This window comes from Acinetobacter sp. ANC_7513, from assembly GCF_056779915.1.
In genome coordinates this window covers 57,672-115,342 of record NZ_JBWYIW010000011.1, presented here as the reverse complement: position 1 = coordinate 115,342, position 57,671 = coordinate 57,672, and the positions used below count along the sequence as shown (strand labels likewise).

At 39.0% G+C, this 57,671-nt stretch carries 57 protein-coding genes, 2 tRNA genes and 1 pseudogene (2 of these 60 cut by a window edge); 20 read left to right on the top strand and 40 right to left on the bottom strand.

Annotated features, from left to right (window positions below; all coding sequences use genetic code 11):
- Positions 1–231, top strand: partial view of an oxygenase MpaB family protein gene (locus AC1M9B_RS12100; protein WP_481609192.1) — the final stretch only. It extends 978 nt beyond the left edge of the window; the window shows 231 of its 1,209 coding nt (coding positions 979–1,209); its start codon lies off the left edge, out of view; its stop codon occupies positions 229–231.
- A gap of 42 nt (positions 232–273) precedes the next feature.
- On the opposite strand, the gene AC1M9B_RS12095 is transcribed toward AC1M9B_RS12100, so the two are convergent.
- The 4 genes and pseudogenes from AC1M9B_RS12095 to def form a co-directional block, all read right to left on the bottom strand.
- Complete coding sequence (locus AC1M9B_RS12095) at positions 274–1,203, bottom strand: metal-dependent hydrolase (RefSeq protein WP_481609191.1); 930 nt, start codon at positions 1,201–1,203, stop codon at positions 274–276.
- Between the two features lie 168 nt (positions 1,204–1,371).
- The gene (locus AC1M9B_RS12090) at positions 1,372–3,417 is read right to left on the bottom strand and encodes a TonB-dependent copper receptor (RefSeq protein ID WP_481609190.1); all 2,046 of its coding nucleotides are present in this window, start codon (positions 3,415–3,417) and stop codon (positions 1,372–1,374) included.
- Between the two features lie 70 nt (positions 3,418–3,487).
- A pseudogene (locus tag AC1M9B_RS12085) lies at positions 3,488–3,694 on the bottom strand (DUF2946 domain-containing protein); the annotation flags it as partial.
- Between the two features lie 335 nt (positions 3,695–4,029).
- On the bottom strand, positions 4,030–4,560 hold the full coding sequence (gene def / locus AC1M9B_RS12080; RefSeq protein WP_035268228.1) for a peptide deformylase: 531 nt from the start codon (positions 4,558–4,560) through the stop codon (positions 4,030–4,032).
- Between the two features lie 122 nt (positions 4,561–4,682).
- Between def and AC1M9B_RS12075 the strand changes: the two genes are divergently transcribed.
- From AC1M9B_RS12075 to tsaC, 3 genes are read left to right on the top strand one after another with little or no spacing between them, the layout of a single operon-like run.
- Positions 4,683–5,834, top strand: a complete 1,152-nt coding sequence (locus AC1M9B_RS12075) for a LysM peptidoglycan-binding domain-containing protein (RefSeq protein WP_481596416.1) — start codon at positions 4,683–4,685, stop codon at positions 5,832–5,834.
- Between the two features lie 14 nt (positions 5,835–5,848).
- On the top strand, positions 5,849–7,045 hold the full coding sequence (gene dprA, locus AC1M9B_RS12070; RefSeq protein WP_481609189.1) for a DNA-processing protein DprA: 1,197 nt from the start codon (positions 5,849–5,851) through the stop codon (positions 7,043–7,045).
- Positions 7,046–7,093: 48 nt separating this feature from the next.
- On the top strand, positions 7,094–7,663 hold the full coding sequence (gene tsaC, locus AC1M9B_RS12065; RefSeq protein ID WP_481592437.1) for an L-threonylcarbamoyladenylate synthase type 1 TsaC: 570 nt from the start codon (positions 7,094–7,096) through the stop codon (positions 7,661–7,663).
- A 394-nt stretch (positions 7,664–8,057) separates the two neighbouring features.
- On the opposite strand, the gene AC1M9B_RS12060 is transcribed toward tsaC, so the two are convergent.
- On the bottom strand, positions 8,058–8,957 hold the full coding sequence (locus AC1M9B_RS12060; RefSeq protein ID WP_481609188.1) for a DMT family transporter: 900 nt from the start codon (positions 8,955–8,957) through the stop codon (positions 8,058–8,060).
- A gap of 341 nt (positions 8,958–9,298) precedes the next feature.
- Here AC1M9B_RS12060 and AC1M9B_RS12055 point away from each other — a divergent pair, with 341 nt between their 5' ends.
- The 4 genes from AC1M9B_RS12055 (at position 9,299) to AC1M9B_RS12040 (ending at position 12,361) form a co-directional block, all read left to right on the top strand.
- Positions 9,299–9,820, top strand: coding sequence for a hypothetical protein (locus AC1M9B_RS12055; protein WP_092767874.1), 522 nt, complete (start codon positions 9,299–9,301; stop codon positions 9,818–9,820).
- A 116-nt stretch (positions 9,821–9,936) separates the two neighbouring features.
- Positions 9,937–10,479 carry a glutathione peroxidase gene (locus AC1M9B_RS12050; RefSeq protein WP_481609187.1) on the top strand — a complete coding sequence of 181 codons (543 nt, stop codon included), beginning with the start codon at positions 9,937–9,939 and terminating at the stop codon, positions 10,477–10,479.
- Between the two features lie 194 nt (positions 10,480–10,673).
- Entirely contained in the window at positions 10,674–11,258 is a 585-nt protein-coding gene (locus tag AC1M9B_RS12045) for a hypothetical protein (protein WP_481609186.1), read from the top strand.
- 89 nt (positions 11,259–11,347) lie between these two features.
- Positions 11,348–12,361 (top strand): pirin family protein, encoded by a 1,014-nt coding sequence (locus AC1M9B_RS12040; protein WP_481609185.1) that lies wholly within the window; start codon positions 11,348–11,350, stop codon positions 12,359–12,361.
- Between the two features lie 6 nt (positions 12,362–12,367).
- On the opposite strand, the gene AC1M9B_RS12035 is transcribed toward AC1M9B_RS12040, so the two are convergent.
- Positions 12,368–12,817 carry a hypothetical protein gene (locus AC1M9B_RS12035; protein ID WP_481609184.1) on the bottom strand — a complete coding sequence of 150 codons (450 nt, stop codon included), beginning with the start codon at positions 12,815–12,817 and terminating at the stop codon, positions 12,368–12,370.
- A gap of 93 nt (positions 12,818–12,910) precedes the next feature.
- Between AC1M9B_RS12035 and AC1M9B_RS12030 the strand changes: the two genes are divergently transcribed.
- Positions 12,911–13,360: an AAA family ATPase gene (locus tag AC1M9B_RS12030; RefSeq protein ID WP_481609183.1), complete on the top strand. Its 450-nt coding sequence runs from the start codon at positions 12,911–12,913 to the stop codon at positions 13,358–13,360.
- A gap of 32 nt (positions 13,361–13,392) precedes the next feature.
- Here the strand turns inward: AC1M9B_RS12030 and AC1M9B_RS12025 are convergent, their stop codons facing one another.
- From AC1M9B_RS12025 to AC1M9B_RS11975, 11 genes are all read right to left on the bottom strand, one after another.
- Positions 13,393–14,760 (bottom strand): NAD-dependent succinate-semialdehyde dehydrogenase, encoded by a 1,368-nt coding sequence (locus AC1M9B_RS12025; protein ID WP_481609182.1) that lies wholly within the window; start codon positions 14,758–14,760, stop codon positions 13,393–13,395.
- Between the two features lie 646 nt (positions 14,761–15,406).
- Entirely contained in the window at positions 15,407–15,826 is a 420-nt protein-coding gene (locus AC1M9B_RS12020) for a F0F1 ATP synthase subunit epsilon (protein ID WP_035268205.1), read from the bottom strand.
- 26 nt (positions 15,827–15,852) lie between these two features.
- Entirely contained in the window at positions 15,853–17,247 is a 1,395-nt protein-coding gene (gene atpD, locus AC1M9B_RS12015; RefSeq protein WP_035268203.1) for a F0F1 ATP synthase subunit beta, read from the bottom strand.
- Positions 17,248–17,273: 26 nt separating this feature from the next.
- Positions 17,274–18,143 (bottom strand): F0F1 ATP synthase subunit gamma, encoded by an 870-nt coding sequence (gene atpG, locus AC1M9B_RS12010; protein WP_035268202.1) that lies wholly within the window; start codon positions 18,141–18,143, stop codon positions 17,274–17,276.
- Between the two features lie 89 nt (positions 18,144–18,232).
- Positions 18,233–19,777, bottom strand: a complete 1,545-nt coding sequence (gene atpA, locus AC1M9B_RS12005; RefSeq protein WP_035268197.1) for a F0F1 ATP synthase subunit alpha — start codon at positions 19,775–19,777, stop codon at positions 18,233–18,235.
- A gap of 47 nt (positions 19,778–19,824) precedes the next feature.
- A complete protein-coding gene (locus AC1M9B_RS12000; protein WP_035268194.1) occupies positions 19,825–20,361 on the bottom strand; it encodes a F0F1 ATP synthase subunit delta in 537 nt (178 codons plus the stop codon).
- An 11-nt stretch (positions 20,362–20,372) separates the two neighbouring features.
- Positions 20,373–20,843, bottom strand: coding sequence for a F0F1 ATP synthase subunit B (locus AC1M9B_RS11995; RefSeq protein WP_035268191.1), 471 nt, complete (start codon positions 20,841–20,843; stop codon positions 20,373–20,375).
- Between the two features lie 38 nt (positions 20,844–20,881).
- Positions 20,882–21,136: a F0F1 ATP synthase subunit C gene (gene atpE, locus AC1M9B_RS11990; protein ID WP_035268188.1), complete on the bottom strand. Its 255-nt coding sequence runs from the start codon at positions 21,134–21,136 to the stop codon at positions 20,882–20,884.
- An 80-nt stretch (positions 21,137–21,216) separates the two neighbouring features.
- Entirely contained in the window at positions 21,217–22,092 is an 876-nt protein-coding gene (atpB, locus tag AC1M9B_RS11985; protein ID WP_035268181.1) for a F0F1 ATP synthase subunit A, read from the bottom strand.
- 111 nt (positions 22,093–22,203) lie between these two features.
- Entirely contained in the window at positions 22,204–22,596 is a 393-nt protein-coding gene (locus AC1M9B_RS11980; RefSeq protein WP_035268179.1) for an ATP synthase subunit I, read from the bottom strand.
- A 169-nt stretch (positions 22,597–22,765) separates the two neighbouring features.
- Positions 22,766–23,608, bottom strand: coding sequence for a metal ABC transporter solute-binding protein, Zn/Mn family (locus AC1M9B_RS11975; RefSeq protein WP_035268175.1), 843 nt, complete (start codon positions 23,606–23,608; stop codon positions 22,766–22,768).
- A gap of 138 nt (positions 23,609–23,746) precedes the next feature.
- On the opposite strand from AC1M9B_RS11975, the gene AC1M9B_RS11970 reads away from it, so the two are divergent.
- The 3 genes from AC1M9B_RS11970 to znuB are packed head-to-tail and all read left to right on the top strand — an operon-like array spanning position 23,747 to position 25,809.
- Positions 23,747–24,238 carry a transcriptional repressor gene (locus tag AC1M9B_RS11970; protein WP_035268172.1) on the top strand — a complete coding sequence of 164 codons (492 nt, stop codon included), beginning with the start codon at positions 23,747–23,749 and terminating at the stop codon, positions 24,236–24,238.
- The gene (gene znuC / locus AC1M9B_RS11965) at positions 24,217–25,005 is read left to right on the top strand and encodes a zinc ABC transporter ATP-binding protein ZnuC (protein ID WP_035268168.1); all 789 of its coding nucleotides are present in this window, start codon (positions 24,217–24,219) and stop codon (positions 25,003–25,005) included. Before AC1M9B_RS11970 ends, znuC begins: the two co-directional genes overlap by 22 nt.
- Positions 25,006–25,008: 3 nt before the next feature.
- Entirely contained in the window at positions 25,009–25,809 is an 801-nt protein-coding gene (gene znuB / locus AC1M9B_RS11960; protein WP_481592430.1) for a zinc ABC transporter permease subunit ZnuB, read from the top strand.
- Positions 25,810–26,341: 532 nt separating this feature from the next.
- On the opposite strand, the gene AC1M9B_RS11955 is transcribed toward znuB, so the two are convergent.
- On the bottom strand, positions 26,342–26,962 hold the full coding sequence (locus AC1M9B_RS11955; protein WP_481587711.1) for a LysE family transporter: 621 nt from the start codon (positions 26,960–26,962) through the stop codon (positions 26,342–26,344).
- Positions 26,963–27,122: 160 nt separating this feature from the next.
- On the opposite strand from AC1M9B_RS11955, the gene AC1M9B_RS11950 reads away from it, so the two are divergent.
- Positions 27,123–28,043 (top strand): Dyp-type peroxidase, encoded by a 921-nt coding sequence (locus AC1M9B_RS11950; RefSeq protein WP_481592428.1) that lies wholly within the window; start codon positions 27,123–27,125, stop codon positions 28,041–28,043.
- A gap of 75 nt (positions 28,044–28,118) precedes the next feature.
- Here AC1M9B_RS11950 and AC1M9B_RS11945 read toward each other — a convergent pair whose 3' ends face one another.
- The 4 genes from AC1M9B_RS11945 to AC1M9B_RS11930 form a co-directional block, all read right to left on the bottom strand.
- Complete coding sequence (locus AC1M9B_RS11945) at positions 28,119–29,009, bottom strand: hypothetical protein (protein WP_481592427.1); 891 nt, start codon at positions 29,007–29,009, stop codon at positions 28,119–28,121.
- Positions 29,006–31,018 (bottom strand): LysM peptidoglycan-binding domain-containing protein, encoded by a 2,013-nt coding sequence (locus AC1M9B_RS11940; RefSeq protein ID WP_481609181.1) that lies wholly within the window; start codon positions 31,016–31,018, stop codon positions 29,006–29,008. The genes AC1M9B_RS11945 and AC1M9B_RS11940 overlap by 4 nt, the downstream gene beginning before the upstream one ends.
- Before the next feature lies 1 nt (position 31,019).
- The gene (locus AC1M9B_RS11935; protein WP_481592186.1) at positions 31,020–34,292 is read right to left on the bottom strand and encodes a type VI secretion system Vgr family protein; all 3,273 of its coding nucleotides are present in this window, start codon (positions 34,290–34,292) and stop codon (positions 31,020–31,022) included.
- 156 nt (positions 34,293–34,448) lie between these two features.
- On the bottom strand, positions 34,449–36,149 hold the full coding sequence (locus AC1M9B_RS11930; protein ID WP_035268988.1) for an NAD-dependent malic enzyme: 1,701 nt from the start codon (positions 36,147–36,149) through the stop codon (positions 34,449–34,451).
- A gap of 297 nt (positions 36,150–36,446) precedes the next feature.
- Between AC1M9B_RS11930 and AC1M9B_RS11925 the strand changes: the two genes are divergently transcribed.
- The 3 genes from AC1M9B_RS11925 to AC1M9B_RS11915 all read left to right on the top strand — a co-directional run bounded on the left by AC1M9B_RS11925 (position 36,447) and on the right by AC1M9B_RS11915 (position 39,850).
- Positions 36,447–37,049 (top strand): hypothetical protein, encoded by a 603-nt coding sequence (locus AC1M9B_RS11925; RefSeq protein WP_481609180.1) that lies wholly within the window; start codon positions 36,447–36,449, stop codon positions 37,047–37,049.
- Between the two features lie 269 nt (positions 37,050–37,318).
- Positions 37,319–39,109 carry an arginine--tRNA ligase gene (gene argS / locus AC1M9B_RS11920; protein ID WP_481609179.1) on the top strand — a complete coding sequence of 597 codons (1,791 nt, stop codon included), beginning with the start codon at positions 37,319–37,321 and terminating at the stop codon, positions 39,107–39,109.
- Between the two features lie 132 nt (positions 39,110–39,241).
- Positions 39,242–39,850: an SPOR domain-containing protein gene (locus tag AC1M9B_RS11915; protein ID WP_035268975.1), complete on the top strand. Its 609-nt coding sequence runs from the start codon at positions 39,242–39,244 to the stop codon at positions 39,848–39,850.
- 47 nt (positions 39,851–39,897) lie between these two features.
- Here AC1M9B_RS11915 and AC1M9B_RS11910 read toward each other — a convergent pair whose 3' ends face one another.
- The 7 genes from AC1M9B_RS11910 to AC1M9B_RS11880 all read right to left on the bottom strand — a co-directional run bounded on the left by AC1M9B_RS11910 (position 39,898) and on the right by AC1M9B_RS11880 (position 45,562).
- Positions 39,898–40,509: an alpha/beta fold hydrolase gene (locus AC1M9B_RS11910; protein WP_218947423.1), complete on the bottom strand. Its 612-nt coding sequence runs from the start codon at positions 40,507–40,509 to the stop codon at positions 39,898–39,900.
- Between the two features lies 1 nt (position 40,510).
- Entirely contained in the window at positions 40,511–41,152 is a 642-nt protein-coding gene (locus AC1M9B_RS11905; protein WP_481609178.1) for a glutathione S-transferase family protein, read from the bottom strand.
- A gap of 136 nt (positions 41,153–41,288) precedes the next feature.
- Positions 41,289–41,687 carry an OsmC family protein gene (locus AC1M9B_RS11900; protein WP_481592181.1) on the bottom strand — a complete coding sequence of 133 codons (399 nt, stop codon included), beginning with the start codon at positions 41,685–41,687 and terminating at the stop codon, positions 41,289–41,291.
- A gap of 22 nt (positions 41,688–41,709) precedes the next feature.
- Entirely contained in the window at positions 41,710–42,660 is a 951-nt protein-coding gene (locus AC1M9B_RS11895) for a pirin family protein (RefSeq protein WP_481609177.1), read from the bottom strand.
- A gap of 110 nt (positions 42,661–42,770) precedes the next feature.
- The gene (locus AC1M9B_RS11890; RefSeq protein WP_481609176.1) at positions 42,771–43,133 is read right to left on the bottom strand and encodes a hypothetical protein; all 363 of its coding nucleotides are present in this window, start codon (positions 43,131–43,133) and stop codon (positions 42,771–42,773) included.
- Positions 43,134–43,343: 210 nt separating this feature from the next.
- Positions 43,344–44,912, bottom strand: coding sequence for a glutamine-hydrolyzing GMP synthase (gene guaA, locus AC1M9B_RS11885; protein WP_481589363.1), 1,569 nt, complete (start codon positions 44,910–44,912; stop codon positions 43,344–43,346).
- 233 nt (positions 44,913–45,145) lie between these two features.
- The gene (locus tag AC1M9B_RS11880) at positions 45,146–45,562 is read right to left on the bottom strand and encodes a DoxX family protein (RefSeq protein WP_481597744.1); all 417 of its coding nucleotides are present in this window, start codon (positions 45,560–45,562) and stop codon (positions 45,146–45,148) included.
- 198 nt (positions 45,563–45,760) lie between these two features.
- Here AC1M9B_RS11880 and AC1M9B_RS11875 point away from each other — a divergent pair, with 198 nt between their 5' ends.
- Positions 45,761–46,408, top strand: coding sequence for a DedA family protein (locus AC1M9B_RS11875; RefSeq protein ID WP_035268957.1), 648 nt, complete (start codon positions 45,761–45,763; stop codon positions 46,406–46,408).
- A 73-nt stretch (positions 46,409–46,481) separates the two neighbouring features.
- On the opposite strand, the gene AC1M9B_RS11870 is transcribed toward AC1M9B_RS11875, so the two are convergent.
- The 5 genes from AC1M9B_RS11870 to AC1M9B_RS11850 all read right to left on the bottom strand — a co-directional run bounded on the left by AC1M9B_RS11870 (position 46,482) and on the right by AC1M9B_RS11850 (position 49,340).
- Positions 46,482–47,072 (bottom strand): LysE family translocator, encoded by a 591-nt coding sequence (locus tag AC1M9B_RS11870; protein WP_481609175.1) that lies wholly within the window; start codon positions 47,070–47,072, stop codon positions 46,482–46,484.
- 199 nt (positions 47,073–47,271) lie between these two features.
- Entirely contained in the window at positions 47,272–47,661 is a 390-nt protein-coding gene (locus AC1M9B_RS11865; protein ID WP_373687210.1) for a hypothetical protein, read from the bottom strand.
- Positions 47,662–47,696: 35 nt separating this feature from the next.
- Positions 47,697–48,533: a ParA family protein gene (locus tag AC1M9B_RS11860; RefSeq protein WP_481609193.1), complete on the bottom strand. Its 837-nt coding sequence runs from the start codon at positions 48,531–48,533 to the stop codon at positions 47,697–47,699.
- Between the two features lie 79 nt (positions 48,534–48,612).
- Positions 48,613–49,005 carry a SirB2 family protein gene (locus tag AC1M9B_RS11855; RefSeq protein ID WP_481609174.1) on the bottom strand — a complete coding sequence of 131 codons (393 nt, stop codon included), beginning with the start codon at positions 49,003–49,005 and terminating at the stop codon, positions 48,613–48,615.
- Between the two features lie 26 nt (positions 49,006–49,031).
- Complete coding sequence (locus AC1M9B_RS11850; protein ID WP_035268950.1) at positions 49,032–49,340, bottom strand: BolA family protein; 309 nt, start codon at positions 49,338–49,340, stop codon at positions 49,032–49,034.
- 227 nt (positions 49,341–49,567) lie between these two features.
- Here AC1M9B_RS11850 and AC1M9B_RS11845 point away from each other — a divergent pair.
- The 3 genes from AC1M9B_RS11845 to AC1M9B_RS11835 all read left to right on the top strand — a co-directional run bounded on the left by AC1M9B_RS11845 (position 49,568) and on the right by AC1M9B_RS11835 (position 51,408).
- Positions 49,568–49,640: transfer RNA gene (locus tag AC1M9B_RS11845), tRNA-Gly, on the top strand.
- A gap of 47 nt (positions 49,641–49,687) precedes the next feature.
- A tRNA-Gly gene (locus tag AC1M9B_RS11840) sits at positions 49,688–49,763 on the top strand.
- Between the two features lie 274 nt (positions 49,764–50,037).
- Entirely contained in the window at positions 50,038–51,408 is a 1,371-nt protein-coding gene (locus AC1M9B_RS11835; RefSeq protein WP_481609173.1) for a phosphohexomutase domain-containing protein, read from the top strand.
- Between the two features lie 34 nt (positions 51,409–51,442).
- On the opposite strand, the gene AC1M9B_RS11830 is transcribed toward AC1M9B_RS11835, so the two are convergent.
- The 6 genes in view from AC1M9B_RS11830 to AC1M9B_RS11805 are tightly spaced (at most 34 nt apart) and all read right to left on the bottom strand, a layout consistent with a single transcriptional unit that may run on beyond the window.
- Positions 51,443–52,306, bottom strand: coding sequence for a beta-1,6-N-acetylglucosaminyltransferase (locus tag AC1M9B_RS11830; protein WP_481609172.1), 864 nt, complete (start codon positions 52,304–52,306; stop codon positions 51,443–51,445).
- A 3-nt stretch (positions 52,307–52,309) separates the two neighbouring features.
- A complete protein-coding gene (gene galE, locus AC1M9B_RS11825) occupies positions 52,310–53,329 on the bottom strand; it encodes a UDP-glucose 4-epimerase GalE (RefSeq protein ID WP_481609171.1) in 1,020 nt (339 codons plus the stop codon).
- Entirely contained in the window at positions 53,322–54,995 is a 1,674-nt protein-coding gene (gene pgi / locus AC1M9B_RS11820) for a glucose-6-phosphate isomerase (RefSeq protein ID WP_481609170.1), read from the bottom strand. Before pgi ends, galE begins: the two co-directional genes overlap by 8 nt.
- Positions 54,995–56,251 carry a nucleotide sugar dehydrogenase gene (locus tag AC1M9B_RS11815; RefSeq protein WP_481609169.1) on the bottom strand — a complete coding sequence of 419 codons (1,257 nt, stop codon included), beginning with the start codon at positions 56,249–56,251 and terminating at the stop codon, positions 54,995–54,997. The genes pgi and AC1M9B_RS11815 overlap by 1 nt, the downstream gene beginning before the upstream one ends.
- Positions 56,252–56,264: 13 nt before the next feature.
- Positions 56,265–57,143 carry a UTP--glucose-1-phosphate uridylyltransferase GalU gene (gene galU, locus AC1M9B_RS11810; RefSeq protein ID WP_481609168.1) on the bottom strand — a complete coding sequence of 293 codons (879 nt, stop codon included), beginning with the start codon at positions 57,141–57,143 and terminating at the stop codon, positions 56,265–56,267.
- 34 nt (positions 57,144–57,177) lie between these two features.
- Positions 57,178–57,671 carry the 3' portion of a polysaccharide biosynthesis protein gene (locus tag AC1M9B_RS11805; protein WP_481609167.1) on the bottom strand. The gene runs 1,381 nt beyond the window's last position, so 494 of the gene's 1,875 nt are visible here — the last part of the coding sequence; its start codon lies off the right edge, out of view; it ends in the stop codon at positions 57,178–57,180.

The window sequence follows — 57,671 nt, the reverse complement described above, 5'->3', positions numbered from 1 at the left end:
GTTACCCAAATCTTTATGGGCCGTAAAAAAATGAAAAATTTAGGGCTTAAGCCTCGAATACTGCCGTGGTATCCACTGTATCTACTGACTAAAAATACTGTGATTTATGCTGGCGCAAAAAAAATACCAAAGCTTGATCTTTATTTACAGCGTAAAGGGCGATCACAACAAGAACGAGCTCTCGATTTATATCAAAATGCAGGAAAACAGCTGGCAAGTATGCATCAATAAATAAAAAACCGAGCTAAGGCTCGGTTTTTTGCAAGTATATTTTTAAGCCATTTTTAATGTTGCCTCTTGCTCAGCTCGAAGTGCTGATGGAGAACGTGCTAGATAATCCAAAGCTTGTTGAGTATTACCTTCTTGCACTGGATGAAACTTTGGACTAAACCAACGGATAGTAGCTAAAGTTAAATGACTGAAGGTAGGAATATGATCAGTCTTACGGCTAATTTTTTCCATTTGCATAATGAGTCTTAAAGTACCCATATGTCTAAACTTACCTGCATCTTTATCTTGTTTCAAAATTGTTTTGCCGCCTTCAATCCAAACCGCTGCCATAATAGGGAAGATGAACGACATCAAAGCATTTTTCGAAATTTGAAAATTAAACTCTGATTCAAACATATGTTTAAACAAATCATACGCAACCGTACGATGTTCAACTTCTTCAGCAAGATGCCAACGGAATAGATCAGCCATGATTGGATCGGCTTTATCCAATGAAGTATTGTCCAAGCTCCACTGCCCTGCCACACCAGTATAGTGCTCAATGGCTGCAATCACACCCAGTCGGAAGATTAACCAACGTTTTTCACCAACCACTTTTTTCATCATTTTGATACCTACTGGATTTTCTCCTAAAAGGATTTCAAAAAGATAATGCATGCGTTGAATGAACGGCTTTACATCTAATCCATGTTGATCAAAATAAACTTGTGCGTGTTGATGAGTACGACCATGAATCGCCTCTTGTTGAATAAAACCTTTCACGTCTGCTTTTAATTGTTCGTCTTTGACGAACGGTAAAGCTTTATTAAATACACGGCAAAACCAAAACTCACCCGCAGGCAAGATCATATGTGCTGTATTCAACATATGGGTGGAAACAGGGTCATTTTCAATCCAATGCTTTGGAATATGATTGAAATCAAATTTTACTTTACGACCATGTAGTTGATGAACTTGACTCATTGTTGTCATTTTATTATCCATTACATCTTTTTTATTATTTTTAAAATAATGATAACCTCATCACAATATCATTTAAGGACATTCATATTTTATGTCAGACAATTTTAAAGAAAACACCCATTTAGACGGCGATCTAAATGGGTGTTAGGCTTATTACGTCAAATAAACTGAATATGACTAGAACTTCATACTCACACGCGCCCAATAATTACGTCCTATATTATTAAATTGCTCATTCTGTGCAAAACCAAATCCAGCACTACCTGCTTTATTTAAGTGTTCCGTATAAACCTTATCCAGAACATTATCAATTCCAATACTCAAATCAACACCTTGATGAATTTGATAAGTACCATTTAAAGACAGCGTCGAGAAACCTGAACTCGTTTTAAAATCCTTACCTACAATATTACCTTGATTAATACTGACACGATCCTGCCCATCTACCACACGCCACAATAAACCTAAGTTAAAACGCTCTTGCACATATCTTAAATTTAAACGTGCTTCCAGCGGAGATATTTGAGGTAAAGGTTGATGATCAGTTGTGTTTTTTCCCCAAGCATACATCGCACTAAGATCTGCCTGAACAGCATTGGTAAATTGATAACCTACACCAGCTTCTGCCCCTGCGATTGTCGCATCGACATTTCTAGAATCAGCAGCATTTTTACCATGACCAGTCATTTTTGCTGGGTCATAATTCAATAATATGAAATCATTAATCAAACCGGCATAAGCTGATGCCCATGAACTGAGTGCCCCGTGATTATGTTGGTATCCAACATCCAACTGTAAGGTTTTTTCTGTTTCTAAATCCTTGAAGGTAGCAACAGCATTGCCTTGATAATCTGTCTTAAACAACTCCCAATAATCTGGTACGCGCTCTACATAGCCTAGACCAACATAGGTTTTAGCATCATGCTCTGGATGCTGATTTTCAAACCGTATAAAACCACTTGGTAATGTTTCCTGACGTTCTTGAACCATTTTTAAGTTTTTAATCTTAACTTGATCAACCCGAACACCTGTGACCAACTTATTATGATCATTGAATGGATATGATAATTCAGTGAACCCGCCATAAGATTGAAACTTCATATCCTCTGTTAGTGGAGTATTCATCATTGGCATGCTTGAATGATACATTCCACCAGCATGTTGATTATTCTGAGTATCAACACCCGTAATGAATATTGCTTTATCCCACTCCATCGTTGTGGCTAAACGTGCATTTAAAGTACGACGTGTCACATTCATAGCGCGATCTGCGCCATCGACATCACGTAAACTAAAATTATCCATCACATGATCATTAAAGTTGTAATTGACTTGCGCCTCAACTTTTTTGACTACCTCTGAGAGATTCTTTTTCTCAAATCTTAATCCCAAGCTCTCGCGGGCAAATTTAGAACCATCCATATCTCGCCCAGCATATACAGCCTCACCATCAGCCTTACCGCCAGTTAACTCGATCCATGTATCTGCATTAGGTATCCAGCCCAATGCTAAATCTGCATTCCATCGTTTCCAATCTGATGGTACGGTCGCCCCATTACCATCTTGATAACTATTTGAGACTGATCGGTTGCTATTGATTCGAATATATTTTTGTTCATCTCCTACCGCTGCCTCAATATTTTGGTCTAAACGCCCAAAAGAGCCCATTAATACACTTGCCTGACCTCGATAATTTTTTTCATCATTCAATTGTTCTGGGCGTCGCTCGAAAATCACAGTGGCTGCTGAACCTGTATTGGCGTACTGGACAGTTTGGGGACCTTTAATCACCGAGATTCGATCATAGCTCTCAGGTGAGATATACGAAGTCGGTGAATCCATACGACTCGGGCATGCGCCTAAATTTTCAGTTCCATCTGTTAGAATTTTGATTCGTGATCCATACATTCCACGAAAGGTCACATCACCATTCGTACCTGCACCACTATTTACGCTGCTAAACCCTACAATACTTTGTAAGTAATCTGCGCCATCCGACGCAGGAATAGGCTGAATGGGTTGCTTCGGGTTTGCCCGGACAATCAAGCCATTAGCATCATTACCTTGTAGAGCTGTAGCAACAATTGGCGCTAAGTTCGTCATGTGTGTATCAGGTGTTGGATTTGAAGCTGTAGATTGGACTTCAGCAAATGAAGTTTGCGCAATAAAGGCAATGGAAATCGCAGCCGCTAGTGGCTGTAAATAGAATTTTGTCTGAGCCATGATATATTCACTCAAAATTTAAATATGACAATGCTAGAGTCATTCAAGACCCTAAAAATAAAGACAATATTTAAGAAAAGAGTGGCGGTGCCCGACCTTGAGGTAAAAGGAATAAACGCTGTAAGTCGAAATAAATATGTTTGAACGCTTTTTGGAAGACGATCAAACGTATATTTAAACGTACAAAAACTTCTTTAACATTCAGCTCAGGTGGCAAAATCAAATTACCAAATACAGTACAGTATTGGCATTGATGGTTTGGGTCATGATGATCGTGCCCACTATGCGAGGATTCAACATAGCGCTTAGACTCATGATGTTCATGTAACGCATGTGAAGTGGAAACATGATGAGCATGATGAACGAGCGTTGTAATACTAGAATGATTAGGCTGTTCGAATAAGGCACGGGTGATCGTTTCGCAGACCGGCGCAATTTGATATTGCGCTGGAAGCAAAGGCTGAAGAAAAACAGCGATCTGTAATAATACTGCTGCGAAACTCAGCAGCAACCCATTGCGGAACAAATTGTCATTCCAAATAAAATTTGAGCAATTATAACAAAGCCCAATCGAAATTGGGCTTTATCAACATATTTAAAATTCTTAGAGAATTAACGCTTTACAGCAACTTTTTCTTTTTGACGCTGACGAACGACTTTTTCTACCTTTTCACGCGCTCTTTGGCGTTTTAAAGGAGATAAATAATCAACAAATAATTTTCCGTTCAGATGATCCATTTCGTGCTGGATACATACTGCCAAAAGACCATCAGCTTCTAATTCAAAAGCTTGCCCTTCTAAGTTAATTGCGTCAATTTTGACGCGTGACGGACGCTCAACTTTATCGTATATTTGTGGAACTGATAGACAACCCTCTTCATAAGGTTGGGTATCTTCAGTTAATGGGGTGACTTTAGGATTAATAAAAACCATCGGCTGATTTTTATCTTCAGACAAGTCCATGACGATAAGCTGAATATGATGATCAACTTGGGTTGCAGCTAGACCAATACCTGGTGCTTCATACATGGTTTCAAACATGTCTGCAGCAAGTTGACGAATTTCATCCGTCACTTCCTCTACAGGTTTGGCAATAGTACGCAAACGGGGATCAGGAAAACTTAAAATTGGTAATAAGGCCATGCTGCTCCTCACCGGCTATGCCATTGATCTTAAAAATTAAATGAAGTTAATGCTTCATCAAATAATACGTGTAATATGCGTATTATAGCGCAAATAGATACATAATTTTAGGAATTATGATAATGAAAAAGGTTTTCAATGGCATGGCTTTTTCACATGCTCTGGGGTTAAAGAAACACTGCCTTTCACTTGCAATTTGCATTAGTGCGGGCTTGTTTACCGCGCAAATGACACAAGCCAGTCCAAATGTAAGCCCACCATCGATTAAGGCCGGTGCTCCTCACGTTTATGTGGTCAAAAAAGGCGACACTTTGTGGGATATTTCAGGTAAATTTTTGCGCTCACCTTGGCGTTGGAAAGAAATTTGGGCATCCAACAAACATGTCAAAAATCCACACTGGATCTACCCGGGTGATCGCTTACTACTCTGTACATTAGACGGGCGCCCATTGATTGGTAAAGATGAAGGTGATGGTTGTGAAGGCGTTATTCGTCGTCATCTTGGTGCTATCAATCTAAAACCTCAAGTACGAGTTGAAAGCTTAGGGAATACCATTCCAATTATTCCCTTGGATGATATTCAACCTTGGCTAGAAAGAAGTATCATCGTTGCGCCTGATGCTTTGCAGAGCACACCTTATATTCTCGGTTCGGCAGATCGTCGTATCGTTGCTGGGGAAGGTCAAACAGTTTATGCACGTGGTCAAGGGATTAACCCTGGACAAAGCTACGGTGTTTATCGTGAAGCTGAACCGTATGTTTTCTTAGATGAAAAAGGGAAAAAATATACAGGTGCACTTGAACTGATTGAGGTAGCTACTGCAGTCGCTGTTGCCAACGAAAATGAAATTTCAACCTTAGAGCTTAAACAAAGTTTTAATGCCGAAGTTCGTCGCGGTGATTACGTTTTACCTAAATTTCAAAATGAATTACCAAGCCTCTTCTATCCAACGGCAACAACGGATATTCAGCCAGGCGGTCAAGTGATTCGTGTTATGGGTTCTATTGGTACAGCAGCTCAACATAGTGTTGTCACAATTAACCGAGGAAACGTTCACGGTGCAAAAAATGGTCACGTGTTAAGTATTTTCCAACAAGGCGAAGTGGTTAAAGATCCGAAGACCAAAGAAAATATTCAACTGCCTAATCAGCGTGTGGGCAATTTAATGATTTTTAAAACTTTCGATCAATTAAGTTACGCTTACGTACTAGACAGCGCACTTCCAATTAAAGTAGGTGCTGTATTAGAACCATCGCCAATGGTTGAAAATTAAAATTAGGTGCGGATATGTTGAACGAGATTAACGACCATCAGTTGGCTTATATTAAACTCTGGTATCTCGTTCAACATTCACTCAGTGCTTATCAAAAACTTGTTCAGCATTTTGGTTCAGCTCAAGATGCTGTACAGCAAAATCATCTACATCAATGGCATCAGCTCAACTTACATAAAAACCATATCGAGCGTGCATCTCAATTTTTCTCTGATCAACAGCAACAAGAATTTGAGCGAATTCTGTATCAAATTCATCAACATTCTGATTTTATGCTCACTGAGCAAGATCCAGACTATCCTCAGCAATTGATGCCCTATCATGACCGCCCCCCAATTTTATTTGGGAAAGGTAAAGCACAGCACTTGTCTGAAGCACAAATTGCCATTGTTGGAAGCCGTAAACCAAGTCCACATGGCAAACAAGTCGCATATGATTTTGCGTATTATCTGAGTGATCAAGGTTTTTATATCACGAGTGGATTAGCACAAGGGATTGATGAAGCAGCCCATCAAGGTGCTTTGCAACATGGCAGAACAATCGCCGTTATCGGTACAGGATTAGATTTAATTTACCCATCACAAAATCGCCCATTACATGATCAAATCTTGAAGCAGAACGGGACCATCATTTCTGAGTTTTTACCCGGTACAAAACCGCTTCAGCATAATTTTCCACGCAGAAATAGAATCGTAAGTGGCTTAAGTTTAGGGATATTGGTGGCCGAAGCTCAATTGGGCAGTGGTTCATTAATTACGGCCCAAGCTGCTGCAAATCAAGGTAAAACGACCTTTGCAATTCCAGGTCATATTTATAGTGAATTTCATCAAGGTTGCCATCAGTTGATTCGTGAAGGTGCCATCTTAGTTGATCATCCTGAGCAGATTATTGAAGATTTAGCCCTGCCGACTCAATGGCAGCATCATCAAGCATCACTGTCACGAAAAAACAATCCTAATGAATTCCAAAATGACGAAATAGCTCATTCAGTAGACCGTCCAAAGTTAAGTAAGCATGAGGATGATGAGCATTCGATTCCTATACATTTGTTAGCTGTATTTCAACAATTAGATTGGGTTGGTCGCGATCTCGATCAAATTGCAGCAACCCTTGATTTAGACACCGCGACACTCACCAGCCACTTGATGGAGTTAGAACTTTTAGGACGCTGTATTCAACAATCTGGGTTATACCTACGTTGCCGTAATTAAAATTAAGGTTCACAATAGTCTTTTCAATCAAGAGAATGGTGAACGCTTATGTTAACAACCTCAGTTGCTGAGGCTGCTCAATGTCTAAAACAAGGTCACGTTTTGGCTTATCCTACAGAAGCAGTATGGGGCTTAGGTTGCGACCCTTTTAATGAAAATGCTTTTAAAGAAATTTTAAGATTAAAACAACGTCCTATCGAAAAAGGGGTGATCTTATTGGCTGGTCAAGTCAGTCAGGTTGAACATTTATTATCAAAGCTTCCTCAAGACCGCCGTGATGCGGTGATTGAAAGTTGGTCACAAACATCTTATCAAGATCGCGCCACCACATGGCTTCTCCCAGCTGATGAGCAAATACCACTTTGGATTCGAGGCAAACATCCTAAGGTTGCTATCCGAGTCACCAACCATCCTCTTTGCATCGCACTGTGTAACGCATTTGATGGGTTCATTGTTTCAACCAGTGCAAATCCTGCTGGTTTAGACCCCGCTCGCTCATTGCAAGAAGTCAATCAGTACTTTGGTGCTGAATTAAATTATTTAAATGGAGATTTAGGCCTGAGCCAAGAACCTAGCCGAATATTAGATGCAGAAACAGGTGATGTCATTCGTGCTTAAAAAGCATGATATGCTGAGACTTAAAACTTATTATTTAAGACAAAAAAAAGCTCAGTCATAAAGGTATTGACTGAGCATATAAAAGGATGTGCTAATCACATCCAGAGGGTTCAGAAATTCATCTGTACAGAAAAAGAGTGTATTATCGCTTTCTCTGCAGTACGCATATTATGCTACAAAAAAAAATATTACACAATTACTAAGACTTATAGTTTCAAATCATCATTTTTCTTATAAGATTAATTATTAGTTCAATTGATATAATTAAGTACCTATTTTTAATTATTAATTTTACTTTTTAAAAAGCCTAATGATAGTTAATTTAGATCAATAAGCTTTTATAGATTTTAAGTATAATAAAAAAATAAATCGATTGTCTGTTTTTTAAACACTCTTAGCCTTTATGAATGAAGTTTTTTTTCTGTGCTAAAGCAATACCTATCAAAATCACGATTCCGCCTAAACTGTGATAAATCGTCCATGCTTCTTTTAACCAGACATAAGCAATAATAGCGGTAAAGATTGGCATTAAGTTCATAAAGATGCTGGTACGATTTGGGCCTAAATGTTGAACAGCCAACATCCATACTAACGGCGCAATAATCGAAGGGAAAATTCCCGCATATAACACACTCAAGCCGTTATCCAGATCAATTGCATCGAGCCCCAATACGGCAACGAATGGTAAGTGGTACAACACTGCAAAACCAATCTGAATATAAAGACTAATCATTAAAGGGAGCTCGAGTTGCCACTTTTTGAGAAATACACCATAAAAAGCATAGAAGAATACCGCGACGATCATAATCATGTCGCCCCAATGCCCACCCAGATGCATCAGTGTATCTAGACGCCCCTGACCGATGACATAAATCAGCCCGATAAATGATAAAATACTACCCACCACTGCAAATCGAGTTGGAAACTCTTTTAAAATCATCAGTGAAACAAAAATGGTGAAAATTGGAATAAAGGCATTAATTATGCCCATATTGGTTGCAGTCGTGTAATGTGCTGCGGTGTAAGCTAACCCCTGATAAAGCACCATACCAAATGCACTCAGCACTGCTAATTTCACTATATTTTGTCGTACCAAAGTACGCTGTTTGATGACTTTAGGCAGGATAAAGGGTGTTAAAATCAAAAAGGCAATAATCCAACGATAAAAACTAATACTGACAGGTGAAATATACTCTGCAACATATCGTGTAATGGCTATATTCAACGACCAAATCAATACAGCAATGACTGGCAATGATAAAGCCCAGAGCAAATGCTTTTTTTCAAATGTCATATTTTCATCCTAATTTTTATTTAATCGTTAAGATCAAGTTTTCATCAATTTTTAGACTTTTTCATTCCATGAAACACACTCCCCCTTCATTGTTAATGACTGCAGAACAGCCATCTAAGTCTGAGATTTTTACTTAAAAAATTAAGTAGAGTGCTGTTCTATTTTAAAACACTTTTCACTTTTTTACAGGGATTCCTCTACAAAACAACACTAGAAGCTGTGTGTGAGCTATGAGATCGTAAATGCTTGAATTTTCCCATCAACGGGTTAACTGAATATTTTTTAATGTGCTTCATCGTGAATGTAAGTGCATTGAACCGAGCATATAAAAAGGATAAATTATGAAAAAACTTCTCATTGCATCACTATGCACTACAGCTGTTTTTCTAACCGCTTGTGATAAAAAGTCTAACGATCAATCCTCACCTACTGCCGCTGAAACGGTTCAAAGCAATACATTAAGTACCAATGTAAATGCAGATATTCAACATGATTTAGATTTACTGGATCAAATTTCAAATACAAAAGCTCAAGAGGCTTTGGCATTTCAAAACGAAGTGACACAAGCTGCGCAAAACAATAATAAAGCTGAATTAGACGCAGTGGTTGAGAAGATGGATAACTATGTGGATCAATTTAATGATGATCTGGACAAACTTGCGCTCAAAAGTACTGAAGGTGCATCTCTTCGAGATAAAATGAAAGAATCGAATGAGCTTGGATTGGACCTCGCAGAAGCAGGTGTTAAAGAAAAGCCTGATATGAATGAAATCACTGAACTACAAAAGAAAGCTGTTGAGTTACAACAAAGCTTGTTACAGGACATGCAGAATCTTAAAAACCAAGTCGGGACAAAATCTTAACTCATAAAGCAGGCCGTCAGGCCTGTTTTTTTTCACTGTAGACACCTTGGTGAGATCTATATGCCATGGTATTTTCAATCTACATATTTTAGGTACTTTATGATTAGGACATTGAAATGGCTTCAGTTTATAACATTCCAGTAAATAAAATTCAGGGGCAGCCTGTTGATTTATCACAATACGAAGGCAAAGTATTATTGATCGTGAATGTAGCGTCTAAATGTGGCCTTACACCTCAGTACGAAGGTCTGCAAAAACTCTATAGTGAAAAAAAACAACAAGGATTCGAAATTCTTGGTTTTCCTTCCAATGACTTTCTTGAACAAGAACCAGGAAGCAATGAAGAGATTGAACAATTTTGTTCAGTAAATTATCAAGTGGACTTCCCTCTTTTTGCGAAAGTTCCAGTGGTTGGGGAGAATAAACATCCGCTATATGAAACTTTAACAAACGCCATTCCAGAGCGTATTGGTGAGGGGCCTTGGTGGAAAGATCTGGTTGATTATGGTTTAACGCCTAATAATCCCCCTGAAGTATTATGGAATTTTGAGAAATTCTTAGTTTCAAAAACAGGGGAAGTCGTTGCTCGTTTTGCACCAGACATCACTGCAGATGATGCGCGTATTGTTGATGCAATTAATGCTGAACTGGCGAAATAATCTCATCAAGATCAAGTGACGATCTTGTCACTTGATTATTTCTTATTCAATTCAATAAATATCTTCATTAATCTGTCAAAATCATAAGTTACTCTTTCACATCAAAATTTTTGTTATTGCTTTGCAAATATTCAGATTTAACTCATATTTGTATCGTATCTTGGAATGAAGTGATTAACGATTTGGTTTTATTAATGAAAGTATTTCAAAGCATTATTACCCCTTTTGCATTATTTGGCTTCGGTCTCGTGATGTTAGGTTGTCAGCCGCAAACCCAACCCGATCAAGAAAATGAATCAACAGCAGCTAATGTTGAAGAATCTTCTCCTGCCCAAGTCACTGATCCAGCTGACTTAAAGTCAGGCAATATGTTTTACATTGTACGTGATGTGGCAGATGTACAGCTGAAAGCAGGTGGATATATTGAGCAAATTCAACAGCTACAATCTGATTTAGAACAAGCTGTAAATAATAAAGATCCACAAAAGTTAGATCAGTCAGTGCAAAGTTTGAAATCTCAATTACTAGGATTTAATGAGGCATTGACAGGACTTGACCTAAAAAGCCAAGAAATTTCCCAGATTCGTTCTAATATTTTAACGGCAAATCAAAATGTATTAGCTTCACCATTACTAAACGGCCAAGTGAATTTAAACAACATCGATTTTGCAGCTTTAGAAAAGCAAATGGGTAATATCCAAGGCGAAATGGTGAAATTAGCCAGTATGCTTTTGACTCAGTCCGGATCATCTACAAAAAATAATCAAGCCGAGGATTGATATACATTATTCTCACAAAATAGACATGGTGGAGTGAGGGATTTCTCTTTAATTTGGATCTTAAATAATTCAAATATCATGGAGTCGGCATGTCTACCTCACCCATCTATAATATAACTCCTATTACTTTTCGTTTAGATTTAAAAGATCCTTTCATCTTTACTGCTCATCATATTGATCACTACCCTGCTGGGAATGCTGAAATGGGACCAGTTCATCCTGCAATCAATCAAGAATTCAATATGTATTATGGTAGTGTTGTTCCCGGCTTTCCCGAACATCCACACACGGGTTTTGAAACCATTACTTTAGTGGAACAAGGTTATGTCGATCATTTTGATTCCTTGGGTAATGGTGGACGATATGCAGCGGGCGATGTGCAATGGCTAAGTACGGGAAATGGTGTTGAACATTGTGAAATGTTCCCGTTAATTCATCAGGATCGAGAGAACCCTTTTGAATTATTTCAAATTTGGTTTAACTCATCTCCAGAACAAAAAAAACAACCTGCTGATTATAAAATGTTTTGGCGTGAACAAATTCCACATGTGAAAGCGACTGATCACCAGTCTCGCAACATTGATGTACGAGTTATTTCTGGACAATATCAAAATCAAAATGCATTAAGTCGCCCACCACACTCTTGGGCAGCTGCAGCAGAAAATAAAGTGAATATATACTTAATTACTTTAGAAGCTGGCGCATACCTTGAAATTCCAGCTACCACCGCGACCTCCACTCGATTTGCTTACTTCTATCAGGGTTCAACTTTAAATATTGCTGATTCAACCATTCAATTCAAACATCTTGTAGAGCTTAAAGCTGACACCGAAATTCAAATTGAAGCAGGTGATCAAGAAGCGAGAATCTTATGGTTAGAAGGTGAACCGATTGGTGCACCAGTTGCAATGCGAGGGCCTTTTGTATTGAACAGCAAAGAAGAACTTGATGTTGCATTCAAACGATATCGTGAGACCCATTTTGGTGACTGGCCTTGGCCAAGCGATGCTCCAACGTTTTCACGTGAAACACCTCGTTTTGCCAGCTATGAAGGTGGTAAACGCAAGGAATATCCTGAACAAATGAGTTCAGATGGGGCTTAACAAGGTTTAAATATTACAGTATTCATCTTTGCCCAATGCTCGTTTAATATCCTGTTCAAAACGCGCATTGGGAAAAGGATAACGTTGAGGCAAATACAAGGTAAATCTTGTCAATGTAGGTGATAAGTTTTCTACAGTTGCCTTATGAACATATTCACCACGTTCTGTTCGAGCAAATAGGGTTGCCATTTCAATATGCTCTTCAAGCTTATTTTCAGTAAAGACTAAATCATCATCACGTGTGAAACCGATACATCGACGATATGCTTGTCTCAGATTTTGAAATACGCTGAGATAATCCAACTCGATTTCAGCACTTAAACCATTTTTATACGAGTTGGCAACCAAGGCCGCTTCAGTAGGTTCATTGGGCTGACTTAAATAATAATTTTGACATGCGGTGAGCTGACTGAAGGTGAATATGCTTAGCGCGATAATTAGACTTTGACCATACATTATTTTATTTGAATTTATTAGACTTATACCTGAATTGTAGCAAAGTCTAAGCCGTGATTTAATTCAGCTTTATACTTTTAATGTAATTGAACCATGCAACTGATCATCTTCACTGGAGTTCAAGCTTCGGGCAAATCAAGCTACTATCTTTTACATTTGGCACATTCACATTTAAGAATTAACTTAGACATGCTAAAAACTCGCCATCGGGAAAACATGATCTTTGAAGCATGTCTAGCCTCTAAAACCAAAACGGTGATCGACAATACCAATCCAACCAAAGCAGACCGTGCTCGTTATATTCAACGTGCTAAATCAGCAGGCTTTGAAGTGATTTCATATTACTTTGAAACAGATTTGAAAAGTACGCTAGAACGCAATCGTCAACGAAGCGGTAAAGCCAATATTCCTGAAGTCGGTGTTCGAGCAACATATAAGAAGTTAGAAGTACCTGATTTTGAGGAAGGGTTTGATGAAATACATCATATTAAAATAAAAGGTGCAGGTGAATATCACCATTTAATTTTAGACTCCAAACAATAAAGCGACCCGAGGATCGCTTTATTTCAAAGACTCTATTGTTTCACCACCACTAATTTTTTTTGTACAAATTCATGAAAACCTAAATCTGCCAGTTCATGACCATAACCAGAATTCTTTATGCCACCAAATGGTAATTCTGGAGCAGTATCCGTTAACCAATTGATCCACACCATTCCTGTTTCAATTCTCGAAGCTAATTTTTTTGCACGTTCTATGTCTTGAGAGTGAATGACACCTCCAAGACCATAATTAGAGTCATTGGCGATTTCAACGATCTCATCCTCATTTTCCGCAACATAAATCTGAGCAACTGGCCCAAAGAATTCTTCGTACCAAGCTTCATTATCTCGACTAATATTTTCTAAAATTGTCGGCTCATAGAAATAACCATCATGTTCAATTGCTTTGCCACCGATAACCAAAGTTGCACCCTGCTGAACTGCTTTATCCACTTGTTTAATCAAGTTTTTAAGCGCACTTTCCGATGAGAGTGGTCCCAATGTTGTACTACGGTCTAATGGGTCGCCAATTTTGAGTGCTTTAAATGCTTCAACCAAACCTATTCTAAACTGATCAGCGATGTCTTTATGCAAAATAAATCGTTTTGCTGCAGTACACACCTGCCCTGTATTATTTACACGCGCTTTACAACCAATCTCAATCGCTTTATTTAAGTCCGCATCATCCAACACAATAAAGACATCATTCCCACCCAATTCAAGCGTAGACTTTTTAATGTGTTTGCCTGCTTGCGCAGCGACCGCACTACCTGCTCCTTCTGAACCAGTTAATGCAACACCGCGCACACGTTTGTCTGCAATAATATCTGCGACTTGATCGGTATTGATAAATAGATTGGTCCAAACACCTTTAGGTGCTCCTGCCTCTAACACAAGATTTTCAAATGCTTCTGCACATTGCGGAACGATACCTGCATGTTTGGCCAATACAGGATTTCCAATACCACAGTTTGGTGCAAATACACGGACCAATTGATAAAATGGGAAATTCCATGGTTCGACAGCCATGATAATACCTAATGGATGATGTTCCACCCAAGCTTCACCTAACTCAGTTTTATAGGGGACTGATTTCAGAAATTGTTCGGTATTTTTTGCATAGTACTCAGCAATTTGAGCACAAGATTCTATTTCACTTTCACTTTGCTCAATGAGCTTACCCATATCTAAAGTAATGAGCTTGGCTAATTCACTCTTTTTTTCTCTAAATAATTCTGCCAAACGTTGTAAAACTTTTACGCGCTCATCTACATTTTTGACCCATTCCGATTTAAGAATAGATTCGGCTGAATCCAAAGCACGATCAATATCTTGTTGTTGGTGTGATGGATATTCTTTGTATACAGTATTGGTAAATGGGTTAATGGATTGATAACTCATAATTCTTCCCTTCATGCCAATAAATTTATTAATGCTTTGGATCAAAACAATCCTTCATTATCAAACATGAAAATAATTTATTACCCTCATGCTTACTTATCCAAGCTATCATTAAAATCTTTGAAAAAGGATGAATATTACACAATCTCTCAGTCTGTTACTTAACTATTGAATTTCAGATAACATTCATAAAAAAACCACCCTTACAGGTGGTTTTTCAATCTTGAACTGTCTTTTATTGAGCGAGGTTTTTGATTTGATTTAGCATTATGAAATTAATTTTTTTTCTCAGAAAACGAATTAGTGATTTTAAATCATGTGTTTTTCTAAAAAAGTTCGGATTTTCAATTAACTGATACATGAAATAAAATGCTAGAAAAAACTTAGAAATATCTGAAATGAAATGTAAATTTCCTTGTGTCAAATTAGATATTGCTAAACACATAAAAAAAACTAACTGTAACATTAGTACAATTATTGAAATTATTTTTATGACAGGATTATCCACAATAGAATCATTGATTGTTTTCATTGTAAAACCCTTAACTTATTATCAGTAAATTATGTTTAGCACAAGTTTTTCAAACTTACAATAACCCATAAAAAAACCACCCTTTCGGGTGGTTTTTCAATCTCGAACCCTCTCTTATTGAGCGCGGTTTTTGATTTTGCGGATGGTTTCCAACTGTGCAGCTGTTTCTGCAAGCGCAGCCAAAGCAGCAGCAGCGTCCAAATCGCTCTTTTGATTTGCTAACAAAGTTTCAGCATTTTTACGTGCTTCAACGATTGCAGCTTCATCTAAATTTTCTGCACGGACTGCAGTATCTGCAAGAACCGTAACAACGTGCGGTTGAACTTCAAGAACACCACCAGATACATAGATTAATTCTTCTGTACCATTCTCCAACTGAACGCGAATCGCGCCCGGTTGAAGTAAAGTTACTAGTGGAGCATGGCCAGGCATAATACCTAACTCACCACCAGCACCTTTAGCAATTAGCATAGTTACAGTGCCTGAGTACAAAGACTCTTTAACACTTACAACGTCACATTGCATAGTCGCCATGAGAACCTCCTAAATTAGGTAGCTAATTAAAGTTTCTCGGCTTTAGCAATAACTTCGTCAATACCACCAACCATATAGAACGCTTGTTCTGGGATGTGATCGTATTCACCAGCTAGAAGACCTTTAAAGCCACGAATAGTTTCTTTAAGCGGTACAAGTTTACCAGGAGCACCAGTAAACACTTCTGCTACGTGGAACGGTTGAGAGAAGAAACGTTGGATCTTACGTGCACGGTATACAGTAAGCTTGTCTTCTTCTGACAATTCGTCCATACCAAGAATTGCGATAATGTCTTTCAATTCTTTATAACGTTGAAGAACGTTTTGAACTGAACGAGCGATTTCGTAATGCTCAGTACCAACAACTAATGGATCTAATTGACGTGAAGTAGAGTCAAGTGGATCGATCGCAGGGTAAATACCTTGTGAAGCGATGTCACGGCTCAATACAACTGTCGCATCTAAGTGAGCGAACGTAGTCGCTGGAGATGGATCCGTTAAGTCATCGGCAGGTACGTATACAGCTTGGATAGATGTAATCGAACCAGACTTAGTAGAAGTAATACGTTCTTGAAGAACACCCATCTCTTCTGCGAGTGTCGGTTGGTAACCTACTGCAGATGGCATACGGCCTAGAAGTGCTGATACTTCAGTACCTGCTAGTGTATAACGGTAGATGTTGTCTACGAACAATAATACGTCACGGCCTTTACCGTTTTCGTCTTTTTGATCACGGAAGTACTCAGCCATAGTAAGACCAGTTAACGCTACGCGTAAACGGTTACCTGGTGGCTCGTTCATCTGACCGTAAACCATTGCTACTTTGTCAAGAACGTTAGAGTCTTTCATCTCGTGATAGAAGTCGTTACCTTCACGAGTACGCTCACCAACACCAGCGAATACAGATAAACCTGAGTGCGCTTTAGCGATGTTGTTGATCAACTCCATCATGTTTACAGTTTTACCAACACCGGCACCACCGAACAGACCAACTTTACCACCTTTAGCGAACGGGCAAAGTAAGTCAATGACTTTAATACCAGTTTCTAAAAGGTCAGTAGAAGCAGCTTGTTCTGCATAAGAAGGCGCTTGACGGTGAATCGGTAAACGCTCTTCAGTTGCAACAGGACCAGCTTCATCGATCGGGCGACCAAGAACGTCCATGATACGACCAAGCGTCGCTGGACCAACTGGTACAGAGATCGGAGCGTTAGTGTTAGTTACGTTCAAACCACGCTTAAGACCTTCTGTAGATCCCATCGCAATTGTACGTACAACGCCGTCACCAAGTTGTTGCTGAACTTCTAATGTAGTTTCAGTGCCATCAACCTGAAGAGCGTCATAGATCTTAGGAACACTGTTGCGTTCAAACTCGACGTCGATAACCGCGCCGATGATCTGAATGATACGACCGCTACTCATTGCTGTCTCCTCAATTCAAAATAATGTTAAACGGCAGCGGCACCACCAACGATCTCAGAAATTTCCTGAGTAATCGCGGCTTGACGCAGCTTGTTATAAATAAGTTGTAGGTTCTTGATCAATTCACCCGCGTTATCCGTTGCAGCTTTCATTGCAACCATACGAGCAGATTGCTCACACGCGATGTTTTCGATCACACCTTGGTATACCACAGACTCGATATAACGAACCAATAAACCATTTAAAAGCTCTTCAGCTTCTGGTTCATAAATATAATCCCAACCGTATTGGCGGTTAAGAGTCTTGTCATCTTCAGCAGCTGCTAAAGGAACAAGTTGTTCGATTTTTTGATTTTGAGTCATGGCATTCACAAAGCCGTTAGACACCAAATAAATGCGATCTAATTCGCCTTTATCGTATGCATCCAACATGACTTGTACAGAACCAGACAACTGTTCAAGACTTGGAGTGTCACCCACTTGAGTGGTTGCACCAAGTACTTTACCGCCGTAGTTTTTAAAAAACGAAACCGCTTTTTGACCAATCAAAGCAAATTGAACTTCAATTGACTGCTCTTGTTGCTGTTGAACGTGTTTTACCACTTTCTTGAACAAGTTAATGTTCAAACCACCAGCAAGACCGCGATCTGATGACACGATGATATAGCCAACGCGCTTAACTGGGCGTTCAACCATATAACGATGTTTATATTCAGGGTTCGCTTGTACTAAATGAGCAATTACACGGTGCATATTTTCGGCATACGGACGGCCCTGAGCCATGCGCTCTTGCGCACGACGCATCTTAGAAGCTGCTACCATCTGCATCGCGCGAGTAATTTTCTGCGTGCTTTTGATACTAGCTACTTTGGCGCGAATTTCTTTTAAATTTGCCATACGCTTAACCTAGTATTCGAAGGCCCTTTCGAGCCCTCGAAGGTTGATTCCGTGAACCAAACCGACACTAAATTTCAACAGTTTGAAAATTAGTAAGTTTGAGTCGCTTTAAAGCTTTCAATACCAGCTTTGAATGCTGCTTCGATGTCTTTGTTCCAATCACCAGTTTCATCGATCTGTTGCATTAACGCAGCATGTTCAGAACGGAAGTAAGAAATTAATGCAGCATCAAAGTCTACAATTTTCTTCACTTCTACGTCAGCCATGTAGCCTTCGTTAGATGCATATACAGACACAGCTTGGTCAGCAATTGAATATGGAGCATATTGTTTTTGCTTCATTAATTCAGTTACACGTTGACCATGCTCAAGTTGCTTACGAGTTGCTTCATCAAGGTCAGAAGCGAACTGAGCAAACGCAGCCAATTCACGATATTGTGCTAAAGCAGTACGGATACCACCAGACAATTTTTTGATGATCTTAGTTTGAGCAGAACCACCAACACGAGATACAGAGATACCCGCGTTCACAGCAGGACGAATACCTGCGTTGAATAATGATGTTTCTAAGAAGATCTGACCATCAGTAATCGAAATTACGTTCGTTGGTACGAATGCAGATACGTCACCCGCTTGAGTTTCAATAATCGGTAATGCAGTTAATGAACCAGTTTGGCCTTTAACTTCACCGTTAGTGAATTTCTCAACATAGTCAGCAGATACACGAGAAGCACGTTCAAGTAGACGACTATGAAGATAGAATACGTCACCTGGATACGCTTCACGACCTGGTGGACGGCGTAAAAGCAATGAAATTTGACGATACGCAACTGCTTGTTTAGATAAGTCATCATAAATGATTAACGCATCTTCACCGCGGTCACGGAAGTATTCGCCCATTGTACAGCCAGAGTACGGAGCAAGGAAAAGCATTGCTGCTGGATCCGCTGCCGCAGCTGCTACAACAGTCGTATACGCCATAGCGCCAGTTTCTTCTAACTTACGTACAACGTTTGCGATAGTTGATTGTTTTTGACCAACTGCAACGTAAATACATTTAATGCCAGAATTCTTCTGTGCGATGATCGCATCGATCGCCATTGCTGTTTTACCAGTTTGACGGTCACCGATGATTAATTCACGTTGGCCACGACCAACTGGAATCATTGTATCAACTGATTTATAACCAGTTTGTACAGGCTCATCTACCGATTGACGCCAAATTACGCCTGGTGCAACTTTTTCAACTGCATCAGATAATTTTGCATCAATTGGGCCTTTACCATCAATTGGGTTACCCAAAGCATCTACTACACGGCCTAAAAGTTCTGGACCAACCGGAACTTCTAATACACGACCTGTGCAACGAGCTTTTTGACCTTCTTGAAGGCTTAAGTAGTTACCTAAAACAACGACGCCCACTGAATCCTGTTCTAGGTTCAGTGCCATACCGTATAAGCCGCCGTCGAATTCGATCATTTCACCGTACATTGCATCAGCAAGGCCGTGAATACGCACAATACCGTCGGAAACCATAACAATGGTTCCTTCGTTCTTAGCGGTCGCGCTGGTGTCCAGATCGCCGATACGCTGTTTAATGAGCGCACTGATCTCGGATGGATTCAGTTGTTGCATTGCGCTATACCTCAATCTTTATTAAGTTCAGTCTTCTTTTTACGCAATTATGCAAGAAGACGAGTCCGCATTTTTTCAAGCTTATTAAGCGCAGAATCATCTATCACTTGGTCGCCTGCACGAATAACAACACCCGCGATTAACGCTGGGTTAACTTCTACTGAAACATTTACAGCTGCGTTGAAACGTTTCTCTAACGCAGATGCAAGTAATTGCTCTTGTTCAGCAGAAAGTGGTAATGCAGATTCAATCACGACATCTACCACATTGTTATTTTGTGATTTAAGAAGTTCGTACTCTGCTTCAATCTCAGGTAACAAAGTTAAACGATCATTTTCAGCCAAAAGTGTCAAAAAGTTAGACACTTCAGCAGTTTGATCTGCACCTAAAACCTTAGCAAATAAACTTACTTGCTCCACAGGAGTAAGCTCAGGGCGACTCAAGTAAGCGGAAAATGCTTCATCTTGCACCGCAGCACTAAGCACTTGTAACACATTTGACCAATTGTCAGTTGCACCTTGCTCAGAAGCGAAAGCAAATGCTGCTTTAGCGTACGGGCGTGCTAACGTCAAGAGTTCAGCCATAATCGCCTCGCTTAAAGTTTAGCAGCCAGCTGAGTAAGCATGGCATTGTGAGCTGCTTCATCAACTTGTTGGTTCAGAATTTTCTCTGCACCAGCAACAGCAAGAGCTGCAACTTGTTGACGTAATTCTTCACGAGCAGCATTGATCTCTGTGTCAACAGCTTCTTTCGCTTGTTGACGAATACGCTCACCTTCAGCAGATGCTTGAGTACGAGCTTCTTCAACCAATTGAGCCGCACGACGGTTCGCTTGTTCGATCAATTGAGCCGCTTGTGCTTTCGCTGCATCTAATTCAGCTTTAACTTGAGCTTGCGCATCTGCAAGATCAGCTTTCGCCTTTTCAGCTGCATTTAAGCCATCAGCAATTTTACGCTGACGCTCACTAATCGCATTGATTAGTGGAGGCCAAACGAATTTCATACAGAATGCGACAAAGATCGCAAACGCAATCGCTTGACCAAACAGAGTATAGTTAATATTCATTGCTATTCCTCAAATAGTTGATTTCGGAATTTAGCTAATTAACCTACTAGGCCGATGAACGGATTTGCAAAGATAATGAACAAACCAATACCAACACCGATCATAGGCACAGCATCAAGAAGACCCGCGATTAAGAACATACGAGTTTGAAGTTGTGGAGCCAATTCTGGTTGACGAGCAACAGCTTCAAGGAAGCGACCACCTAAAAGACCAAAACCGATCGCAGTACCTAAAGCACCGAACGCGATTAAAAGAGCAGCTGCAACAGCAGATAAGCCAACTACTAAATCCATGAAAAAATCCTCAGAGGTTGAGTTTAAATCAAACAAAAAAACTTTAGCCCAACTACATAGTGTAGTCGAGCAAATATTAATTAATGCTTCTCGCTAGCCATACTCATATACACGATCGTTAACATCATGAAGATGAATGCTTGTAACGTGATAACAAGAATATGGAAGATTGCCCAAGGCACAGACAACGCCCATTGAATCCAGAACGGTAATAATGCGATCAAAATGAAGATCAATTCACCCGCATACATGTTACCGAACAAACGGAGAGCCAATGAAATTGGACGCGCGATAAAAGTTACTAATTCAAGAAGAATATTTACTGGAATTAATAATGCTTTTAAAAATGGGTTACTTGGATTGAATGGGTTAAGCGCAAATTCTGCACCGAAACCGACTAGACCTTTTTCACGGATACTATAGAAAATAGTTAACGCAAATACTGATAACGCCATACCAAGGGTTACGTTAGGGTCAGTAGAAGGAACGATTTTGAAGTAAACATGATGCGGGTCGATACCGAATAGCCCACCAATTATGTGTTGAGCTGTATAAGGAATCCAGTCAACAGGGATAAGGTCCATCAAGTTCATGAGGAAAATCCACACGAAGATGGTAAGAGCTAGAGGCGCGATTAAACGTGATTTACCATGAAAGGTATCACGAACACTTGAGTCAACAAACTCAACGATCATTTCAATTGCAGCCTGGAACTTGGTCGGAACACCAGAGTTTGCAGCTTTCGCTACTAACCAGAACAACAAACAGAAAATGACGCCAAGGCCGATTGACCAACCCATAGAATCCAAGTGAATAGCAGTGAACCCCATCTCTTTCGCTTCTTCAGCAGTCTCAGCTAACTTCCACGTACCATCTGGTGCTTTACCATAGGTCATGTTCGTTAAGTGATGCTGAATATACTCAGACGAGGTAAGGGTATGTTCTTCAGCAGCCATAAATCACACCTGGTTAATGTCAAATACAAATTAGAGTTAACGAATATCGCGTGCTGCTTGATATCTCGTTAAACATCTAAAAAACTTTTCAATTTTTCGTTGCAATTCAACTCATTTTGATAGACGCGACGCCCAAAAAGGTGCGACCCACGACATGGTCTGAACGAGTATGAAACCACAAAACAATGCGACCGCTGACAACGGTTTCACATTGATTAAAATCAAAATGAAGCCAACAATCACAATTCCAAACTTACCGAGCAACCCCCGATACATATTCGATAGAACCTGTTTCGAAGCTCTTGCACCTGCAGCTCTGAACGACTGCCATGAAAAATAACAACTGGCTAGCCAACATACGAATGCACCTAATGCTGCACTCAAAGCCGCAGTCGAGTCTTTCAAGACCCACGCTATCAAGGCTGAAACAGGTATCATACATGCTTGCAAGATGACTAAAGCTTTCGCTAATCGTCGGTCAATCAAGCGACTAGTTCGGCTCATTTATTATCCACTCACAGCAATAATGCTTGACAAGTTTAGCTGATGATTATTTTTAATCGCAGGCATTATAGAGTTACACCCCTGAACATGCAATCTTTTCCCGACCTAAGTCTGGTATTTTTAGATCGTTTATTGCTGAGCACTTATACAATTATCGGCTGTTTTTACATCACTTTTGTGCTTTTTCTACACATGCACGTACTTGTATCGCTAGAGTCTGCCATGCTGTTATAAAATTCTGGTGTTTAGCAAAACTCTCATCAACTGCGAGAAAATTCACATGACCTAGAGACTTATATTGATTCTTATTAGCTACAGTTTCAGCCAAAAGACACATCTTTTGCTGAGGGCGATGGTCTTTTAAATATTTGATTTGAGCAATTGTAGGTGCCATATGTGGGTCTTCTGTCATCGCACCAGCGAATTTTAGCAACAGCGCACGCTCCAAGTATTGGTATGCATCATGTAATGACCAATACGGCTGAACACCATGATTGAGTTTTACACTTTGTGAGGTTTTCAGCATCTCATGTGCAAAAAGTTTAGCATTACTCCAATACTTGTCTTTAAACTCAGGTTGTTGTTGTGAGCGTAATGCCGCTATAAAAAAGCCAATGCGAACTGCATTATTTGGTTCTAACCATACATGAGTATCGACAGTTCCTTTTACTACGTCCCCTCGACTATTTCTAAGCGGCAATGTTTGCAATATTCCTGTATTCAATAAGGCAACTGCTTTAGAGTTTTTCGCCAAAATACTCTCTAATGGCGCTTCATGCGCTTTACCAAGCCAAATAACCAATCCAGCATCCTGAATTAATTTACGGTGCGCAGGGGTCAGATGAACATCATGCCCTGTTTGATTTTCTAGCAACAATTTTGGTTCTTCAATACCTTGAGTGATTTCTTTTGCAATCAAATACACTGGGTGTGTCGAAACCACCAAGGGTGCTTGTGCCCAAGCCAAGGTTGTGAATAATGCTGTAAAGCATAGTGCTAGCAGACGCAACATGAAATTAATTACCACTCGAATTTTGACGTTATAATATAACAAACAGTTAAAAATGCCTATGCTGTTCGTAAGTTGCAAGGTCTCATGATACTATTTATGAGATATCCCCTTCCCTTTTCGAAGTCTTGAGGTCAGTCCATGAGCGCATGTTCACACGAACATCATGATACTTTACACGGTGTGCATGATCACCCGAATGTTGAAGCTCGTTTATTAGAAGCTGAAGCAAGCTGCGCTGCTTCAGGTGCTAAATTGACTCCGCTTCGCAAAGAAGTTTTAGAGTTAATTTTAACGGCTTCAGGCCCTATGGGCGCTTATGACTTGTTGGCGAAATTGAAAGGTAATGCTGAACGTCCAGCAGCACCTCCAACTGTTTACCGCACCCTCGATTTTTTGCTCGAAAAAGGTTTTATTCATCGTTTAACTTCAATTAATGCCTATATTCCATGTTGCCATCCTCGTGCTGGACATCAAGCCGCTTTTCTCATTTGCTCTAAATGCAATACAGTGAAAGAGGCTTCAGCTCTTGGTTTGATTCAACAACTTGATCAATTGGCTTCGTCTGATCATTTTCAGGCTCAACATAGCATTATTGAGATTTCAGGATTATGTCAGCAGTGCTCTCAGTAAGTTCTGCATTGCCATTAATTGAACTGCAGCAAATTAATGTGCGAATTGATGAAAGAGACATTTTAAAGAATGTTGACTTTCAGATTCATGACAAAGAAATTATTACCCTCATTGGTCCCAATGGGGCGGGTAAATCTACGCTTATCAAAGTGATTCTCGGAATTGTGAAGGCCAATTCTGGTCAAATTAAACATCATAAAGCTTTAAAACTTGCTTACGTCCCTCAAAAGTTCAATCCATCCCACAGCTTGCCACTTCGAGTGAAAGATTTACTTGATTTAGAAAAGTGTGATCTTGCGATTAAACAAGAAATTATTCGAGATACTGGGATCATAAAATTACAAGATTCGAAAGTCCAACAGCTGTCTGGTGGGGAACGCCAGCGTGTACTTTTAGCACGCGCTCTACTGCGTCAACCCAACTTATTGGTACTCGATGAACCGATGCAAGGTTTAGATATTCAATCTGAAGCTGAACTTTATGATTATGTTCGAAGTCTACCTGAGCGCTACGGTTGCTCGATCTTAATCGTCTCTCATGATTTGCAGTGGGTGATGCAAGGTACACAGCGTGTGGTATGCCTCAATAAACATATATGTTGTAGCGGTTTGCCTGAAAATATTCAACAAGACCCTGAGTATCAAGCTATTTTCGGCACTAATCGAGTGTTCTACCAACATCATCACGATCATTGTGCACATGGTGATACAGCAACGCCATGTCAACACGATCCTCGTCCTCATATTCATCCAGAACCGGAAGCTTAGATCATGATGGAATGGTTACAACTTCTATTACCTGCATGGATTATGGGAACATTGTTAGTGTTTCTAACTGCACCGCTTGGTTGTCTTATGTTATGGCGTCGTATGTCATTCTTTGCAGACACAATGGCGCATGGAACTCTCTTGGGTGTGGCGATTGCTGGCTTACTCACCCTCCCCTTATGGATGGGGGTTACGTTTACCGCGTTACTCTTGGTCGCAGTCCTTTGGGTATTGCATGATCCTCGCTTGCCCAACGATGCATTACTTGCGTTATGTTCAGCAACGCTGCTTTGCTCAGGACTATTGGTCATCCAACACCTCCCTGCGCTAAGACCAGAGTTGCTCAGTTATTTATTTGGCGATCTTTTAACAATATCTTGGTCCGACTTACCGACATTTGCAGTGGTGATTGTCATTGCACTCTCTGTGCTCTATAAAAGTTGGCAATCTCAAATTCAAATTGCGATTGATCCTGATATTGCAGTAAGTGAAGGTGTGAATGCGAAATGGCAGCGCCTTATTTTTATGCTGCTTCTTGCCTTATTTACAGTACTTGCGTTACGTGCAGTAGGTTCATTACTCATGGGTGCTTTATTGGTTATACCTGCATTAACCGCAAGACTTTTAGCACATTCACCTAAACACATGGTGCTATGGTCTTTTATTGTGGCTCAAGTTGGTGTGACTGTGGGCTTATGGTCGAGTGCAGGTTTAAATATTGCGACAGGTTTAAGCATTGTATTAACCATGGCAATCGTATTTGCTGTGATTTTTATCATTCAAAAATTTAAAAAAATAGCCTGATTTATTTGGGCTATTCATTAATCTTGCTTCTTTATAAAATATTTATGAAGACAGAGAAAGATATAACAAGAGAATAAAAAACCACCATAACCAATAAATTAATGAGGCCTTTTATCCATATCACATGCCAAAAGCCAAAAAAGGTCTCAGGCATAAACCAATATTCAACAATATAGAAAGGCAACCATTCGAATAGTAAACCGATTGCAGCCGTGATAAATAAGACCACATTGATCCACATCAAATAAACCATTTGTTTGAAAAACATCTTATATTGCGAAGTATCATCCACAATCATTTTTTTTATAAGGGTGGTGATCAAAGTTAAAATCACTGTAAGACCAAATGTGGCGCATATGCCAATACCCGCGCCCCACATCACAAACTTGATCCATTACCACACACTTTCAGGCTGTAAATAAAAATACGCCCAGATTTAGGGAGTTGAAATTAAGCCGAGCCCCAACAGAATAGTCAAAATTAATATTATAATTTTCAATAAAATAACCCTCATTCGTTATTTTATTGTGTCTTATTGATGCACTAAACTCAATAAAAAAGCCGCACCTGCAAATAAACCTGCAAAGGTACGATTCATCACTTTTTGCTGACGAGGTGATTTAAGTAAACGCAATACCTTCGCTGCAAGACCTGTATATCCAGCCATAACGATAAGATCGATAACAATCATCGTACAAGCCATGATGAGGTATTGTGGCCATTGAGGCTTTGAAAGATCCAGAAACTGTGGCAACACTGCCAATAAGAATACAATTGCTTTTGGATTACTCATATTGACAAAGAAACCGCTGATTACTAGCTTCATCGCTGACTTTTGCTTTAAATCAGTCTGAATTTCGATGGACTGCACTGGGGCTTTCCACTGTAAATATGCCAAATATAATAAATACCCAACCCCAAACCATTTGACGATCAAAAATGCCAAAGGTGTCGTAGCAAATAGTACGCCTGCTCCCGCAGCGACAACTCCAATTTGAACCAAAAGTGCAAGTTGCAGACCAATTGCATTCCAATAGCCTCGTTTGAATCCATAATTCAAACCACTAGACATAGATGCAATAGCACCTGCACCAGGCGAAATACTAATAACCCAACATGCAAGCATGTAGGCAAACCACATTTGATAAGACATAACGATTTGGGAGATTTATTTTGATGAGATTATATGACAATTCGACTTTTTTAAGATTTAAAATTTGAATGTTTTTTTAAACGTCTGTCTGTTCAGCACTATGATGATCAGGCACAATGTGATCAGCAAAATTAGGATATTATAATTTCAGGAGCCATGAATGACTTCCCAATCCGTAATCTTACCATTGCCTTCAGATCATGCTCGCTTTATCACTTTGCGTTTAAAAGATTTATCAATAGATCAACTAAAAGAAAAACTTGAAGATCTCTTTACGACTCGTGATCGCTTAATTACTCAACATCCTCATGCTCAAATTAAAACTGCGGTGGCTTTTGGACCAGAACTTTGGTCACAACTTTACCCTCACCAACCAGAAGGTTTTAAACAGCTTGAACCAATTCAAGGCTCTTTCACCATGCCTGTGGTCCCTGCTGATGTTTTAATCCATATCGCAGCACAGCGTACTGATATTTGCTTTGCCTTAAGCCAAGCTTTTTTTGAAGGAATTCAGGATTTGGTTGAGGTTTTAGATGAGCGCGTGTGCTTCCGAAATTTTGATGGTCGAGATTTAACTGGTTTTATTGATGGCACCGAAAACCCTCAATTTCCAGATGATCGCGCTGAAACAGCTTTACTAGGTGACGATGCAGGAATTTTCACTGATGGCTCATTCGTTTTTGCTCAACGTTATCGTCATGATCTAGATAAATGGAAAAAACTTAAAGTTGATGCACAAGAGCAAGTGATTGGGCGCACCAAACTCGAAAGCATAGAGCTTGATGACGATGTTAAACCTGACAATGCACATGTGGCTCGCACCGTTGTTGAAGATGATGAAGGTGAGGAGCTTGAAATTCTTCGTCATTCTTTACCGTATGGCGATGGACGTGGTGATCAAGGTTTGTATTTTATCGCTTATACGAAAGATTTAACACGTATTGATCGCATGCTGACACGTATGTTTGGAACTAGTGGCGATGGTATTCATGATCGCTTATTGCACTTTGTGGCGCCTTTAGATGGAGCTTATTACTTCGCCCCAAGTGAAGAATTGCTAGAAAAGGTATTGGAAGGTTAGACAATAGAAAGCCGACGAGAGTCGGCTTTTATAGGGGAGGTAGTAGTTACATACAAATATATGTTAACAATTCCCCTAACCACATCGCCCTCTATAAGTAGAGAAAAAAACCTTTGAATTAGACATGCAGTTTATTTTTTTAGGCTTTTCATTTTCCTTTCCATTTAATTCATTAACTAAATAATTATCTTGAATTACAACTGGTTCATTTTTAGAGTCGACTCTAAATGTTGTATATCTATGACCTAACATAGAGTTATCTGCACAAGTATTATACTCTAATGTAAAATTATTTTCACTGATTGCTATATTCTTAAACTCACTATATTGACAATTATTAAAACTATCATCAAATAAAATATTATTTTTCCATAATGTTTTATTATTAAGACCATCCCTAATAACAATTGATTTCAACGAATCTTTTCCGCCTAAAACCTCAATATAGTCACTAACCCCATCTTTATTAACATCCATTTTTCTTTTTAAAAAAGCACCGCTATAAGATAAAACCCTATTTTCAACAAAATCATTCATTTGATCTAATTTAGAAACTTGACTATTCTCAACCCAACCTTTCCCAGAGTTTAAAAAAACTTTAAATTTATAGTTTGCTTTAGGTATATAATTGGAATCGGAATTATTTGTCTTAACTAAATTATCTTTTGGAATTAAAAAAATAATTTTTTCCTTAACTGCTTTTATACTCTTGTAATTTAGATCTTTTTTTTGATCAACAGTTGGAATCAAAAAAACAAATGCATTCCCAAGCTTATTAGTCTTACCATTATATATACAGCCATAATCTGGCAAATAATAATAACCATCCAAATTTGTATATTCAGTATTCTCACCATAACAAGTCAATAGACTATCTAACTGAACATTATTTAAGTCTTTTTTATCCGCATTAGCAGTACAAGCTCCTAATACCATGATAGAAATAACTACTGCACTTTTTTTCATATTCTCTTTCCACTTATATTGGGTCTAAAATATCCTACCCATCCAGCATGAGATGCCAAAGCTTTACCCGAAATCGTATAAACAGCTGTTCTACTGCACCCCTTCTTAACACAACCACCATTTTCTGTATTGAACCTTTCTTCAGCACTACCAACAAAGCCTATAGCCTCTAAAATTGTTACAGTTTTATTTTCAGTATCGACTGCATAAACAATTCCACAATGTCCAGCACTACTCCTCCAAACGAAAATATCACCTACTTGAGGAATGAAAGAAATTTCTTTACTACCTGAAACATAATCTATTTTATTAGAGTGTATTGCTCCTCTAAATGCTTTCTCAGTTAACATTATTCCTGTATGAATTGAATAAAATTTATCAGTAACTCCTAGTTTCATTAGATATATTGCGACAGTTTCTGAGCAATCTAAACCTTTTAAATCATTAGCAGTAATTTCAGAAGTCGCAGTTGCAGGAGATAGCCCCCCTCTGGCACCAGCTTGAGAGTAAGGTATATTTCTATCTACGAGTTCTTTCATTTCATTTAGAACTGAGACCAACTGTCCTCCAACAGGTGCAGTAGGTGCAGATTTATTTAAAGAATTGGTTTCTACAATAGAGTTCTTGCACTCATTTAATTTAAACACTTTTGATGTAATATCTTTAAAATTATTTTTTCTTTGTTGTCTAGATGCTGTTTTACTATTTATTACATCAATAAGTTTATCTACTATAACTAATTGTGATGTTAAAGTTACTTGTTTTTTATTAACTAAAGCAGACAAACCAAAAGATTTCCAATATGCCATGGATGCTAATGTTCCTTCTTTCAAATTATTAATATTATTAGCATCAATAACAATATTTTCTTGTGGAAAGCATTTTTTTATTTCATCATTAATTCTACTATATTTATCTTTTCCAGTAATTTGTATTATACCTCTCCCTCTGTACTTCCAACCATCACCAGAGTTTATATCTCCATTACCATTTCTATTAGCGTAGGCAATATTTGCTATCATCTCTTGGTTAGCTGGATGTTTATCATTTCTACCATATTTATCACATAATTCCTTATTCCCACGAAAGGCCTTAAAAGGCCCTCCATGACTTTTTTTAGCAACTCTTTTTCCATTCTCTGTTATATATATATTTCTTGGACTATTTGTATAATCAGCAACTAAAATATCTGAATGATAATTTAAGCTCTCACCATTTTTTACTGTAATTGAGGTACCAACCTCCTCAAGTACTTGTGCAAAAAAATGTGCTTTGCTTACACAATTTTTCATCAAAAACTTTTCTGCATACTGATTATAAGAATCCACTAAAGCTTTAATCTCAGATACAGTTGCATTTGTAAAAATTTGCTTTAACTCGTTTTCCGTAATTTTAGAGCAATTATCGCATCCATTTACTGATACTTGAGCAATTGGTTGGTTTTCATTATTAACCCTATGTTGAGTTTGAGACTGTGTTGTATTGAGAGTTGTGTTATTACTTGGATGAATATGATTATCTGTTTTAGCTTCAAATTTGATTGTATCTAAGGAAATACCTATTCCTAAATTTCTAGGCTCAGTAATAAATCTATTACTAATTACTTTATAACTACTATTTGTTTTGGACCAACCTTCAATTACTATATCCTTACCAGCCTCCCCTTGATTTAGAATTATCAACCCCTTTTCATTTGTTAATCTTTCAATTTTCACTTTACCACCAATAATAATTTTGATTTTAAAATTACTTATTGGTTCCCCTTTCCTATTAACTACTGCAACAGCCAACTTGGCTGTATTTGTATTTGTATTTGTATTTGTATTTGTATTTGTATTTGTATTTGTATTTGTATTTGTATTTGTATTTGTATTAGGAAGCTTTAGCTTCTGACCAATATAAATCAAATTTTTATTTTTTATTCCATTTAGACGCGCTAATTCATCAACACTAAACCCTTTTTTCCTTGCAATTCCACTTAAAGTATCACCTCTCCTTATCGTATACATCTCAATCTCCCAAAATTTCACTTATGTTTTCAATATTAAAATCTGTATATTCTGTTTCATAGACGATCAATTCTAATTCTTCTTCTTTTTCACTGAAAACTCTCTCTGTTTCAAAATTAGAATTAATAACACCCTGAATAAGTATTTCTTGAGTTTTTTTATTGATAATTTTATAACCTGAACCAATTAAGTCACTATGTTCACTTGATAAGGATTTTAAGTTAAATTGTTGACTATAACCCCCATCCAATATCTTAGGTATAAATGGTAACTGAAAATTAACGTTAGCCCCACCCGTAAACAAATGCTGCCCTGCCTTACTCTCAAATTTTCCACCCGTCGTGCTAAATACTCCACTAGCATTAATCTTGAGTTGCGAGCCACCTGCGGTCAATACGATTTCTTTTGGACTGGTAATTTCAATTTTATCTTCGGTTGAAATAAGCTTAATCACCTTACGTGCAATAGCTTCAATCGCATCATCTTGCGCTTGTAATTCAACTTTTCCTTTAGCTGCGAACGCTCGAAATCCTTTCTGTGCAGCAAACAAACTGATCTTGTCTTGAGCATGCCCCACAATATTTTTTTGCGCACTTAAATTAATTGAACCCTGTGCACTCTCCGCAATATCTTGTGATGCTTGAAGAATAATGTCCTCAGGCGTTGTTAATGCAATCCCATTGGGTGAAGCCAAAAGCATGAGTGCCTGTCTAAATAAACGTCCTTGCTCTTGTTTTTTTTGATCAGAACTATTTTCTAATCCTTGAGTATATCCCTCCATAAAACCTGTCAGTGTGCTTAAGGCTTTTACTGGATTAATATCATCTTTTTTGTTTGCACCACCAAAACCAGTGCATAACACCAGTTGATCTTCCACATTCAAGTCAACGCTCGAAATTGCTTTACTCACATCTTGAAGTGCTTGAAATGGGTTATCTTTAATCCCATTTTTAATACTTTCAAATTTCCTCTTTATCGCTTCAGAACCATATTCTTGTACGTTATCAATAAATTCCTTGAGATTATCAACCGCTTCTTGAGCATGCTCAAAGTAACTATTAAACTCATCCACAATTCCAGCAGTATTACCACCTAAAATACCAATATCCTTAATAAAACCACCACAATCTTTCAGTGCATTTAATGGATCCTTCGCTATTCCCTCCTTAAATAAATTCACTGTAGACTGCAAAGCTTGAGCACTACTTTTGATTTCTAATGATTGAATAAATTTAGGTAATCTACTAATTACATTTAATGCATCCGATTGTTGTTTTACTGCAATTTCACTGAGCATTTTCATACTCTGCTCACTCTGACTCAACAATGATTGAGCCTGTGCAGCTTCAAGATGGTCAGCAATTGCTTTTTCTTGTGCATAAGTCGTAATGAGCATTCCTTTCCCTGCACGAACAGCACCATAAGCATCAGTTCTCAGCTCAAATCCTTCTCCACGTCCATCACTTTTCTCCTTATCCTTAGGATGACTCAAATTACCCAGATTCAATTGAGTTGCCGCATGACTACTTTGCAACTGAGTACTAATTTGTCCTGTCGTATCATCAAATCGGAGTTGGTTAAATCCAGAGCCACCAACTTCTGCCGTGCGAATTCCGCTGAGTTTTTTTGTATCAGGTAACTGCCCCTTAACATCAAACTTAGTTTGATGACGTTCAGCCTCATGTAAACGCCCAACAACGAAAGGTCGATCAACATTTCCATCAAAGAAATCAATGACTACAATTTCACCTATACGTGGATGGAATCTTGATCCATAACCCTCCCCAGCCCAAGAAGTTAAAACATCAACCCATGCAGAGTCTGTATCATTATCATTCGACCCTGCACCACCATCATGTTGATGATCATCATTACGTGTAAATACGAAGCGAACCTTAATACGTCCCCACTGATCCACATAGATCGTTTCACCTTCAGGACCAACCACTTTTGCCCGTTGAGGATAAGCAACTGGACGATGTTTCAATGGATCATATTCTGGAACAATAGGTATAGCTCGGCGCACTAAACTCAGTTCTGTAGATAAACGCTCATCTGTTTTTGTCTGTTTCCAACGACTCAAATCAATTAATGTTTCAATTTGATTATTTAAATCTTTAGGTAAATTATTTTGATTAAAAAATTGTTTTCCTAAAATAATAAATTGGCGATCTGCCCCTTGATGTTGATCTATTTCTGGATGACCCATAAATTCAAACCAATACCCAACATTGGCATCTCGAACGCTACTCACCGCAGTAAAGTATTTAGCCTGCAAATCTTGGTATTGATTGAGTTGTGTATTCAGTTTTTGCAGTTGTGAATTGTTTGATAGAGTGGCTTGATCTTCACCTTTTAAATCAGTAATCCAAGCAGGACTCACAGTCCATGCTTGTTCTAGACTTAAGGTTTCATTGTCCAACTGGTCACTATGTTGATGAGCACTGAGTTGATAATCATCTTGATCTTGCGCAAGTATATCGCCCTGCCAACGTTGTACCTGAATTGCTGTAGATTGTATTGAGCGTTGAGCAATAAAGCTGGTAATCGTATCAAAACGTTCTGTTGCATTACTGCGATGGAATCTGAGCGTGCGTCGATCTAAAGGCTCGTACTGACTATTTTCATCTATTAGCCTTAATTTTTGTGATTGAATTTCTTTCGCTGAGAATGGCACGGTTTGATCTGTCTCATCAATCAACCAATTAATACCTTCACTCCGCCATAAGCGTGTTAGAAAATCATAGTCTGATTCGTTGGCTTGCATCACAAATGGACGTATATCATATGATGCTTTTAAACCCGCCGTTGACAGACTCAAAGCGGCACTAAATAACACGCTTTTCGTCTGCCACTCTTTAAAAATAATCTCAGTGATATCAACCACGGATTTGTTCATAAATACACGGCTGTTGCGGCGTTTGTGCCAAAGTGAGGTTGCATCCTCAACGGTCAGCTTATATAAGGTCAACGCTCCATCACTTTGACCTTGGCTCACCCCTGTCACGATCCCAGTAGTCCGAGCTAATTTTCCAAGATCCGTAACTTGATCGACAGCCACCAAACAACCAATGAATTGCTTAAGTTGTAAATGCGCATTCGTCGATAAGCATAATACTTCAGCTTTTAAGCCTTGATTAATAAAGTGTTGACCCTGAATTCGTTGAATGAAAACTTGGCTATCTAATATAGGATTAGAAAATTTAATATGTAACGCGCGCTTTTGCGGGCTAAGACCCAAGCCTTCTATAATTGAATTGATATTATTGAGCATAGAATGATTAAAGCTATTATTATGATTTTTGAAAATTGTAGCGTATTCCGCTCAATCTTGCTTTTAAATATTGTAATTATTCTAAACAAAAAATAGGAACCAACGCATTGATTCCTATTTATTTCCAATCAATTTATATTGAAAATTCAAGTTTTTTTAAAATGGAATTCGCTTATAACGGCGATATTCAGGCTTCCAGAAATTATCTTCAATACTTTTTTCGATCAGCTCATCACTCAATGGCAAGGCAACACCATCCTCAATCGCCGCTTTTGCAACCTTGAACGCTATGATCCGGGAGACTTTCTGCAAATCATTGAGATCAGGAAGTAAGTCGTCGTCAGGGTTTTGCAATTTTGGAGAGCAATCTGCTAATGCCATACTTGATGCCATGAGCATATTGTCTGTAACACGCGTTGCCTGCACAGCAATCACGCCTAAGCCAATCCCTGGGAAAATATAAGAGTTATTACACTGAGAAATATTGTGTAGCTTATCTTGATAATTAACTGGCATAAATGGACTACCTGTCGCAATCAAAGCACGACCGTCCGTCCACTGAATAATATCTGCTGGTACGGCTTCTACACGCGACGTTGGATTCGACAATGGCAATACAATAGGATGCTCGCAATTGGATGCCATAGTTCGAATAATTTCTTCAGTGAATAAACCCGGTTGTCCAGAGACACCAATTAACACAGTTGGGTGTGCATTTTTTACAACATCTAGCAATGAAATGATGCCTTCCGCATCAGCCCACGCGGATACATTTTCTGAACTTTGAACCAGTTTACGCTGAAAATCTAAAAGGTTTGGTTGATTATCGGTCAATAACCCAAAACGATCGACCATATAAATTCGTGATCTTGCCTCAGCATCACTCAAACCTTCAGCCACCATTTGCGCAATGATTTGCTCAGCGATACCACAGCCCGCTGAACCAGCACCCAAGAATGCCACTTTCTGGTCACGTAATTGTTTTCCTGCAGCTCGACTTGCTGCGATTAAGCTACCGACTGCAACAGCAGCAGTGCCTTGAATATCATCATTAAAACAACAATATTGATTACGATATTTTTCCAGCAATGGCATTGCATTTTTTTGAGCAAAATCTTCAAATTGAATCAAAGCTTTTGGCCAACGACGTTTAATCGCACGAAGTACGTCATCCACAAAGTCATAGTATTCATCGCCACTAATACGAGGCTGATTCCAACCTAAATAAATTGGATCATTTAACAACTGTGCATTATTGGTTCCTACATCCAATGTAATGGGTAATGTATAAGCTGGGCTAATACCACCACATGCGGTATAGAGAGATAATTTTCCGATTGGAATTCCCATCCCACCAATCCCTTGGTCACCTAAACCAAGAATGCGTTCACCATCTGTGATTACAATGACTTTGACGTTGTTCTTATTCACATTTTGTAAAATATCGTCAATGTTGGCACGATCAGGATATGAAATAAATACACCACGATGACGGCGGTAAATATCAGAAAATCGTTGGCAAGCCTCACCTACCGTTGGGGTATAAATAATCGGCATCATTTCTGATAAATGATTTTCTATGAGGTGATAAAACAAAGTCTCATTGGTGTCTTGTATATTTCTCAGATAAATATGCTTATTAATGTCGTCATGAAATGACGTAAATTGTTGATATGAACGTTGGTGTTGCTCTTCAATCGTTTCAATCACATGAGGCAGCAAACCGTTTAGATTAAAACTTGCTCGCTCCTCCTCAGTAAACGCAGAGCCTTTATTAAGGAGAGGTAGTTCAAGCAAAGTAAAGCCAGCATAAGGGGTATAAAGAGGGTGTTTTACTTCAGTGTGTTCAGTTGTCATCTCTAATCTCATGGATCAGGCCTAAATTCAGACCCTTTTCATTTCATTTTTACCATTTATTTAAGAAATAGCTTAAGCCGAAATGAAGACAAATGTATATTTATAAAATTGATAATAATATTAGCAGTATTTTTAAATTTTATAACTTCAATCCATCATTCTATTGATAGAAAAATAGATAAAACTGTCACATTTCAAATGTATTATTCATGCTTATTAACTTTTTTTTGCAAACTAATCTGAACGATTCAGCTAATATCGGATTCAACCGTATTCTTAGTTCATTATTATACCCACATGAAAATTACAGCTAAAATTGCCCTTTTGCCATTAACTATTATTTCCCTGCTAAATGTGACGGGTTGTCAAACCATCACCGACACGACCTCTAAGGTCGGTGATAAAGCACTTTCAATGGTGGGCTTAGCCCGCGCCGATAAGACCCCTGAAATTGATAAAAAAGGTATTGTCGATATTAGTAAAACCACACTCGAGCAAATTGAGAAACTTAAACAAAATCTGCCGATTGGTCAGTGGGTATATATCGAAAATGACCTTCAAGGAATTTATGACTTACAAAACAAAGCTGTTGATGGTCACATGCTGTTCCTGCGTTTAAATTGTAAGAATAGTGTCCAAAAACCAAGTCTCAGCATACAGAATGTGGAAGGTTCGGAAATTTTAAATAGCCTTCAGCCTGAAGTTGGAACAATCCAAGTACTACTCGACAATAAGAATTACGGAAATCCTTTTAGTTTGGCGAATCAAAAAAAATTAGCGACATTTCAAACTGCTGCTCAAAAGGCCAAAACCATTAAAATCTTCCATGCATCTAAGTTATACACTTTCCAAAATGGTAAAGCAGAATTACTAAATAAGCCTGTCACGTGTATGGCTTAATTTCGAGTCATAAAATTGCCTGATTTCTATTTAAATTCACATTAAATGAGATAAAGACAATCAGGCTCAATTCAATCATCGATATGCGTTAGATGTAAAAGATTAATTTCATCATCGTTAATTCTGCAAATAGCGCATAGTGATTAAAAAAACTGATTTTATTATTTTTTATGTCGGATAAGTTTTATTCAACGCAAATCTGCTTCGCTAATGAGCGCTAAATTTGCTATATTTGTCGTTTTTCTGCGACATTAATTTTTCGATAAATTATGAATACGGCAATACAAGCAGCTCTCGATCATGCAGTGCAATCTCTTCAGACTGAAGGGGTCCTCCCATCTGACTTTAACAACAGCGGAAACTTAACGCGAACCAAAGACCGAAGCCATGGTGACTTCGCTTCGAATATCGCAATGATCGCGTCTAAAGCTGCAGGTATGAAGCCTCGTGATTTAGCAGAAAAAATTCTTGCTGCACTGCCAGAAGTTGCGGATATCAGTAAAGCGGAAATCGCTGGTCCTGGTTTTATCAACTTTTTCTTGAATGCAGACCAACGTTTTGCTGTTCTTGATGCTATTCAGGCACAAGCTAATGATTTTGGCCGTACGCAAGTTAATGCTACGAAAAAAATCCAAGTTGAGTTTGTCTCTGCGAACCCGACATCAAGCTTACATGTGGGTCACGGTCGTGGCGCAGCATATGGCATGACGGTTGCGAATTTACTTGAAGCAACTGGTGCTACAGTGGATCGTGAATACTATGTGAATGACGCTGGTCGTCAAATGGACATTTTAGCGACGTCTACTTATCTACGTTACCTTGAGTTAACTGGTCAAACATTAGTATTCCCTAAAAATGCTTACCAAGGCAACTATGTCAAAGAAATCGCACAAAGCATTATTGATCAAGACGGCGATGTATATGTTCGCCCTGTAGCTGATGTTTATAAAGATGTGCCAGAAGATGTGCAGTATGCTGAAGAACTTGATGCCGAAGGTAACAAGGTTGTAATTTCTGGCGATAAAGAAAAACACATTGATGGTCTAATTTTTAACTCGCAGACGTTAATAGGTGAAGGTTATCGCGTTTTTCATCAAGCTGCGTTAAAAGCAATTCTTGATGATATCAAAGATGATCTTGGTGAATTTGGTGTGACTTTCAACCAATGGTTCAGTGAAGCATCATTGACTGAAAAAATTGAAGAAGCATTACAAACACTTGATCAACGCGGCTTCCTCTATGAGAAAGATGGCAACATTTGGTTCAAATCAACAGAATTTGGTGATGAAAAAGACCGTGTTGTAAAACGTCGTAATGGTCAAACCACTTACTTCGCATCTGACATTGCTTACCATCTGAATAAACTTCAACGTGGTTATACTGACATTATTGATATTTGGGGTTCAGACCACCACGGTTATATCGCACGAGTAAAAGCAGCAATTGATGCGATGGGATATGACTCGAAAAAACTGACTGTGTTATTAGTACAATTCGTCAGCCTATGGCGCGGTGGTGAGATGGTTCAAATGTCATCTCGTTCAGGTCAATTTGTCACATTGCGTGATCTACGTAAAGAAGTCGGCAACGACGCTGCTCGCTTCTACTATGTCATGCGTAAGTCTGAACAGCACATCGACTTTGATCTAGATCTCGCGGTTTCTCAAAGTAAAGACAATGCGGTGTATTACATTCAATATGCCCATGCACGTATTTGTCGTATGCTAGAAAAAGCAAGCAGCTTGAACATCAACTTCGATGCGACCACTGCGCGTGGTTTTGCCGCAAAGCTTGAATTAGAAGCTGAAACTGAAATCTTAGCAAAACTTGCAGCATACCCTGAAATTCTTGCACGTGCTGCAAACAGCCATGAACCGCATCAAGTAGGTAACTACTTAAAAGAACTTGCAGCATTGTTCCATGGTTGGTACAACGAAAATAAAGTACTCGGTGATGATGCTGATCTGACCCAAGCACGTTTGTTGTTATCGGTAAATGTTCGTCAAGTCTTGAAAAATGGTTTAGAGCTTTTAGGCGTTTCTGCACCTGAAAGCATGTAAGTCATCGAAGGTGAATCTTTTTAAAAGATTCACCTCTTTAGACTTTTATTATTGAAAAAAATGAGATAAAAACTCCATGTGATGGTAATCCAATTTTCCATTGCATGATCTTAAAATAAGAGAGGTTTCCAAGTGTTTGGAAAAACGCAGCGTGGTGTATCAGAAAGACCTAACAAACCTAAACAACCATTAATACCAAAATGGTTAGGTATGCTTGTTCTGATTTTAATTGTACTGAGTTTTGCCGTAGCCTTAATGCTATGGAAACCGTGGGCGCCAGTCCAACCAAAAAGCAATGATATTCAATCTGAACATTATCAAGAAGATACGAATAAAGATTATCGCTTCTACGATTTATTGCCTCAACAACAAGTGACTCCAATCCCCGATCAAGCTGTACCTGAAAATCAGCAAGTGAACACCGCACCTGTCATCGTGGAAGCACCTGTGGTTGCTGATGCTACAACGACAGAGGGTGAGCTGATTGAAAATGCAGAACCTCAACCCGTAGCGAGTAGCTACCTTTTACAAGTCAGAAGTTATCCAGATCCAGATAGTGCTGATGCACGTCGTGCTGAAATTATTCTCAACGGCTTATCTGCAGATGTCATTAAAACCACGGAAGGCGGTCAAACCTGGTATCGGGTTGTCTCTGGACCTTATGACTCTCAAGAAGCAGCTGTTATCGCTCAGCAAACCCTACAACACAGCGGTATTGATTCAATCGTTGTAAAACGATAATCATAAAAAAGGATGCGATTAGCATCCTTTTTTAGTCTAGAGCAAACCTAAAATTTTGCTAAGTAGCGTTGGATAAAAGAAATACACTCTGACGCATAAACTTTAGCTAAATCATGTTGTCCGTTCGGGATCACATTCAGCTCTGAATACTTAAAAGCGTGATTTAAATACTCACCTACTGCGACAGGACTAATGTCATCATCTCCGCCCCAGATTAATAGTACAGGACATTCAATTTCAGCAAGCCGTTCATCTAATTTGGTTTCATCATCAATAAACCAGTGCGGCACTTCATATTCATTTTGATATTCTGCACGCCAATCTTTAACATGAAATGGTGTTAAATCAACGCCACCTGACGTAGCGACCAACACCAAACCTTGAATCAATTTTGGATACCTCAACGCCGCTTGAACAGCAATGACCCCACCCATAGATTGAGCGATCAGAATACTTGGGCGCTGAAGATGATCAAATACATAATCTTGTAAATCTGACATTGAATTTACATGTGGATGATCAGGATATTCACCAAAACTGGGATAAGCAATGATGTGCGTGTCGTACTCAGATTCAAAATGTGATTGAACAGGTTTCCAAAATGCAGTACTGCCAGATGCTCCGGGCAGGAAGATTAATTTCACTGCCTGATCTGCCATCTTAATCACCACCCTTGATAACCGCTCGCTGATAAGCAGGTCTTTGTTTTATGCGTTTTACATAGGCATGAATGTTCGGATATTTTCCATTTAAGCGTTCATCCATCGCGATCAAGGGAAAACTCATTTGGATATCTGCAAATGAAAACTGAGATGTAAAAAATTCATGTTGCGCCAAATGCTGTTCTAAAAATTCAATATGTTCAGCGAGACGCGGTTGTATAAATCCATCAGTCACCCCATCAATAATTTTATTGGCAATTGGTCGAATCACAAAAGGTACTTTAGGAGGTACAAACGAGAGAACTAAGGTCATCACTAAAAGTGGCATTAATGAACCTTCAGCATAATGCATCCAATACTGATATTGTGTTAAATCAGGCTGTGACTGGGGTTTAAATTGATGCTGGGTATCATAGCGATCAGCCAGATAGTCTAAAATCACCGCAGATTCTGCGATCACTAAATTATCATCAGTAATCACTGGTGATTTCCCCAAAGGATGAACCTTCTTCAATTCTGGTGGAGCGGCGTAAGTTGGCAATCTTTTATAATGTTGAATTTGGTATTCAGCACCCAACTCTTCTAGCGCCCAAATAATTCTTGAAGAACGTGATTTTTCTAAATGATGTAATGTCAGCATAAGACCACCTAATTTTATTTCTCTCTATATAGCCATTTTGAATAAAAAAAAGACATCCTGCTTTACACAAAATGTCTTCTTTTTAGCTATAAATTACAAAAATACAGAATGTTGATGCCTATTAAGTTGTCTATATTTAAACAATTGTTGTTTTAATTTCGACACTTCTGAGCAATGTTTTAGTGACGGGTGTTTTTTGGCACACATTTAAAATTTTTTCTTGTAGCGCTTCATCCAAGTTAGTTTTAAAACTTAAACGACGCTCAATCCATTCCTGCCCTTCTTTATTGGCTTTAAAATCTGCCTCGACACTGAATTCGCCCAAATCCAGTCCTTTATGCTCTGCATACATTCGTAATGTAATCATTGTGCAGGAAATTAATCCTGAACAAATAAAATCATACGGTGCAGGCCCACGATCTAAACCTTGGAATGATTCAGGTTTATCGGTGAGAAATGTGTGCTGACCAGATTGAATTTCACCACCCCATTTTTCAGGTAGTGTGGTGACCTTTGCATTTGCGATCGTTGCCATTTTATTTTCCTTCTGTGTCTTATTATTTAAATGGACGCATGCTATCAGGCAATATCGGAGCTTTCAAACGCTCGCCTTGGTATGATGGAATTGACCCAAAACGTGGATCTTCTGCTATCCATTGATCACGTGCAATTTTGATTTCCTCTTGCGTACGTCCAACGAAATTCCACCATAATAAAATTGGTGACTCAAATGGCTCACCACCCAAAAGCAGTACACGACTATTGTCAAGGATTTCTACTTCCACATGTTCTAGCCCTGGCTCTAAAATTACCATATTGTCTTCATCTAAATGATGACCATTAATGGTTGCTGTACCTTCAAGCGCCATAAATCCATATTCAAACTTTGGATTTAAAGGTAAACGTGCTTTTGTGGCTGCTTGCGCAAATAAATCAACACCTAAAAGCTCAGTATGTACTTTGACTGGTGATACGGTATTTAGATACTCACCGACCAATACCGTAAATTCGATACCTGACTGATTGACGACGGGTAATTCTGGATAGTGATTAAAAGCTGGATCGATGGTAAGTTTGTCATCAGGCAATGCAATCCAAAGTTGGGCAGCATGCATTTTTGTTTCATTCGCTGGCGCGACTTCAGTATGTGAAATACCTCGACCTGCTGTCATGAGGTTAACTTGCTTGGGCTGAATGAGCTGATCTGTTGTCCCTAAGCTGTCGCTATGCAACATAGTCCCTTCAATCATCCAAGTAAAGGTTTGTAGACCAATGTGTGGATGTGGTCCAACATCTAGACCTTGTCCAGCTTCAAATGTCACAGGACCTGCATGATCTAAGAAGCACCATGCGCCAATCATACGCTTATGGCGACTTGGTAAAGCGCGTTTGATCACTGTTCCTTGACCAATTTCTGCACGGCGCAGTGGAAATTCCTGAATAAATTGGTTGGCGTGCTTTTCACAGTCTTCTGAATGAGACAATTCGGTATAAGTATTATTGGTCATGTTGTTATCCTAAAAGTTTGGCAAATGGCTATCTTTGTTATAGATATTAACAAGGTCATGCAAATTGAACCACCTTAGACTTAATACGCTGAATACTATAGGTAGGACAATTAGAGTTTTGTATGTATTAAAAATAGAATGCTTGCCCGCCCTTGATTTAATTGTTTTGGAAATAACTGTGATAAAGGATACTCATGCTCTAATGTATAAATAATTTTATCCAATCCAAATTGATCTGCTGTTAGATCAACTATATATCTACTTCTTACATTTAAAAGCCAAGCATAACTTTCTGTTTCCTTTATATTTTTTCCTAAAATATATTGGAATTCACCATATCCTTTAGATTCTAAGTAAGTAGCAATCAAATTGCTTGCATTGCCACAGCAAGAGTTTGGGGAATTTCTTAAAACAACGTTATTTGGGCTAATGACTTCCAATGCTTTACGTATTTTGACTATTCCTTCAAACATAGAATTCTTCTAAATTAAATTTTAGATAAAAAAATAGGAAGGACGCCTAAGCGTCCTTTCTATTGGGATATGTCTTGATTTAGATACTGCCGCGCACGCAGCGCTTGGGTAATTCAAGCGGACAGCCATGCTGTCCGAAATCCCCCACTGCCGCTGGGACAGCCCTTGGCGTAATCTAGGCAAGAAACGTTGTTTCTTGAAAGCCCTAAATTACTCCCATTCAATCGTAGCAGGTGGTTTAGACGATACGTCATAAACAACACGTGAAACTTCTGCAATCTCGTTCATGATACGCGTCGAAATTTTATCAACAAGATCATAAGGAAGATGCGCAAAACGAGCCGTCATAAAGTCAACTGTTTCAACCGCACGAAGTGCAATCACCCATGCATAACGACGACCATCACCGACTACACCCACAGATTTCACTGGTTGGAATACAGCGAATGCTTGTGCAGTTTTGTCATACCAACCACTTGCACGAAGTTCTTGCATGAAGATGTCATCGGCTAAACGAAGAATGTCAGCATACTCTTTCTTCACTTCACCCAAGATACGGACACCAAGACCTGGTCCTGGGAATGGGTGACGATAAAGCATCTCAAATGGTAAACCTAAAGTCGTACCTAAACGGCGTACTTCATCTTTAAATAAATCACGAATTGGCTCAACCAATTCAAAAGCGAGATCTTCTGGTAAACCACCCACGTTATGATGTGATTTAATCACATGCGCTTTACCTTGTTTGCTTGCAGCAGATTCAATCACATCAGGATAAATCGTACCTTGCGCAAGGAAGTTTACACCGTCAAGCTTACGTGCTTCTTCAGCAAATACTTCGATGAACTCACGACCAATGATTTTACGTTTTGCTTCAGGATCAACTTCACCTGCCAAAGCATCAAGGAAACGTTGTTCAGCATCAGCACGAATCACACGGATACCCATGTTTTTCGCAAACATTTCCATCACTTGATCCCCTTCATTTAAACGAAGAAGACCATTATCAACGAATACACATGTCAACTGGTCGCCAATTGCTTTGTGAAGCAATGCAGCCACAACAGATGAATCTACACCGCCTGAAAGACCAAGAAGAACCTTCTGATCACCAATCTGTTCACGTAATTGTTCAACACGCAAATCAATGATGTTTTCAGAATTCCATAGGCTACGGCAACCACAGATCTTTTGTACAAAGTTCTCAAGTAACTCTTTACCTTTAGCAGTATGTGTTACTTCAGGGTGGAACTGGATACCGTAGAAACGACGAGCTTCGTCAGACACCATTGCCACTGGGCAGCTTGGTGTACTTGCAGTAATTTGGAAACCTTCTGGAATTTGAGTCACTTTATCGCCATGACTCATCCATACTTTCAATTTGTCTGCTGAATCTTCAAGATCGCCAATTAAAGCATCACGTACCTTAATATCGACTTCAGCATAGCCAAACTCATGAACTGTACCCGGTTCAACTTTACCGCCCAACTGAGCAGACATCGTTTGTAAACCGTAACAGATACCCAATACTGGTACGCCTAAGTTAAACACAACTTCTGGCGCACGTGGGCTGCCTTCAACGTGAACACTCTCAGGACCACCTGAAAGAATAATCCCTTTTGGATTAAATGCGCGGATGTCCTCTTCCGACATATCAAAAGCATACATTTCAGAATATACGCCTGATTCACGTACACGACGTGCGATCAATTGGCTATATTGAGAGCCGAAATCCAAAATCAGGATACGATCTTCGGTAATTTGAGTATTGGTAGTCATGATAACAACTATGAAAGGCTAACGAAGGATTAGCGCGCTATTCTATCATTTTTATTAAGCTTACGCACACTATTCAAATCTCTCTATATTTCAATACATTATTATTAAATATTGTCTTTTTATTCAACAATTTCAGTCGATTGCTTTGATCATACAAGCTTTGGCGTTACATTCAGATCACGATGCAGCAGGCGAATAATTCTCTCATTTCACCTGCATTGCGTATTCGTCATTTATTTTTCAAAACGCTGATCCACACTCCATTGACCTGCACCATGCAATACGAGAAAGATTAGACCACCCGCCATAGCAAAGTTTTTCATGAAATGTATCGAATCTTCAGGTGTACCATGAAAAAGAAATGCGGTAACTAAACTGAAACCAGCTAAAGCTGCTGCGAATAATCGTGCTTGCACTCCAAACAACAGTGCTAAGCCTCCACCCAGTTCAACCAAAATGGTTATTGGCAATAATGCACCTGGCACACCCATCGCTTCCATATATCCAACTGTCGCGCTATAACCTGCGAGTTTGCCCCATCCCGCCACAATAAAGATATATGCTAAAAGGACACGTGCGACGAAGGTTAAAGTTGCATGCACTGTGGGTTGAGCAACAATTTTTTGAATCACTTGATTTGGATTAAACATTGGGTTGACCTATCTATGTTTTGTTTTTGGTAATGACCCTAGACTAGTAGCTTTTATTTTTAGGATAAATAATCAATACAAAGAATCAGCGTTGCATAATCAGAACAATAATTCACCTATAATTTAAATCAATTGACTACTGACATCAGCGCCGATGGCTGTTAGCATTTGAACACATTTTTGCTCAGTTCACCCCTCATGGATTTAATCGATTTTATTCTGCATGTAGATGATCATCTACTTGAATTTATTACCAATTATGGCATTTGGATTTACGGAATTTTATTCCTGATTATTTTCGTAGAAACGGGCTTGGTGGTCATGCCTTTTCTACCCGGGGACAGTTTACTGTTTGCAGCAGGTGCTTTAGCAGCCTCAACAGGTGCAATGGATCCGTGGCTTTTGGGCGTGTTGTTATTCACGGCAGCAGTATTGGGTGATACCTTAAATTATCATATTGGAAAATATATCGGACCACGTGTTTTTGAGATTGAATCTCGATTTATCAATAAAAAACATTTGGTTTATACGCAAAAATTCTTCGAAAAACACGGTGGTAAAACCATTATTTTTGCGCGTTTTGTCCCATTCGCGCGTACATTTGCACCCTTCGTCGCTGGTGCAGGAAGCATGAACTACAAATACTTCATTACTTACAATGTCGTTGGTGCTTTCTTGTGGATTTCTTCGTTTATCACCTTGGGTTATTTGTTCGGTAATATGCCGATCGTGAAAGATAATTTCACCCATTTAATTTTCGGAATCATTATTCTAAGCGTATTGCCGGGGATCATTGGCTTTATTCGCCACAAGTTTTTCCCAAAGAAAAATCCCGAAATGATGTAATGATCTTAGACTTCAAAAAGCAGATTCTCCACCAAGAATTTGCTTTTTTTATCACTACAAAATATTGAATGGCTTAGAAAAATCCAATAATGACAGGTAACATACTGAGCATAAGTAACATAGCAGAACCTTTGTATAAGCGATCTGCGCTGACCACCGTCTGATTCCCTGCCAAGACTTTACGACCAAAATACATCCAAAATAAAGCACATGGAATTAAACATAAGGTGAATACACCCAAAACTAAAAAATAGTTTTGAAAAGAATCCCAAGTCCATGCTGGAAAAATACCAACTGCAAACAAAATAGATTTTGGATTTTTCAGAGTCGATTTAAAAAGATGACTGCGACTCATTCGAATGTTTTTTTGGCTCAATTGCTTAAGGTGTGAAGCTTTCCATAAATGAAAAGCCATCCAAATCACATAAACTGCACTCACCAAATGTAAGATATGAATCAGCATTGGCCAAATTGGTAGGGTTAAATGCACCAACAGTGCCCAAATGCTAATGCCGTAGATATAACCCAGTAATTCAAGAGGTACGAAATAGAATGATTTTAATACGCCATGGTGATGTGCTGCGCTAGCCAATAATGCATTGGTTGGACCGGGAATAAGTAATACCGCGAACACTGCAAAAATATAAAGCCAACTTTCTACCATAGATTAAAATCAGAGATTTAGAGGAGGCACACCTTAAACGAAAAACGAATTTAAAGACAAGTTTTTAAAGTGAAGGAATGATGAATGTCACGTCTATTTTAAGTTAATAATTTTATAAAATATTGATTTTAATAAATTTACATTGAAACATTTTGCTAAAAAAAAGCTGCTCAAGCTCAGATTGAACAGCCCTTTTAAATTACTGAGCTTGCTGTTGACGCTTAGGAACATAAGGACAATTTTTAAATGTTGCCGCTTGTGAGATCGCATCTTGCTCACCATATAATCGCGACAATTCAGTATTTTTGGTATTCGATGACTGCCCCATATTGACGGAAACTGAAGGACCAAAGCCCCAACCGCCACGGCCCCAGCCCCCACCAACACCTAGACCAACGCCGACACCTGTACGTTTAGGCGGTTGTACACCATTATTGATGTACTGCTGAATACGATTGAATTCAGCACCAAGTTGTACACAGTTCAATGCTTGATATTGCGTCGGAGAAACATAACTCGGTTTAACCGTTGTCGCACAAGCAGTCATCAATACAGCAACCGTACTGACTGCACTAAGTTGCATGACCATTTTCATCGCGCGTGAGTTCATACTCTTCTCAAATCTTATTTATTCTCGATTTCATTGAACAATGATTGGTAGGCCTGCGTCAATTTATGATCTGTATTTAAATAGATTAACGGCATATTTTTATGATGAGACTCTTTCATTAATACCGACGGTGGCAACATCGCATTGAGCACAGGTAGTTGCTCATCTCTGAGCTGCTGTACCACTTCACGAGGAAGTTTTGCTTGCGCTTGAAACTGGTTAACGACGATACCTTCAATTTCCAATCGATCATTATGATCATCTTGAGTTTCTATAATGTTTTCAATCAACGTGTTTAAGGCACGCTTAGAAAAGACATCACAATCGAATGGAATCAACACTCGTTCTGCTGCAATTAATGCCGACAAAGTAAAAAAATTAAATGCAGGCGGTGTATCGATATAGATCCGATCATAAGTCCCTGCTAGATGCTGAATCGCGTCACGCAGCTTATAAATTTTATGTTTGGATTCGAGGCTATGTTCTAAAGCACCAAGCGAGGGACTTGCAGGCAAAACATCGAGAGATGGGAATGGTGACTGATGTATATAAGCTTCTAAGCCTTTATTTTTATTTTTGAGCAAATTTCCAATGGCTTGACCAATCAAACCTTTGCTGGACTGATTCGCCAATACATCTTCGAAAAAATTTTCAATATTGGGTTCTAGTGCAGATTTAACGGCATTATAAGTCGCATCATCCCCCAATAGATACTGACTGGAATTGGCCTGAGGATCGAGGTCAATGACAAGCGTCTTAAAACCCTGATGTGCACTCAGTGCAGCCAAGTTTACTGTAATACTGGATTTACCAACGCCACCTTTTTGATTAAACACCACACGTGTACGCATCATTCCCTCTAGGCTCAATTCATTATATGAATCAAGTTTAACCTAGAGGGGTGAGAGCCTAAGCGATTGTGTCTAACAATTAACCGAAAGTTGGCTTAATCATCACGATGCCGATAATGGCCATAAATGCGACACAACTAATCAATACCCCCGCACGACGTTGAATTAACAGTACAGACGCATCTTGGCGATATGCTTTAATTAATGAAGATAACATCACGATCACCAAGACCACTTTGGCATAGAACCAAGGTTGAACTTGAAAATTATTCAAAAACAATAAAATCAAGCCTGTCCCAATAACCAAAGTAAATGCCAAATGTTGAAGCGCAACATAAGCCTTACGTCCTTTCGGGTTGGGTTGTTGAGTTTCAACGCCAACATATAAGGTTGTCGCACGTGCTAATACAGCAATAATCAACAAGAGCAAACTCGACATATGCACGATTTTAATGACTAAGTGTGTATCCATTTCAGCCACTCTCCTACTTTTAAAATTTAAGCTTTCGGTGCATGCGCACATTCAGGACTATTTGGCGCTTGACCAGTCCATTCAGTTGGCACATAAGCATGAATCGCCAAAGCATGAATCTTTCCTGGACTCAATAGGTCACCCGCCAGTGCATATACTTTTTGATGGCGTTGAACTAAACGTAAGCCTTGAAACACTTCACTTACAACAGTGACTTTAAAATGCGATTCTTTACCAGGGAAATAGCCACCATGACCTGATGACTCATTCACCACGTCTAAGTGCACAGGAGACAATTGTTGTAAACGCTCAATTAATTGTTGCTCTAAAGTCATGCTTAAATTCCACTCGCATTCATTGGTTGCCAGCAGTATACCGTGAAGTTTTAGAATAAAAAGTAAATAAACCACACCGCCATTGGAGAGTTGCGCTTTGATCCTGAGCTTAAGACCAATCAAAAATTAAGCGAAATACATTGAAATGCTTTAATTTTATTCAATCACACGATATTTTTTTATAAAGTTGTTGACCCTAATTTTTCATGCTGTATTATACACGGCATGCGGGAATAGCTCAGTTGGTAGAGCATAACCTTGCCAAGGTTGGGGTCGGGAGTTCGAGTCTCCTTTCCCGCTCAAAATTTTTTCATTCAGTTTTTTCACTTAAAAAATTGATAGACTCCGCGGGAATAGCTCAGTTGGTAGAGCATAACCTTGCCAAGGTTGGGGTCGGGAGTTCGAGTCTCCTTTCCCGCTCCAGATTCAAAAAAGCCCTGATATTGATCAGGGCTTTTTTTATTATTAAAATTTTTTTTATAAATTCAATTTTACAACCAATAAACTTTTACTGCACTTTTTTCAAAAAAATTCATCCACTTATGAGCGCTGCTTGATTTACAATCAAAAATAAGCATCATAAAGTAAATTAATCTACTGAATTTAAATGTAATTTTTTATCTCAACCCATGCCGTACTTACATCAAAATCGCTATAATTTTCGTATTCAATTTGCTCAATAGATTAGAACCTTAACATGGAAAAATTAACTTGTTTCAAAGCCTATGATATCCGCGGAAAATTGGGCACAGAACTCAATGAAGATATCGCGTACCGTGTTGGACGTGCTTATGGCGAAATTTATAAACCTCAAAAAGTCGTGGTTGGATGTGATGTTCGCTTAACCAGTGAATCACTGAAACAAGCCACCATCAATGGCCTGAATGATGCAGGCGTTGATGTTTTAGATTTAGGAATGACGGGGACTGAGGAAGTTTATTTCGGTGCATTCCATCTTGATGTGCAAGGCGGGATCGAAATTACAGCCAGTCATAACCCAATGGACTATAACGGCATGAAGCTTGTACGTGAAAATGCTCGTCCGATTGGAGCAGACTCGGGTTTAAAAGATATTCAACTTCTTGCTGAAAAAAATCAGTTCAAAGCAGTCGAAATTAAAGGCACAACTCAACATTATAATATCTTGCCCGAATTTATCGATCATTTGATGACCTATATTGACCCTGCTAAAATCAAACCTTTAAAACTCGTGGTCAATGCGGGGAATGGTGCTGCAGGTCATGTGATCGATGCCATTGAAGCGAAATTCAAAGCATTAAACGTCCCAGTTGAATTCATCAAAATTCACCATGAAGCAGATGGTAACTTCCCAAATGGTATTCCCAACCCCATCTTAGTTGAAAACCGTGCAAGCACCTGCGATGCTGTACTTCAGCATCATGCTGACATGGGCATCGCTTGGGATGGTGACTTTGACCGTTGTTTCTTGTTTGATGAAAAAGGTCAATTCATTGAAGGGTATTACATTGTCGGTCTCTTGGCACAAGCCTTTTTACTGAAACAGAAAGGTGAAAAAATTGTGCATGATCCGCGCTTGGTGTGGAATACCTTCGATATCGTTGAACAATATCAAGGCGAAGCTGTGCAATCGAAATCAGGCCACTCTTTCATTAAAGATAAAATGCGTGAACATAATGCAGTCTATGGTGGTGAAATGTCAGCGCATCACTACTTCCGTGATTTTGCCTATTGTGACAGTGGTATGATTCCGTGGTTATTGGCAATCTCAGTTGTCTCTGAAACGGCAAAACCACTCTCTGCTCTGGTTGAGGAAATGATTGAAAAGTTCCCTTGTTCTGGCGAGATTAATTTTAAAGTTGCGGATACAAAAGAAACCATTCAAAACATCTTTGATCATTTTGCTGACCAAAAACCCAAAATTGATGAAACGGATGGCGTCAGTTTAGATTTTGGTGCTTGGCGTTTAAATGTACGTGCTTCAAATACAGAGCCTTTACTCCGTTTAAATATTGAAAGCCGTAAAGACAAAAATCCAAAGCCAATTGAAAACTATGTAAATGAATTAACACTTTTAATTCAAGCTTAATATTTAAAATAAAGAGAGCCGATTAGGCTCTTTTTTAGAAGTTTTTTTCTAAAATTTCCAATGAAATACTTGGATTTACTTTCCTAGCGAAAAACATCCCAGATTTTTTTATTTTATTGAAATCACACTGATCTAATGTTCTTGGATAGTCTGGTCCTGATTTCCAATCAATATATCTTAAAGCCATAGCTGGTGGTGAAATATCATAATTTAGGTTTAATTTTTTTTTGAATGATGAGTTAAAAATTATAGTATGAAAATAAACTTCATCCCCACAATAAGACTTTTGAAAAGCTAAATCATAACTGGGATTTGTTTCTATATATTCCAAAATATAATTTATTGCACTTTGAGTAAGTGTAAACCAAGATGTTCCTTTATAAAGCTTAGGTAAATTTTCCATACATTGGTTAAATAATCCTAATCTGTGAAAAATACTAAAAACTTTGATAAATATTTTTTGTGGGAAAGATTTTTCCTTAACATAGTAAAAATCTGGATAACGATATTTAACTCTTGGGATTGGATCTACATTTTCATCATGACCTAAATATTCGATTACATTATCAGAGAAATAACTTTCTATTGTTTCTATTTTTCGTAAAGGAATATCATCTCCAGATAAAAGATGAAAATATTTATATTCAAATTTTCTACAATATTTTAACAATTTTATAGTTGCTTCAATTTGGCTATATGACCCCCACCTCACATCTACTCGATCTTGTATAAAATATAGGTTTGAATTCTGAGGTAAAGCATCTTGTATTGATACAATATCTGTTTTTTTATCAACATGAATAACAACAATACTTCTAGAACTCTTCAATAGCTCATTAACTAGAAAAATTAAAGGGTTAGTTAACTTGTGACAAATAATTCCATATACAAAGTTCATAATCTATTTACCATACCCATTTGGATTTTGTTTTTGCCAATTCCAACTATCTGCCAACATATCTTCTAAGCCAAATTTTGGTTGCCAACCCAGCTCAGCAACGGCACGTGCATTATCTGCAAATGATGTTGCGACATCCCCTGCACGACGCGGTGAAAATTCGAAAGGTATCTCAATACCATTCACTTTCTCAAAGGTATTTTTAATTTCTAGCACCGAACAGCCATTGCCTGTCCCAATATTCCAAGCACGACAGCCTTGTGCATTTAAACGATTTTCCAGTGCGCATAAATGAGCATTCGCCAAATCCACCACATGGATATAGTCACGCACACCCGTGCCATCGACGGTATCGTAATCATGACCAAAGATGGATAGTTTTTCACGACGACCCACAGCCACTTGGGTCACATACGGCATTAAGTTGTTTGGAATGCCTTGTGGATCTTCACCAATTTGACCACTTTTGTGCGCACCGACAGGGTTGAAATAACGCAGCAAAGCAATCGACCAACGTGCATCTGCTTGCGCGAGTTTTTCTAATAATTGCTCAACAATCAGTTTGGTATAGCCATAGTTATTGCTTGGTATACCCGTTGGCATCTCTTCATTCAATGGAGAGACATTGGCTTCATCATAAACGGTTGCAGAAGAACTAAAGACCAACTTAAAGACTTGGGCACGTTCCATCGCTTTGACTAAGCTAATCGAACCTGCAATGTTATTTTCAAAGTATTTGAGTGGAACTTGCTGACTTTCACCCACTGCTTTTAAGCCAGCAAAATGAATCACCGCATCAATTTGATGATTTTGAAAAATGTGATCCAAAATCGCTTGATCAAGAATATCACCTTCGACAAAGTCTAAAGATTTAGACGTTAAAGCTTGAACGCGATTTAAGGATTCTTGGGAACTATTGGATAAATTATCCAGTACGACAACTTGATGTCCTGCATTGAGGAGTTCCACACAGGTATGCGAACCAATATAACCTGCACCACCCGTCACTAAAACTTTAGACATTGTCTTTTCCCATTAATATCTGAATTAAACCTTGTGTCGAAGCATCAAGCTTAGACACATCTGTTTGTTCTCCACTTAAAATCGGCAACAGCTGATTGGCAATCTCTTTACCTTTTTCAACGCCCCACTGATCAAATGGATTGATATTCCAAAGCACGGATTGTACAAACACTTTATGCTCATACAAAGCAATCAACATACCCAAACTATAAGGATTGAGCTCATCCATCAATATTGTCGTGCTGGGCTGATTACCTTCATATTGTTTATAGAGCGGCAATCCCTCAAGCTCTTGAGGATTTAAAGCATCATTGCCAAAAGCCAATAATCGTGACTGCGCCAAACAATTGGATAACGCGAGATAATGCTGTCGCTTAAGCGCCTCGGCATTATCTACATAGGTATATTGGTCACCGTTATAACGTTTGATGGGTGCTATAAAATCACTGCTGACCGCTTGTGTACCCTGATGCAGTAACTGATAAAAAGCATGTTGCGCATTGGGACCGACTTCACCCCATACAATCGGGCAGGTATCTGCCATGGTTTTCTCACCATTGCGTTGCACAGACTTACCGTTAGACTCCATTTCCAATTGTTGCAAATACGCAGCAAAATATTTGAGTCGACCATCGTAGGGTAAAACTGCATGGGTTTTCATTGCTAGAAAGTTAGTATTCCATACTCCTAGCAATCCCATCAACACCGGAATATTATGTGAAAAGGCGGTGCTTCGAAAATGCTGGTCAATCGCATAAGCCCCTGCGAGCAGTTGCTTAAAACCCTCTACGCCAATACTTAATGCGATTGGTAATCCAATACATGACCACAGTGAATAACGACCACCCACCCAATCCCAAAGCAACAGCTGGTTTTCAGGGGAAATTCCCCATTCGGTCATTTTCTCAGGCTTGGTTGACACCCCAATAAAATGGTGTTTTAAAATGGTAAGCTCTTCACCCAATGCTTTTTCAAGCCACAAGCGCGCCGTCTGTGCATTGGATAAGGTATCAATCGTACCAAATGACTTGGAAGAAACAATAAAGAGCGTGGTCTCAGGACGCAGCTTATGCAGCAAGTCAGACAGCTGACTTCCATCCATAGTCGATACAAAATGCACATTCAATGGTTTTTGAGTGGTTTGTTTAAAATCCGAGAGCGCATGGCTGACCATCAGTGGACCTAGGTCCGATCCACCCACTCCAATATTCACAACATCTTGAATCACTTCACCTGATGCACCACGATACTGCCCCATATGTATCTTCTCAACCAAAGCATACATACGATCAAGTTGCTGATGCACTTGATTGGCGATCTGTGAATGCTCAACATGATCTTGCGGCAAGCGTAATGCCCAATGCATGGCTGCTCGACTTTCAGTATAGTTGATCCGCTCTTCAGAAAATAAGCGCTTAATCCAACCCGCTAAGTCACAGCTTTGAGCTAGATTGACCAAGGCATCCAGCACAGAGCGATCAACACGCTGCTTACTATAATCGAAAATGAGTGGCTCGAAATGAATCGCACAATTTTGAAAGCGATTAAAATCTTGCTTAAAAAAATCACGTAAATGTTGACGTGTAATTTGTTTTTTAAAAAGCTCTAGATTGGAAAGCGCTTGTTCAACAGCGACTGAATTCAATTTCTGATTTGGCTGTTCCATTAACGCCCTACTCCTTTATAAGCAAAGCCCTGCGACTTCACATATTCGGGATTTAAAATATTACGACCATCTAAAATTAAAGCATGTTGCATGATTTTCTTAAGGATTTGATAGTTTGGACACCAATACTGTTTCCACGCGGTGAGGATACATAGTGCATGTGCATCATCTACTGCTTCATATTGATCTTGGCAATAAATTAAATCATCGCGCTGACCATATACCTTTTCAATTTCACTCAAGGCTTGTGGATCATGTAGTTTCACGATCACCCCTTGTGCCCATAAAGCTTTTAACATGGCATGAATCGGGGATTGTTGAATACGGGCCGTATTTTCTTTAAAAGAAGCCCCCCAAATCGCCACGACTTTGTCTTTCAGATCCCCCTGAAAATAATTCCATAATTTTCGAAAGAGGATTTCCTTTTGTTGTTCATTAATCTCCCAGACTTGTGCTAAGAGCTGACTCTTAGCCCCAGTACCAGAAACAGTACTGGCCAATGTCTGTACGTCATGCGAGAAATTTTCCCCACCAAACCCTGCACCTGGATATAAATAAGAAGGACCAATACGACTATCTGCCGCTAAGCCTTGACGTACATGCTCGATATCGATGCCTAATTTCTCGGCGACCACAGCTAAATCATTGATATAGCTGATTCTGCTCGCCAACATGCCAGATACGCTTAACTTGGTAAATTCCGCATCTAACACAGGCATAAATAAATATTGTTGCTCACGTGGAAAGAGCGGTCGTAATAACTCTTGTAATACACGTTTGGCACGATCACTTTCACAACCAACAACCAGTTGAGAGGTTTGCATCAGGCTACGTAATGCATTGCCCTCTTGGATCACATCTGGTACATACACCCAATCATCTTCAGGCAACAATTCAGCACACTTTTGGGTTCCATGTAAACCCAATGTGGATGCATTAATCATTAATTTAGGATGACTGATGTTGCGTTGTTTGAGGGCTTTGAGTATTTCAATGCCTTGCAATTGCTCAGTAGGATTAAAACTAAAAAAATAGGCATCCACATCAAGGGGAATCACATCAAATGCGCAGTATTTTATTGCGCCAGTCTGATGTAGTTTATCAAGCAAGTCTTGTACAGATTGATCCTGAGCATAGACTTGCTCCGATGCTGGTTTTTTTAAAATATCACACCAGAAGACTTGATGGCCATATTCAGCCAACAATGCCGCCATAACCCCTGCACACAAGGTTTGACCAAATACTGCAATATTCATAGCGATACTCGTTTTAAAGTTTTAAATCTTTAATCATGACTTTAAAAGCTTCGCCTAAACTTGGGTGATCCATACCGTAATGCAACACCGCTTTTAAATAACCCAGCTTACTTCCACAATCAAAGGTTTGACCTTTCATACGATAGGCTTCTACCACATCTGTTTGTTGAAGCATCGCGATCGCATCGGTGAGTTGGATTTCATTACCCGCACCTTTTGGAGTTTGTTGAAGCAATTGCATGATTTTCGCAGGCAAAATATAACGTCCTACCACAGATAAGTTCGATGGTGCAGTACCCACTGCAGGTTTTTCAACAATCCCTTGCATTTGGATACTTTGTCCCTCAAGCGGTGACTCAGCCACATCCACAATCCCATATTGATCGACCATCTGTTCAGGGACAGCTTCAACCATAATTTGTGATGCTTGTGATTCGTTATATCGCTGAATCATTAAGCTCAAGTCATTAGTCGCTGACGAATCTTTGACTAAAACATCAGGAAGTAGTACGGCAAAATCATCATCGCCTACCACATCTTTTGCACACAACACAGCATGACCTAAACCTAAGGGTTGTGGCTGACGCACACTGATCACACTGACATGTGCCGGTAATATTTCAGTAATTTCTTTGAGTAAATCAAATTTCTTTTTTTGTTCTAAGGTGGTTTCCAGCTCAAAACTACGATCAAAATAATTTTCAATCGATGCTTTCGAAGCGTGTGTGACTAAAATAATTTGTTCAATGCCCGCAGCAATCGCTTCTTTGACCACATATTCAATTGCAGGGCGGTCAACTACAGTGACCATTTCTTTAGGAATCGACTTACTTGCGGGTAAAAAACGTGTGCCAAGACCTGCTACAGGAAGAATCGCTTTTTTGATCGACATATTCAAAGCTCTACAAAATATTTAATTTACTTAATTAGTTAACGCGAATTTCAGCACCGCGTTGATATCCATCTACATAGTATTCTAATTGAGATAACACCCAATCAACATCTTCATGTGTTGCAGTTAAATCATAGAAATGGTCAAATACTGGTAAAATTTCGTCTAAAGGATACGATTTTTCAAACGATCTGAGGATCCGACTATGCTCGGTAATCTGTGTATCTTCTTGATCGATCAATAGTTCTTCATATAACTTTTCACCTGGACGTAAACCTGAATACTGAATCGCAATATCACCTGTTTGTGATCCTTCTTCACGGACGGTTAATCCACTGAGTGAAATCATTTGTCGCGCCAAGTCTTGAATACGGACTGGCTCTCCCATATCCAACAAGAATACATCTCCACCCTCACCTAAAGCACCGGCTTGAATCACCAATTGAGAAGCTTCTGGAATGGTCATAAAGTATCGCGTAACATCAGGATGCGTCACTGTAATTGGACCACCCTTGGCAATCTGTTGCT

Excerpts from the sequence above, each read along its gene's own strand:
- pgi (WP_481609170.1), bottom strand. The coding sequence starts at position 54,995 with ATGGAACAGCCAAATCAGAAATTGAATTCAGTCGCTGTTGAACAAGCG.
- galU (WP_481609168.1), bottom strand. The coding sequence starts at position 57,143 with ATGTCGATCAAAAAAGCGATTCTTCCTGTAGCAGGTCTTGGCACACGT.
- AC1M9B_RS11910 (WP_218947423.1), bottom strand. The coding sequence starts at position 40,509 with ATGGCAGATCAGGCAGTGAAATTAATCTTCCTGCCCGGAGCATCTGGC.
- AC1M9B_RS12000 (WP_035268194.1), bottom strand. The coding sequence starts at position 20,361 with ATGGCTGAACTCTTGACGTTAGCACGCCCGTACGCTAAAGCAGCATTT.
- guaA (WP_481589363.1), bottom strand. The coding sequence starts at position 44,912 with ATGACTACCAATACTCAAATTACCGAAGATCGTATCCTGATTTTGGAT.
- atpG (WP_035268202.1), bottom strand. The coding sequence starts at position 18,143 with ATGGCAAATTTAAAAGAAATTCGCGCCAAAGTAGCTAGTATCAAAAGC.
- AC1M9B_RS11905 (WP_481609178.1), bottom strand. The coding sequence starts at position 41,152 with ATGCTGACATTACATCATTTAGAAAAATCACGTTCTTCAAGAATTATT.
- AC1M9B_RS12050 (WP_481609187.1), top strand. The coding sequence starts at position 9,937 with ATGGCTTCAGTTTATAACATTCCAGTAAATAAAATTCAGGGGCAGCCT.
- AC1M9B_RS11980 (WP_035268179.1), bottom strand. The coding sequence starts at position 22,596 with ATGAGCCGAACTAGTCGCTTGATTGACCGACGATTAGCGAAAGCTTTA.
- atpB (WP_035268181.1), bottom strand. The coding sequence starts at position 22,092 with ATGGCTGCTGAAGAACATACCCTTACCTCGTCTGAGTATATTCAGCAT.
- argS (WP_481609179.1), top strand. The coding sequence starts at position 37,319 with ATGAATACGGCAATACAAGCAGCTCTCGATCATGCAGTGCAATCTCTT.
- AC1M9B_RS12055 (WP_092767874.1), top strand. The coding sequence starts at position 9,299 with ATGAAAAAACTTCTCATTGCATCACTATGCACTACAGCTGTTTTTCTA.
- AC1M9B_RS12030 (WP_481609183.1), top strand. The coding sequence starts at position 12,911 with ATGCAACTGATCATCTTCACTGGAGTTCAAGCTTCGGGCAAATCAAGC.
- AC1M9B_RS11940 (WP_481609181.1), bottom strand. The coding sequence starts at position 31,018 with ATGTATACGATAAGGAGAGGTGATACTTTAAGTGGAATTGCAAGGAAA.
- AC1M9B_RS12090 (WP_481609190.1), bottom strand. The coding sequence starts at position 3,417 with ATGGCTCAGACAAAATTCTATTTACAGCCACTAGCGGCTGCGATTTCC.
- atpD (WP_035268203.1), bottom strand. The coding sequence starts at position 17,247 with ATGAGTAGCGGTCGTATCATTCAGATCATCGGCGCGGTTATCGACGTC.
- AC1M9B_RS11900 (WP_481592181.1), bottom strand. The coding sequence starts at position 41,687 with ATGGCAACGATCGCAAATGCAAAGGTCACCACACTACCTGAAAAATGG.
- AC1M9B_RS11875 (WP_035268957.1), top strand. The coding sequence starts at position 45,761 with ATGGATTTAATCGATTTTATTCTGCATGTAGATGATCATCTACTTGAA.
- AC1M9B_RS11955 (WP_481587711.1), bottom strand. The coding sequence starts at position 26,962 with ATGTCTTATCAAATGTGGTTTGCCTACATGCTTGCATGTTGGGTTATT.
- AC1M9B_RS11895 (WP_481609177.1), bottom strand. The coding sequence starts at position 42,660 with ATGACCAATAATACTTATACCGAATTGTCTCATTCAGAAGACTGTGAA.
- AC1M9B_RS11950 (WP_481592428.1), top strand. The coding sequence starts at position 27,123 with ATGACTTCCCAATCCGTAATCTTACCATTGCCTTCAGATCATGCTCGC.
- AC1M9B_RS12075 (WP_481596416.1), top strand. The coding sequence starts at position 4,683 with ATGAAAAAGGTTTTCAATGGCATGGCTTTTTCACATGCTCTGGGGTTA.
- AC1M9B_RS12060 (WP_481609188.1), bottom strand. The coding sequence starts at position 8,957 with ATGACATTTGAAAAAAAGCATTTGCTCTGGGCTTTATCATTGCCAGTC.
- AC1M9B_RS12020 (WP_035268205.1), bottom strand. The coding sequence starts at position 15,826 with ATGGCGACTATGCAATGTGACGTTGTAAGTGTTAAAGAGTCTTTGTAC.
- AC1M9B_RS11995 (WP_035268191.1), bottom strand. The coding sequence starts at position 20,843 with ATGAATATTAACTATACTCTGTTTGGTCAAGCGATTGCGTTTGCGATC.
- def (WP_035268228.1), bottom strand. The coding sequence starts at position 4,560 with ATGGCCTTATTACCAATTTTAAGTTTTCCTGATCCCCGTTTGCGTACT.
- AC1M9B_RS11855 (WP_481609174.1), bottom strand. The coding sequence starts at position 49,005 with ATGGATACACACTTAGTCATTAAAATCGTGCATATGTCGAGTTTGCTC.
- AC1M9B_RS11935 (WP_481592186.1), bottom strand. The coding sequence starts at position 34,292 with ATGCTCAATAATATCAATTCAATTATAGAAGGCTTGGGTCTTAGCCCG.
- AC1M9B_RS11815 (WP_481609169.1), bottom strand. The coding sequence starts at position 56,251 with ATGAATATTGCAGTATTTGGTCAAACCTTGTGTGCAGGGGTTATGGCG.
- AC1M9B_RS11830 (WP_481609172.1), bottom strand. The coding sequence starts at position 52,306 with ATGAACTTTGTATATGGAATTATTTGTCACAAGTTAACTAACCCTTTA.
- znuB (WP_481592430.1), top strand. The coding sequence starts at position 25,009 with ATGATGGAATGGTTACAACTTCTATTACCTGCATGGATTATGGGAACA.
- AC1M9B_RS11890 (WP_481609176.1), bottom strand. The coding sequence starts at position 43,133 with ATGTTTGAAGGAATAGTCAAAATACGTAAAGCATTGGAAGTCATTAGC.
- AC1M9B_RS11870 (WP_481609175.1), bottom strand. The coding sequence starts at position 47,072 with ATGGTAGAAAGTTGGCTTTATATTTTTGCAGTGTTCGCGGTATTACTT.
- AC1M9B_RS12025 (WP_481609182.1), bottom strand. The coding sequence starts at position 14,760 with ATGAGTTATCAATCCATTAACCCATTTACCAATACTGTATACAAAGAA.
- AC1M9B_RS11975 (WP_035268175.1), bottom strand. The coding sequence starts at position 23,608 with ATGTTGCGTCTGCTAGCACTATGCTTTACAGCATTATTCACAACCTTG.
- AC1M9B_RS11850 (WP_035268950.1), bottom strand. The coding sequence starts at position 49,340 with ATGACTTTAGAGCAACAATTAATTGAGCGTTTACAACAATTGTCTCCT.
- AC1M9B_RS12040 (WP_481609185.1), top strand. The coding sequence starts at position 11,348 with ATGTCTACCTCACCCATCTATAATATAACTCCTATTACTTTTCGTTTA.
- AC1M9B_RS12095 (WP_481609191.1), bottom strand. The coding sequence starts at position 1,203 with ATGACAACAATGAGTCAAGTTCATCAACTACATGGTCGTAAAGTAAAA.
- AC1M9B_RS11865 (WP_373687210.1), bottom strand. The coding sequence starts at position 47,661 with ATGGTCATGCAACTTAGTGCAGTCAGTACGGTTGCTGTATTGATGACT.
- AC1M9B_RS11860 (WP_481609193.1), bottom strand. The coding sequence starts at position 48,533 with ATGCGTACACGTGTGGTGTTTAATCAAAAAGGTGGCGTTGGTAAATCC.
- dprA (WP_481609189.1), top strand. The coding sequence starts at position 5,849 with ATGTTGAACGAGATTAACGACCATCAGTTGGCTTATATTAAACTCTGG.
- AC1M9B_RS12045 (WP_481609186.1), top strand. The coding sequence starts at position 10,674 with ATGAAAGTATTTCAAAGCATTATTACCCCTTTTGCATTATTTGGCTTC.
- AC1M9B_RS11835 (WP_481609173.1), top strand. The coding sequence starts at position 50,038 with ATGGAAAAATTAACTTGTTTCAAAGCCTATGATATCCGCGGAAAATTG.
- galE (WP_481609171.1), bottom strand. The coding sequence starts at position 53,329 with ATGTCTAAAGTTTTAGTGACGGGTGGTGCAGGTTATATTGGTTCGCAT.
- AC1M9B_RS12035 (WP_481609184.1), bottom strand. The coding sequence starts at position 12,817 with ATGTATGGTCAAAGTCTAATTATCGCGCTAAGCATATTCACCTTCAGT.
- AC1M9B_RS11880 (WP_481597744.1), bottom strand. The coding sequence starts at position 45,562 with ATGTTTAATCCAAATCAAGTGATTCAAAAAATTGTTGCTCAACCCACA.
- atpA (WP_035268197.1), bottom strand. The coding sequence starts at position 19,777 with ATGCAACAACTGAATCCATCCGAGATCAGTGCGCTCATTAAACAGCGT.
- atpE (WP_035268188.1), bottom strand. The coding sequence starts at position 21,136 with ATGGATTTAGTAGTTGGCTTATCTGCTGTTGCAGCTGCTCTTTTAATC.
- AC1M9B_RS11970 (WP_035268172.1), top strand. The coding sequence starts at position 23,747 with ATGAGCGCATGTTCACACGAACATCATGATACTTTACACGGTGTGCAT.
- AC1M9B_RS11930 (WP_035268988.1), bottom strand. The coding sequence starts at position 36,149 with ATGACAACTGAACACACTGAAGTAAAACACCCTCTTTATACCCCTTAT.
- AC1M9B_RS11925 (WP_481609180.1), top strand. The coding sequence starts at position 36,447 with ATGAAAATTACAGCTAAAATTGCCCTTTTGCCATTAACTATTATTTCC.
- AC1M9B_RS11945 (WP_481592427.1), bottom strand. The coding sequence starts at position 29,009 with ATGAAAAAAAGTGCAGTAGTTATTTCTATCATGGTATTAGGAGCTTGT.
- tsaC (WP_481592437.1), top strand. The coding sequence starts at position 7,094 with ATGTTAACAACCTCAGTTGCTGAGGCTGCTCAATGTCTAAAACAAGGT.
- znuC (WP_035268168.1), top strand. The coding sequence starts at position 24,217 with ATGTCAGCAGTGCTCTCAGTAAGTTCTGCATTGCCATTAATTGAACTG.